Origin of the sequence: Dokdonia sinensis, assembly GCF_003688895.1 — a bacterium.
Classification (GTDB): domain Bacteria; phylum Bacteroidota; class Bacteroidia; order Flavobacteriales; family Flavobacteriaceae; genus Dokdonia; species Dokdonia sinensis.
The window spans coordinates 288358-346028 of sequence record NZ_REFV01000002.1 but is presented as its reverse complement, the minus strand read 5'-3'; the positions used below and the strand labels follow the sequence as shown (position 1 = coordinate 346028).

General features: G+C 39.3%; 53 protein-coding genes (2 of these 53 only partly in view). 22 read left to right on the top strand and 31 right to left on the bottom strand.

Annotation, left to right across the window (positions count from 1 at the left end; translation table 11 throughout):
- The 3 genes from EAX61_RS03720 to EAX61_RS03710 form a co-directional block, all read left to right on the top strand.
- Window positions 1-142, top strand: the end of a protein-coding gene (locus EAX61_RS03720; RefSeq protein ID WP_121916307.1) for a DUF2480 family protein. The gene continues 368 nt to the left of window position 1, outside the view; the window shows 142 of its 510 coding nt (coding positions 369-510); its start codon lies beyond the left edge, outside the window; the stop codon is at window positions 140-142.
- Window positions 143-202: 60 nt separating this feature from the next.
- On the top strand, window positions 203-1162 hold the full coding sequence (locus EAX61_RS03715) for a DUF3078 domain-containing protein (protein WP_201739414.1): 960 nt from the start codon (window positions 203-205) through the stop codon (window positions 1160-1162).
- A 94-nt stretch (window positions 1163-1256) separates the two neighbouring features.
- Window positions 1257-2204: a DUF3078 domain-containing protein gene (locus EAX61_RS03710; RefSeq protein ID WP_121916306.1), complete on the top strand. Its 948-nt coding sequence runs from the start codon at window positions 1257-1259 to the stop codon at window positions 2202-2204.
- Window positions 2205-2651: 447 nt separating this feature from the next.
- Here EAX61_RS03710 and hflX read toward each other — a convergent pair whose 3' ends face one another.
- On the bottom strand, window positions 2652-3875 hold the full coding sequence (hflX, locus tag EAX61_RS03705; protein WP_121916305.1) for a GTPase HflX: 1224 nt from the start codon (window positions 3873-3875) through the stop codon (window positions 2652-2654).
- 50 nt (window positions 3876-3925) lie between these two features.
- Here hflX and EAX61_RS03700 point away from each other — a divergent pair, with 50 nt between their 5' ends.
- Complete coding sequence (locus EAX61_RS03700) at window positions 3926-4939, top strand: endonuclease/exonuclease/phosphatase family protein (protein WP_236641975.1); 1014 nt, start codon at window positions 3926-3928, stop codon at window positions 4937-4939.
- A gap of 402 nt (window positions 4940-5341) precedes the next feature.
- Window positions 5342-6253: a PorP/SprF family type IX secretion system membrane protein gene (locus EAX61_RS03695; protein WP_121916304.1), complete on the top strand. Its 912-nt coding sequence runs from the start codon at window positions 5342-5344 to the stop codon at window positions 6251-6253.
- A gap of 15 nt (window positions 6254-6268) precedes the next feature.
- Here EAX61_RS03695 and EAX61_RS03690 read toward each other — a convergent pair whose 3' ends face one another.
- The 7 genes from EAX61_RS03690 to EAX61_RS03660 form a co-directional block, all read right to left on the bottom strand.
- Window positions 6269-6589: a type II toxin-antitoxin system RelE/ParE family toxin gene (locus EAX61_RS03690; RefSeq protein ID WP_121916303.1), complete on the bottom strand. Its 321-nt coding sequence runs from the start codon at window positions 6587-6589 to the stop codon at window positions 6269-6271.
- 485 nt (window positions 6590-7074) lie between these two features.
- Window positions 7075-8598 (bottom strand): carboxypeptidase-like regulatory domain-containing protein, encoded by a 1524-nt coding sequence (locus EAX61_RS03680; RefSeq protein WP_121916301.1) that lies wholly within the window; start codon window positions 8596-8598, stop codon window positions 7075-7077.
- Window positions 8599-8683: 85 nt separating this feature from the next.
- Window positions 8684-8836: a hypothetical protein gene (locus EAX61_RS16535; protein WP_201739413.1), complete on the bottom strand. Its 153-nt coding sequence runs from the start codon at window positions 8834-8836 to the stop codon at window positions 8684-8686.
- 19 nt (window positions 8837-8855) lie between these two features.
- The gene (locus EAX61_RS03675) at window positions 8856-9458 is read right to left on the bottom strand and encodes a thiamine phosphate synthase (protein ID WP_121916300.1); all 603 of its coding nucleotides are present in this window, start codon (window positions 9456-9458) and stop codon (window positions 8856-8858) included.
- Window positions 9459-9466: 8 nt separating this feature from the next.
- Window positions 9467-9763: a thioredoxin gene (gene trxA / locus EAX61_RS03670; protein ID WP_121916299.1), complete on the bottom strand. Its 297-nt coding sequence runs from the start codon at window positions 9761-9763 to the stop codon at window positions 9467-9469.
- 15 nt (window positions 9764-9778) lie between these two features.
- The gene (locus tag EAX61_RS03665; protein WP_121916298.1) at window positions 9779-10153 is read right to left on the bottom strand and encodes a hypothetical protein; all 375 of its coding nucleotides are present in this window, start codon (window positions 10151-10153) and stop codon (window positions 9779-9781) included.
- 191 nt (window positions 10154-10344) lie between these two features.
- Window positions 10345-11172, bottom strand: coding sequence for a hypothetical protein (locus tag EAX61_RS03660; RefSeq protein ID WP_147448332.1), 828 nt, complete (start codon window positions 11170-11172; stop codon window positions 10345-10347).
- Between the two features lie 446 nt (window positions 11173-11618).
- On the opposite strand from EAX61_RS03660, the gene EAX61_RS03655 reads away from it, so the two are divergent.
- The 4 genes from EAX61_RS03655 to EAX61_RS03640 all read left to right on the top strand — a co-directional run bounded on the left by EAX61_RS03655 (window position 11619) and on the right by EAX61_RS03640 (window position 15318).
- Window positions 11619-11957, top strand: a complete 339-nt coding sequence (locus EAX61_RS03655) for a single-stranded DNA-binding protein (RefSeq protein ID WP_121916296.1) — start codon at window positions 11619-11621, stop codon at window positions 11955-11957.
- A 168-nt stretch (window positions 11958-12125) separates the two neighbouring features.
- Window positions 12126-12431: a GIY-YIG nuclease family protein gene (locus tag EAX61_RS03650; protein WP_121916295.1), complete on the top strand. Its 306-nt coding sequence runs from the start codon at window positions 12126-12128 to the stop codon at window positions 12429-12431.
- Between the two features lie 198 nt (window positions 12432-12629).
- Complete coding sequence (gene recQ / locus EAX61_RS03645) at window positions 12630-14735, top strand: DNA helicase RecQ (protein ID WP_121916294.1); 2106 nt, start codon at window positions 12630-12632, stop codon at window positions 14733-14735.
- Window positions 14736-14940: 205 nt separating this feature from the next.
- Entirely contained in the window at window positions 14941-15318 is a 378-nt protein-coding gene (locus EAX61_RS03640) for an endonuclease domain-containing protein (RefSeq protein ID WP_121916293.1), read from the top strand.
- A gap of 194 nt (window positions 15319-15512) precedes the next feature.
- On the opposite strand, the gene EAX61_RS03635 is transcribed toward EAX61_RS03640, so the two are convergent.
- The 3 genes from EAX61_RS03635 to EAX61_RS03625 all read right to left on the bottom strand — a co-directional run bounded on the left by EAX61_RS03635 (window position 15513) and on the right by EAX61_RS03625 (window position 20182).
- The gene (locus EAX61_RS03635) at window positions 15513-15815 is read right to left on the bottom strand and encodes an antibiotic biosynthesis monooxygenase family protein (protein WP_121916292.1); all 303 of its coding nucleotides are present in this window, start codon (window positions 15813-15815) and stop codon (window positions 15513-15515) included.
- An 89-nt stretch (window positions 15816-15904) separates the two neighbouring features.
- Window positions 15905-17353 carry a DUF5689 domain-containing protein gene (locus tag EAX61_RS03630; RefSeq protein WP_121916291.1) on the bottom strand — a complete coding sequence of 483 codons (1449 nt, stop codon included), beginning with the start codon at window positions 17351-17353 and terminating at the stop codon, window positions 15905-15907.
- A gap of 30 nt (window positions 17354-17383) precedes the next feature.
- Window positions 17384-20182: a carboxypeptidase-like regulatory domain-containing protein gene (locus EAX61_RS03625; protein ID WP_121916290.1), complete on the bottom strand. Its 2799-nt coding sequence runs from the start codon at window positions 20180-20182 to the stop codon at window positions 17384-17386.
- 139 nt (window positions 20183-20321) lie between these two features.
- Between EAX61_RS03625 and EAX61_RS03620 the strand changes: the two genes are divergently transcribed.
- Window positions 20322-21386: an endonuclease/exonuclease/phosphatase family protein gene (locus EAX61_RS03620; protein ID WP_121916289.1), complete on the top strand. Its 1065-nt coding sequence runs from the start codon at window positions 20322-20324 to the stop codon at window positions 21384-21386.
- Window positions 21387-21456: 70 nt separating this feature from the next.
- Here the strand turns inward: EAX61_RS03620 and EAX61_RS03615 are convergent, their stop codons facing one another.
- On the bottom strand, window positions 21457-21954 hold the full coding sequence (locus EAX61_RS03615; RefSeq protein ID WP_236641974.1) for a hypothetical protein: 498 nt from the start codon (window positions 21952-21954) through the stop codon (window positions 21457-21459).
- Between the two features lie 141 nt (window positions 21955-22095).
- On the bottom strand, window positions 22096-23547 hold the full coding sequence (locus tag EAX61_RS16530; RefSeq protein ID WP_201739412.1) for a hypothetical protein: 1452 nt from the start codon (window positions 23545-23547) through the stop codon (window positions 22096-22098).
- 151 nt (window positions 23548-23698) lie between these two features.
- Between EAX61_RS16530 and EAX61_RS03605 the strand changes: the two genes are divergently transcribed.
- From EAX61_RS03605 to EAX61_RS03595, 3 genes are read left to right on the top strand one after another with little or no spacing between them, the layout of a single operon-like run.
- Window positions 23699-24223, top strand: a complete 525-nt coding sequence (locus tag EAX61_RS03605; RefSeq protein WP_121916288.1) for an RNA polymerase sigma factor — start codon at window positions 23699-23701, stop codon at window positions 24221-24223.
- 48 nt (window positions 24224-24271) lie between these two features.
- Window positions 24272-25186 carry a FecR family protein gene (locus EAX61_RS03600; RefSeq protein ID WP_121916287.1) on the top strand — a complete coding sequence of 305 codons (915 nt, stop codon included), beginning with the start codon at window positions 24272-24274 and terminating at the stop codon, window positions 25184-25186.
- Window positions 25155-27680 carry a TonB-dependent receptor plug domain-containing protein gene (locus EAX61_RS03595; RefSeq protein ID WP_161555181.1) on the top strand — a complete coding sequence of 842 codons (2526 nt, stop codon included), beginning with the start codon at window positions 25155-25157 and terminating at the stop codon, window positions 27678-27680. The genes EAX61_RS03600 and EAX61_RS03595 overlap by 32 nt, the downstream gene beginning before the upstream one ends.
- A gap of 49 nt (window positions 27681-27729) precedes the next feature.
- On the opposite strand, the gene EAX61_RS03590 is transcribed toward EAX61_RS03595, so the two are convergent.
- From EAX61_RS03590 to EAX61_RS03555, 8 genes are all read right to left on the bottom strand, one after another.
- Window positions 27730-28161, bottom strand: a complete 432-nt coding sequence (locus EAX61_RS03590) for a hypothetical protein (protein WP_121916285.1) — start codon at window positions 28159-28161, stop codon at window positions 27730-27732.
- A 173-nt stretch (window positions 28162-28334) separates the two neighbouring features.
- Entirely contained in the window at window positions 28335-31574 is a 3240-nt protein-coding gene (locus EAX61_RS03585; RefSeq protein ID WP_121916284.1) for a TonB-dependent receptor, read from the bottom strand.
- A gap of 178 nt (window positions 31575-31752) precedes the next feature.
- The gene (pgi, locus tag EAX61_RS03580) at window positions 31753-33366 is read right to left on the bottom strand and encodes a glucose-6-phosphate isomerase (RefSeq protein WP_201739411.1); all 1614 of its coding nucleotides are present in this window, start codon (window positions 33364-33366) and stop codon (window positions 31753-31755) included.
- 14 nt (window positions 33367-33380) lie between these two features.
- Window positions 33381-34691: a M23 family metallopeptidase gene (locus EAX61_RS03575; RefSeq protein ID WP_121916282.1), complete on the bottom strand. Its 1311-nt coding sequence runs from the start codon at window positions 34689-34691 to the stop codon at window positions 33381-33383.
- Complete coding sequence (locus EAX61_RS03570; RefSeq protein WP_121916281.1) at window positions 34691-35623, bottom strand: tryptophan 2,3-dioxygenase family protein; 933 nt, start codon at window positions 35621-35623, stop codon at window positions 34691-34693. Before EAX61_RS03570 ends, EAX61_RS03575 begins: the two co-directional genes overlap by 1 nt.
- A gap of 95 nt (window positions 35624-35718) precedes the next feature.
- The gene (locus EAX61_RS03565; RefSeq protein ID WP_201739409.1) at window positions 35719-36519 is read right to left on the bottom strand and encodes a DUF3108 domain-containing protein; all 801 of its coding nucleotides are present in this window, start codon (window positions 36517-36519) and stop codon (window positions 35719-35721) included.
- 125 nt (window positions 36520-36644) lie between these two features.
- Window positions 36645-37400, bottom strand: a complete 756-nt coding sequence (locus tag EAX61_RS03560) for a LytR/AlgR family response regulator transcription factor (protein ID WP_121916280.1) — start codon at window positions 37398-37400, stop codon at window positions 36645-36647.
- A gap of 10 nt (window positions 37401-37410) precedes the next feature.
- On the bottom strand, window positions 37411-40386 hold the full coding sequence (locus EAX61_RS03555; protein WP_147448331.1) for a sensor histidine kinase: 2976 nt from the start codon (window positions 40384-40386) through the stop codon (window positions 37411-37413).
- Between the two features lie 226 nt (window positions 40387-40612).
- Between EAX61_RS03555 and EAX61_RS03550 the strand changes: the two genes are divergently transcribed.
- A complete protein-coding gene (locus EAX61_RS03550) occupies window positions 40613-41641 on the top strand; it encodes a hypothetical protein (protein WP_121916278.1) in 1029 nt (342 codons plus the stop codon).
- A gap of 99 nt (window positions 41642-41740) precedes the next feature.
- Here EAX61_RS03550 and hppD read toward each other — a convergent pair whose 3' ends face one another.
- From hppD to EAX61_RS03530, 4 genes are all read right to left on the bottom strand, one after another.
- A complete protein-coding gene (gene hppD, locus EAX61_RS03545; RefSeq protein ID WP_121916277.1) occupies window positions 41741-42901 on the bottom strand; it encodes a 4-hydroxyphenylpyruvate dioxygenase in 1161 nt (386 codons plus the stop codon).
- 135 nt (window positions 42902-43036) lie between these two features.
- A complete protein-coding gene (locus EAX61_RS03540) occupies window positions 43037-43543 on the bottom strand; it encodes a CCC motif membrane protein (RefSeq protein WP_121916276.1) in 507 nt (168 codons plus the stop codon).
- Between the two features lie 53 nt (window positions 43544-43596).
- On the bottom strand, window positions 43597-43962 hold the full coding sequence (locus EAX61_RS03535; RefSeq protein ID WP_121916275.1) for a four helix bundle protein: 366 nt from the start codon (window positions 43960-43962) through the stop codon (window positions 43597-43599).
- Between the two features lie 98 nt (window positions 43963-44060).
- On the bottom strand, window positions 44061-45221 hold the full coding sequence (locus EAX61_RS03530) for a homogentisate 1,2-dioxygenase (RefSeq protein WP_121916274.1): 1161 nt from the start codon (window positions 45219-45221) through the stop codon (window positions 44061-44063).
- A 277-nt stretch (window positions 45222-45498) separates the two neighbouring features.
- Between EAX61_RS03530 and EAX61_RS03525 the strand changes: the two genes are divergently transcribed.
- Window positions 45499-45969 (top strand): Lrp/AsnC ligand binding domain-containing protein, encoded by a 471-nt coding sequence (locus EAX61_RS03525; RefSeq protein ID WP_121916273.1) that lies wholly within the window; start codon window positions 45499-45501, stop codon window positions 45967-45969.
- Window positions 45970-46045: 76 nt separating this feature from the next.
- Here EAX61_RS03525 and EAX61_RS03520 read toward each other — a convergent pair whose 3' ends face one another.
- Window positions 46046-46381: a TM2 domain-containing protein gene (locus EAX61_RS03520; RefSeq protein WP_121916272.1), complete on the bottom strand. Its 336-nt coding sequence runs from the start codon at window positions 46379-46381 to the stop codon at window positions 46046-46048.
- A 55-nt stretch (window positions 46382-46436) separates the two neighbouring features.
- On the opposite strand from EAX61_RS03520, the gene EAX61_RS03515 reads away from it, so the two are divergent.
- Window positions 46437-47309 (top strand): hypothetical protein, encoded by an 873-nt coding sequence (locus EAX61_RS03515; RefSeq protein ID WP_121916271.1) that lies wholly within the window; start codon window positions 46437-46439, stop codon window positions 47307-47309.
- 165 nt (window positions 47310-47474) lie between these two features.
- On the opposite strand, the gene ahcY is transcribed toward EAX61_RS03515, so the two are convergent.
- Window positions 47475-48791, bottom strand: a complete 1317-nt coding sequence (ahcY, locus tag EAX61_RS03510; protein WP_121916347.1) for an adenosylhomocysteinase — start codon at window positions 48789-48791, stop codon at window positions 47475-47477.
- Window positions 48792-48872: 81 nt separating this feature from the next.
- On the opposite strand from ahcY, the gene EAX61_RS03505 reads away from it, so the two are divergent.
- Both EAX61_RS03505 and EAX61_RS03500 read left to right on the top strand, forming a co-directional pair.
- Window positions 48873-49520: a 4'-phosphopantetheinyl transferase family protein gene (locus tag EAX61_RS03505; protein ID WP_121916270.1), complete on the top strand. Its 648-nt coding sequence runs from the start codon at window positions 48873-48875 to the stop codon at window positions 49518-49520.
- A gap of 561 nt (window positions 49521-50081) precedes the next feature.
- Window positions 50082-52496, top strand: coding sequence for a TonB-dependent receptor (locus EAX61_RS03500; protein WP_121916269.1), 2415 nt, complete (start codon window positions 50082-50084; stop codon window positions 52494-52496).
- A gap of 124 nt (window positions 52497-52620) precedes the next feature.
- Here EAX61_RS03500 and EAX61_RS03495 read toward each other — a convergent pair whose 3' ends face one another.
- On the bottom strand, window positions 52621-53046 hold the full coding sequence (locus EAX61_RS03495; protein ID WP_121916268.1) for a hypothetical protein: 426 nt from the start codon (window positions 53044-53046) through the stop codon (window positions 52621-52623).
- Window positions 53047-53217: 171 nt separating this feature from the next.
- Here EAX61_RS03495 and greA point away from each other — a divergent pair, with 171 nt between their 5' ends.
- From greA to EAX61_RS03475, 3 genes are all read left to right on the top strand, one after another.
- Window positions 53218-53694 carry a transcription elongation factor GreA gene (gene greA, locus EAX61_RS03490; protein WP_121916267.1) on the top strand — a complete coding sequence of 159 codons (477 nt, stop codon included), beginning with the start codon at window positions 53218-53220 and terminating at the stop codon, window positions 53692-53694.
- Between the two features lie 75 nt (window positions 53695-53769).
- Window positions 53770-54120, top strand: coding sequence for a four helix bundle protein (locus tag EAX61_RS03480; RefSeq protein ID WP_121916266.1), 351 nt, complete (start codon window positions 53770-53772; stop codon window positions 54118-54120).
- A gap of 41 nt (window positions 54121-54161) precedes the next feature.
- Window positions 54162-54551, top strand: a complete 390-nt coding sequence (locus EAX61_RS03475) for an HIT family protein (protein ID WP_121916265.1) — start codon at window positions 54162-54164, stop codon at window positions 54549-54551.
- On the opposite strand, the gene EAX61_RS03470 is transcribed toward EAX61_RS03475, so the two are convergent.
- The 3 genes from EAX61_RS03470 to EAX61_RS03460 all read right to left on the bottom strand — a co-directional run bounded on the left by EAX61_RS03470 (window position 54546) and on the right by EAX61_RS03460 (window position 56689).
- Window positions 54546-54812, bottom strand: coding sequence for a hypothetical protein (locus EAX61_RS03470; RefSeq protein ID WP_121916264.1), 267 nt, complete (start codon window positions 54810-54812; stop codon window positions 54546-54548). The two genes, EAX61_RS03475 and EAX61_RS03470, sit on opposite strands and share 6 nt — an antisense overlap.
- A gap of 108 nt (window positions 54813-54920) precedes the next feature.
- A complete protein-coding gene (locus EAX61_RS03465) occupies window positions 54921-55499 on the bottom strand; it encodes an NUDIX domain-containing protein (RefSeq protein WP_121916263.1) in 579 nt (192 codons plus the stop codon).
- Window positions 55496-56689, bottom strand: a complete 1194-nt coding sequence (locus EAX61_RS03460) for a sensor histidine kinase (protein ID WP_121916262.1) — start codon at window positions 56687-56689, stop codon at window positions 55496-55498. The genes EAX61_RS03465 and EAX61_RS03460 overlap by 4 nt, the downstream gene beginning before the upstream one ends.
- Before the next feature lie 173 nt (window positions 56690-56862).
- Here EAX61_RS03460 and EAX61_RS03455 point away from each other — a divergent pair, with 173 nt between their 5' ends.
- Window positions 56863-57671, top strand: partial view of a flavin reductase family protein gene (locus tag EAX61_RS03455; RefSeq protein ID WP_121916261.1) — the 5' portion only. The gene runs 67 nt beyond the window's last position; only the first 809 of its 876 coding nucleotides appear in the window; it begins with the start codon at window positions 56863-56865; its stop codon lies beyond the right edge, outside the window.

Below are 57671 nucleotides of genomic sequence, written 5' to 3'. Positions count from 1 at the left end.
TGTTATTGTAAAGGGTTGTACGAACAAACCAGTACCAGAAAATGCATATCTCTTACTTATTGAAAAACTACAGCCGGTGGTGCGTAATTTAATGTTTGGCGAGGCGTGCTCTTCGGTTCCTCTGTATAAGAAACCTAGATAGTTTAATTTTCTTAAACCATTACCTCTTTTTATATTTGCGCCTTATTTTTATTTCAGTTCCGTGCGCTTTATTTTATTTACCCTCTTTCTACTCTTATCAACCACATCCATCCTTGCTCAAAAAAAGGAAAAGAAAAAAGATAGCGTTCCAGACGGATGGAAGTCTAAAGGTCTCGCCGAATTACTTTTTAATCAGACAGCCTTTAACGAAGACTGGCAAGGTGGAGGAACTTCTAATATTGCAGGAAACTTTAATGTTAATTGGGACCTAAACTATAAACGAGGGCGACGCTCTTGGGATACGAAGCTAATTTCTTCCTTAGGACTTGCGATTTCAAAAGAACAACGTTTTGTTCGTAAGACTACAGACCGATTAGAAATAAATAGTCTGTACGGAAGCAAAATCCCAAAAACAAAATGGTACTACTCTGCATTTATAAACTTTAGAACTCAGATGGCTCCAGGTTATGAGTTTTTTGACCGCAAAGTGCTGGATGATGAGGGCGAAATCGTGGAAGTTGTCCAAGACAGACGTGAGATTACAGACACTTTTTCTCCGGCTTACCTTCAGGCTGGACCTGGAATTCTCTGGAAAGAAAGCAATGATTTAAAAGTAAATATTGCTCCGGCAACCGTGCGATACATCTTTGTAAAATCTCGTTTTACAGCCGTAGATGAAAGTGACCTAGAGGCGTTAATGAACTACGAGCCATACTTTGGTGTAGAAGCAAATGAGAGCTTACGTATGGAGCTCGGTGCCTCGGTTAGTGTATATTATAAAGAAGAACTTTTTACCAATGTTGTTTTTGAAAACATCCTAAACCTCTATGCAGATTATATAGAGAAGACAAAAAATGTAGATGTAGATTATACACTTAACATCGCGATGAAAGTAAATGATTATATCTCTGCAAATGTAACCGCGCAGCTTATTTATGATGACAATGCAACGAGTGGGCTCCAAGTAAGGGAGGTATTGGGTATAGGCCTCAGATATGCTTTCCTCGAGTGGAAATCATAAATACATCTCTTTTATAGTTTGAGAATGTTCTTGTACTTTATCACGTAAAAGAGATAAATCTTATCTTTACAACCACAACTCAAAATCGAAAATTATGAAAAAGCTTATGATTGCACTTTCGTGTATGTTGCTGACCTACAGCATATCTGCACAAACGGAAGAAGAATTAAAACAGGAAATAGCTCCTAAAAAAGCTGAGATTGCAAAGCTTCAAGGAGAAGTAGACGCGCTTAAGGCAAAAATAGATGCACTTCCAGGATGGAAGGTTGGCGCTTTCGGAACCGTAGGAGGAAGCTTATCCCAGTTTAATAACTGGTATTCTCAAGGTACACCAGATGTTTCTTCTGGTAATATCGGAATTACATTAAATGCTTTTGCAAATAAAAAAGAGGCAAAGTATTTTTGGCGCAATGCCCTTAATGTAAATCTAGGTTGGGTAAAATTTGATGATGAATCTACAGATGAGGATGACGATAGTTTTAGAGAAGCAACAGATGTTTTTAACATCACTTCACTGTACGGGTATAAACTTTCTGAAAAAATCGCCATATCTACGCTAGGAGAATATAGAACGACTATTCTAAATAACTTTAACGATCCTGGGTACTTAGACTTAGGGGTTGGTGCCACGTGGACGCCTATAGAAAATTTGGTAGTTGTGGTACACCCACTCAACTACAACTTTGTATTCTCAAAAGGTGATGCTGTATTTGAGTCATCATTGGGAGCAAAAATTGTTGCAGATTACACACGCCAGATAGGTGCAATAAACTTTAAATCTAACCTCTCAATGTTCCAGAGTTACAAAAGCTCAGACCTTTCTAACTTTACGTGGATTAACTCTTTTGGGTACACCCTCTGGAAAGGTATAGGGGTAGGGTTTGAATTTGGTCTCCGTGGCAACAGACAAGAAGCGGTAAACTTTGCAAATGATAGACTACTAGCAGAAAACTCTGATGCAACAACGTTTGAGCTAGGTGACGATGCTGTAGATAATGAATTGCAAACGTACTGGTTACTAGGACTTAACTATAAGTTTTAAAAAGTCCGCTTTCGCAAAAGCTAAACCCTCATACTTAAACAGAGTAATGCGAGTTCCATTGGGCTCGCATTATTTTTTCATTGTCTTATTTAGTTGCATTGTGATGTATAAGCCTAAATATTTTAAAAAAAAACACTTAGACCTCTCTTTTAGGTATCTCACAAGTGCTATGGCTCGACTACCTAGGAGAAGCTTTAGAAAACAATCCCAACTTCTCTCTTAAATTGAACCCAAACAATAAATAGTTCGCAAATAGACTACTTCACAAAAAGCACACGCTACTTCCCGAAACGTCAACAACCTTAGAAAGTAAGTCCCATATTTATGTCAATATTGAAAAACTATCAAAACGATAGGTAATCAATATTATTAAGTTGGGGAACTTTAAAAAAGGGAAACAGCATTACGCTATTTCCCTTTTTATATTTAGTAGAATTTTTTTTACTTCTACTCTTCTTCATTCATATGTTCATCATACTCTGGATACAGAAATGCATTGTATGGGAATCGAGTAACGTGTATCTCGCGTACGCGTTCATAAACACGTTTTCTAAAATCTTCAAAGTTATCCTTGTTTAATGCAGAGATAAATATGGAATCTCCATTAGTACGTGCCATCCAGGTTTTCTTCCATTCGTCTAGCGAATAATGAGCACCTGTACGTTCTACCATTAAATCATCATCGTCATATTTCTCAGCAGAGTAGGCGTCTATTTTATTGAACACCATAAGCGTAGGTTTATCGGCGCTTTTTATTTCATCTAGGATTTTATTTACCGAGGCAATGTGGTCTTCAAACTGTGGATGAGAGATATCCACCACGTGCAGGAGTAAGTCTGCCTCGCGCACCTCATCTAGCGTACTTTTAAAAGAGTCTACCAGCTGCGTTGGTAATTTTCTTATAAATCCAACAGTGTCAGATAATAAGAAAGGTAAGTTTCTTATCACGACCTTGCGCACCGTCGTATCTAGCGTTGCAAAGAGCTTATTTTCGGCAAAAACGTCACTTTTACTTATGACATTCATAAGCGTACTTTTCCCCACATTTGTATATCCTACAAGAGCGACACGTACTAAAGCCCCACGGTTACCGCGTTGGGTTTCCATTTGCTTATCAATTTTAAGAATTTTCTTCTTAAGCAAGGAAATTCTGTCCCGGACAATACGTCTATCCGTCTCGATTTCCGTTTCTCCAGGTCCACGCATCCCGATACCACCTCGCTGGCGTTCCAGGTGTGTCCATAAACCTACAAGTCTAGGAAGTAAGTATTCGTATTGCGCGAGCTCAACTTGCGTTCTCGCATAACTTGTTTGGGCGCGCTGTGCAAAAATATCTAAGATAAGATACGTTCTATCTACAATCTTACATTTGAGCAGTCGCTCTATATTTTTTTGTTGTGCAGGAGTGAGCTCATCGTCAAATATGACCGTCCCCACCTCGTGTTGCTCCACATAAGCGGCCACATCCTCCATTTTTCCAGTCCCAATAAACGTTTTCGGGTTAGGCTTTTCCAGTTTTTGAGTAAACCGTTTTAGGACTTCGCCACCGGCAGTATATGCCAGAAATTCGAGCTCATCCAGATACTCAATCATTTTTTCCTCATTCTGCTGTTGCGTGACCAGCCCAATGAGCACACACTTTTCGTATTCTATTTCTTCGGTTTCTAACATATCTCACAAAGGTAGGGAATGAAGTGTTATGCTTTTGCTAAATTAGTAGGATGAACGACACGGTTACAAATGATGAGTCCGCTTTCGCGAAAGCAAAAAAATCCCCGCCCCAACATAAGGCTTGCGTTGCATTTTACAATCTGGAAAATCTCTTTGACACACACGACGACCCCGAAAAATTAGACGAAGACTTCACGCCCAGAGGAGAATACAATTGGACCGACAAACGGCTAAAAAATAAACTACGAAAACTAAGCACCGTCATCTCAAAAATAGGCGCAACCGAGACTGGAGAAGCCCCCAGCCTACTAGGTGTCGCCGAAGTCGAAACCACCGAAGTACTCGAACAACTCGTAGCAACCAAAACATTGCAAGAATACAACTACGGAGTCGTGCATTATGAATCTCCAGATGAGCGAGGCATAGATGTAGGGTTATTATATCGCAAAGCACATTTTGAAGTACTCGAGAGCGAGGCAATTAACGTATATGTCGAGACAGAGCCTGGTGTACAAGACTACACTAGGGATATCCTGCACGTACACGGCAAACTGTTAGGAATGCCCGTGCACGTCCTAGTAAATCACTGGCCCTCCCGCCGTCAGGGTGCAGAGGAAACAGCTCATAAACGCATTGCTGTGGCACAACGCTGTAGAGAAATAATTGCACAAATCAAGGATAAAAATCCAGATGCCCGCATCATCATTATGGGGGACTTTAATGACGACCCACATAGCGAGGCTGTAAAAAATCATCTCGTACAATCTGACTTTTATAACCCGATGGTTTTCTTGCTCACGCGGTATGAAGGGAGCCTTAACCATAGGTTTGAGTGGTACCTTTTTGACCAACTTATCCTCTCGACTAATTTTATGCAGTTACACCATAACCCCTTTAGATATGATGCGTCCAAAATTTATAATGATGTATCCCTAACCGAATTTAAAGGGAAGTTTAAAGGCAATCCATTTAGAACGTACGCTGGCAAGCGCTATCTGGGTGGTTATAGCGACCACTTTCCGGTGTATACTATCTTTGATATAAACCCAATGAAGACTAACTAGATGGATTATTTGATAGTCTTTATCTAATTATACTGTTGTAGATTTACAAGTATTGTTTTTCTATTTAAATTTTCTGAGATGGCCTAAGCGAATTTTACGTAAAAAATGATGTGAGTGAAGGGTTAAGCAAACTAGCGCCAGCCTCTAAGATTTTATTTATCTTAGGCATATAAGAAATGAGGACTAGTTTTGTGGATAGAACTATACCTTTAGTTTGCGCCGTAACGAGGGAAATTTTTAGTAAAGTTCGATTCAGCCTAGCCTTTTTTGGTTCGTTTTTTTGGCAATGAAAAAAATGAACAAATTTTATAAAGCTGTAGGGTATTTTAAAGTTTATATCAAATGTTATGAATCGTCAACAACAGTATTCGACCCAAATTTGAACAAATTAAAAGGGTAACCTTGAAAGTAAAATCACTTTTTATTTTTTTATTAATGTTGTTTTCCGCTTTCGCGAAAGCGCAACAAGACCCACAATACACGCAGTATATGTACAATCTGAGTGTGATTAATCCTGCTTATGCGGGATCTAAGGAGGTTTTGAATCTAGGCGTTTTACACCGAAATCAATGGACAGGTTTTGACGGCGCACCTGTTACTAGCAGTTTGTTCCTACATACGCCTTGGGGTGAAAAACAAGGCATAGGACTCTCCGTCATCACCGAAGAAATAGGCCCCGTAGAAGAAACAAATCTCTATGCAGACTATTCCTACACCATAGAAATCGCCGATGGACACAAACTTGCTTTTGGCTTAAAAGCGGGAGCGACCTTGCACGAAGTAGGCTTGATAGATTTAGATTTAAACAGTCAGAACGACCAGGCGTTTTCCAGCAATAGTAGTGAGGCTTTCTTTAATTTTGGTGCAGGGGCATTTTATTATACGGACAACTATTACGTCTCCCTTTCCATCCCTAACCTTATTAAGTCCGAACATCTCGATGTAAATGGAGTAGCTTATGGAAACGAAGTAAGTCACTTTTTTCTTGCTGGAGGATATGTATTTGATTTGAGTAGCGAGGTAAAGCTTAAACCCTCGGTGTTTGTAAAAAGTGCATTTAATGCTCCTATTTCTTATGATTTAAATTTAAACGCCAAATTTTACAACCGTTTTGAAATAGGTGCCAGCTATCGTCTGGATGATTCCTTTTCTGGACTGGTAAATGTAGATGTGTTCCCGTGGATGCAAGCAGGATTTGCCTACGATCGCGTAGTATCAGAAATTAGAGCGGTGGCCCCATCGTCTTACGAGGCGTTTTTGATTTTTAATATTGAGTTTAAGAAACGTAGGATATTGAATCCTAGGTTTTTTTAAGCGCTCGTCAGAGTCCTACTTTGTTCTGGTAATCTTGAGAGGATATTGTCTCACATCGAACACGTCGTATATTTCAATACGGGATACTTGATGATTTGTGCTGTAAATGATTTTGTAATTCTTTTTATAGAGAAGATATCGAAACTCGACCGGGCGATGCTTTAAGAGGTCTTCTTCTTGACCTATTTCTGGATGGTTTATAAGTTTGAAAGGTTCGTTGTAAATGCCGTCCACAAGATTTTTGGCTACCCTATAGCCAGCCTCGTCTAGATAATATTTGAAAATTTTATAGAGTTCATTTTCTGCGAAGGCTGTCCAATAAATTTCTAGCTCCACGTGTCAATTTTTGCTTTTAAATCCGTAGCCTTAGTGAGACGCCCATTTTTAGAATCTTCTACTGATTTATCAATACGGTCGTTGAATTCTTCGATTGACATAGGTTTAAAATCATCATTCGGATTAGATTTTGTCTCTTTTCGCAACAATTTCTCTAGCCTTGAAATGACTTCTTCACTCTGAACCTTCAAAAATTCTTGGACGAATTCGATTTTTCTTGACTGTAAATCCATTTGGTATGACTCTTTTAATCAAAGATACAATTTTATAAAATTGATATAAACTGTTTAAGCAATGTGGTCATTGTGCCTACTTAATCCAAAACCGACACACCATTTCAATCTTAAAAAAGAAACCGCCAGTCATCTCTGAGTTGAGTTTATTGCCTGTATCATTTATCTCAAACGCCGAGAAATCTACACTCGTATGACCCGCCTAAAAAATGAGCAAAATACTGTTGTCCTAAAAGCGAGGAATCATATACATTATTCCACAACCTTAAAGGCCTGTATCGTAGCATTAGGCTCCATAATCGTGTAGCCTTCCCAAAACGCGGGATCGTATGCCGAAAGGTAGGTAGCCTCAACACCCGTACTTTCTTTTGCAATTCCATAATCTGATTCAGATAAATCCTTGCTATCAAAAACCACAAATTCAGATTTTGTGACCGCCGTAGTTTTAAAGTCTAGATTAAGGTCCAGCTCGTTTTGCTTGCGACGGCCTTTTACGTTTTTATTCTTCTCGATAACCGTGAGCGGGCGATCCAGTGTAAACTCTATTCCACGCTCTAGTTCCATATATTTAAGAGAGTAGCCAGATGATTCATCCTTTGCAAAAAGCGAAGTCCCCTTGTAGAGAATATCACGATAGCCTATGCCTAAAAGTTTAATACCGTACAGCTTTTTCACATTCTGAAAATCGAGTCTTACGATGGCAAAGTCATCTGTATTCACATACATCGTACCTGAGAAATCCTTTCCTCCTTTTGGCTCAAAATCTAGAATATAAACGAGGTTCTCGCCTATGGATGTGATTCCTGTTTGTGTGAATTCGTAGCGATTAGACTTTTGCAAGAAGTCCAGTTTTGTGTCTTCCTGAAAGAATAGTTGCTCGTACAGTTCATTAATGTCGTCTTTTACACCACTTGTGATATCTTGAGTTGTTGGGTCTTCGCCCACACGTACTTGCACACCACCATCGTCACCATCCGGTGCTTCCTTCGTTTCCACCTCATCCAGTTCTACTTTGGTGCCAAACCATCCTGACTTGATTTTAAGATAGGAATCTGGCTTTACATTTTCCTTGAAGATTTTCTCCAGACGTTTGCCAAAACCATCAAAAGAGACATCCTTACTTTTATCATATAACTTGGCAGATTTATCTACAAACAGTTTTTGTTTATTATAGTTTCCAGAAAGTGTTCCTATGGACTCACTGTAGTACGAAGACTCTTTAGGGATTTGCATCACGATACTGTCTATGAGTGCTTCGTTCAACTCCTCGATGGTAGATTTTTTGAAATCGACGTCTGCCCTGTTCATTTTGTTGTACAGCGATTGGCGAAAAAAGAGTTTCTTCTGGGTGTAGTTATTGGGATAATTTGACGCTAGATTTTCCTTGATACGCTCAACAATTTCATTAGGCTCCAGCGGATTATCTGTAAGAAATACAATTTCTAGTTCGTTCAGCTTTTCGGCTAGGCGGATGATGGTATCCGTAGCTTTTTTAGGATAGATACTTACTTCTTCATATCCCATAGATGATATAAAAACAGAATCTCTAAGCTTAGCGACATCTTCCATATCTATAGAAAAAATGCCCTCGCCATTAGTCACTGTTCCTCGGTTTTTTGAAAGTTGGATAGTGGCAAATGGAATCGGCTCGCCTGTTTTTGCGTCCAGTACGGTTGCTGAGTAGGATTGCGCTTTCGCGCCCGCCTGTCCGGCCGGCAGGAAAGCGGAACCTAAAACAAGAATCGTCGCAACAAGGTATTTTATCAAGGTCGTCATAAGAATGGTCGTTTTATATAGAGACGCAGGAATTTTGAGAATGGTTGCCCCGCTGTTTTTATAAAACGAATCACAACGAGGTTCGTTACGCGTCTTTGTCCTTAATTTTTTCTTTAAGGGCCTTCATACGCGCCTCTCGCTGATCCCTTTTTTCCCGCTCGCGTTTTTTCTTGCGGTCCATAAGCTTTGCGTGCTTTGCTTTGTTCTTGGTGTTTTTTGGAGTCCCTTTTTTTGCCATAGCGTAAAGATAGTAAAGGTTATGAGTGCGCTTGAGCGAAAGCTTCCACCATCTCTAGAAATGCAGTCACAGGATTTTCCTGATTCCAAACACCGCCCAGAGTTCCAAATCCTTGAAAGCCGAGTTTTCTCGCCTCAGGAATTGTCGATGCATTGATACCTCCCATTCCTGCAACAAATTTATCGATGTGGTTTACGTCAAAACCGCGTCCTTGCATTCCGCTTCTTGATATGGCAGAAAATACGGGGCTTAGAATGTAGTAGTCAAAACTGACTTGCTGTCGTTCCAAATCCTCCATCTCGTGGTAGGAGGAGGATATTGATTTTCCCGCTTTTACGAAAGCGGAACAATATTCTTCTAAATTATCCTCTTGCGCCCGCCACTTTGCTTCTTCAAGATGGATACCTTTAAGGTCAAATTCATCGTAAAGTTCTTTATGAAAGTTATGCGTCACAATCCTATTGTGGAATGTTTTGTCTATTTGATTTAAATACGCTCTGTGTTCCTCTAGACTTGCCGTAGGTTTTCTAAAGTGGAAATGTGTGAGTCCTGCCTCAAATAGTTTGTGCAGAATTCTGATTTCGCTAGGTTGCGTTTGTTCTGGGGAGATGATAAAAATCATAGAACGTTTTAAGCGGTTTTCACGATGTCAATGATAGCGTTTTTCTCTACCACACCCGATTGTCTCCAGACTTGTTTTCCATTTTTAAAAAGGATCATCGTAGGTACCCCGCGTACCTGATAAACGTTTGCCAATGGCTGATTTTTATCCACGTCTATTTTTACAATTTTAACCGAGTCGCCCATTGTTTCCTTCACCTCTTTGAGAATAGGAGCAAGTGCTTTGCAGGGTCCACACCAGGTGGCATAAAAGTCTACAAGAACGGGAGTGTCCGATTGTATTATATCTGAGAAAGAGGATTTCATATTTCTGTATTGTAATTAAGATTTGGATGAAAGGGAATCTGAAGGAATATATGTTTTAAAATATTTCCAAAACATAAACCCTCCCGCCGAAAGATTTAAAAGTAAAAACAAACTCCCCACGATAAGCAATTGATAAAACCCAGAGGCCAATACTTCGAACTCACTCAGCTCTGAAATGAGTGCCAGCACCATATATAAATTTATCAAAACGAATATGGAGGCAATTAGAATTCCTGATAAAGCTTTTTTGGTCATCACTTGAAACATCAATATGGACAGGAGAACGATAGCGAAAATGTTGAACACATTTGCCGTGAGCGTCCAGTAATATAATGTTGCTATGATGAGGTATATTTCTGGGGCTAGGTTTAATAGATTTTTTTTGGTCATTATTATTAGTATTTAGTTCCTAACGTTTTCTTAGTCACTTTTATTTCCAACTGTATAACAGCCATATTACGCCGTCCAAAAAACGAAAAATTTAAGACCGTATATCAGAACAGACGCCCTAAGATTGCTCTATTTTAGGCTAATTTTCAAGATTATAGGGTTGTGCAACGATTATCATTGTTGACAAACGTTTAATAATATTCAATTTTCCTTGTTGTTAAGGCTATTTTTTGACCATTAGATTTTGTGATTCTTTTTATCCAATTATTTTGAGAATCATATTCGTAAAAAAATTCGGTCGTAATGTTTTCCTTTGATGAAATCACTTTTGTTCGATTAGCAAACAAGTCGTAATGATATCTAAAAGTCTGAACAATATTTCCATTAATATCTAATTCAATTGCTTTTTCAACTGAACCATTACTATTGTATTCGTAAATCCAAGTTGATTCTATTTTTTCATTCCATTCATAATCTATTTTCTTTATTTTATTCGAATTACTATCATATTCATAAATGGATTTTGTAGAAGTGCTGTCGTTCCATTGAAAATGCCTACTTTCTACATTTAAGTTAGATTCGTTATATATATAAATCCATTTGCTATCAAAATTTCCATTAAGTTTTTTAGATAGCCTTTTAACCAGGTTTCCGTTATTATCGTAGAAATACTCTGATTTACTATCAAACTCCATATCATTCGAATACGAACTAGAGCTTTTCAATATTTTACTTTTTTCGTATTCAAATACTTGTTTACTATCATATTCTGGGTTTATATAAAACTTGTTTCTTGCAGTTTTATAACCTTTTTTATTAAACTCATAAACTGTTCTTTCTCCTAGTCTAAACTTCGTCGTGTCAATATTTTTATTTTTAAATTTTATGGAATAATGATTTACGCTTTTTACTTTACCATTTATGTTCATTAAGTCCAAGTCCGTTTTATTCATATTCTGAGAATAAGACGAACAAGAAATTAAAAATAATCCTAATAAAAAGAAGTAATAGTTTTTCATTTGTGATGGATTTACTCAAAAGTAGTTTCTAAAGACTCTAAAGTAAAAGTATAATTCAAGGGAGTAAAAGAAGCTTTCAGGTGAGTATAATTTTTTTTGCAACTATTAAATTAAGCAAGCCCATAAGGTAGGCTCCATAAATTTTATAATTAAGTCAATATAGTATTAAATATTAAGAACGCTTCAATCATCTGTTTTTCAATATTTTATTATTCATTTTTAAACATTTACAACCATTTACAAACGACTATAAACGTAAGTAAGCGTTTATAAGTCGGCTCGGGTTTGGAGGCTGTCGCATATTTGCAGTGTTCTAATCAACTAACCCTTTCACGAAAGTGTAATAACGAGTATAGAAAAGAACAAAACGATTTTCTCGGGAGCGACTCGGGAAAGAATTTAAAATAATTTGGCAGGCATAACCTGCTCAAGAAAAACACATTATTATGAACGCATTACGTAACAAAGTACAATTAATCGGAAGACTAGGTCAGGATCCAGAAATCAAAACCTTCCCTGATGGAAACAAAATTGCCAATTTCTCAATGGCTACAGACGACTCCTATAAAGACCAAAACGGTCAGAAAGTGGAGCGTACCTACTGGCACAACGTAACTGTAAGAGGTGGTCTCGTAAAAGTTGTGAAGAGCTACGTCACTAAAGGACAAGAAATCGCCATAGAAGGTAAACTCACCAACCGCTCCTGGGAAGATAAAGACGGAATCAAAAGATATATGACAGAGATTGTATGTAACGAGCTTTTGATGCTTGGTAAAAACAACTAAACTCCGCCTTCGACTCCGCTCAGGCATCGCTTGGCTCAGGCATCGTTCGCTACGCTCAGTCTTTCTCAAACTTGAGAACTCGAACCCTGAGCGTAGTCGAAGGGTGACCTGCAATGGAGCAACCCAAACCCTGAGCGCAGCAGAAGGGTGGAATTATAAACTTAAACTATGCCTAAAGGATACACATACATTCTCTTGTGTAGCGACAATAGTTATTATACAGGAAGCACAATTAATCTAAAAAAGAGATGGAAAGAACACCTTGCTGGACAAGGAGCTAATCATACAAGAAAGCATCCACCTGTAAGAATATTATACTACGAAGTATACCCAAGAGTTGACTACGCTTTTTATAGAGAAAAACAAATCCAAAAATGGTCGAGAGCTAAGAAAGAAGCACTTATTTCAGGTAGAATGAAAGACTTGCACCTCTACTCGCAATGTCAGAATGAAACGCACTATCTTTTGAGATAAGAGTCCTCCGCCTTCGACTCCGCTCAGGCATCGCTTCGGGTCAATCATCGTTCGCTACGCTCAGTCTTTCTCAAACTTAAGAACCCGAACCCTGAGCGTAGTCGAAGGGTGATAGACGATGAACCAATCCGAACCCTGAGCGTAGCCGAAGGGTGCAGTTTAGAACCAATAAAATCAAACAATCGCTACCTTTACAAAATGACCGAAACGCCTACAACACAAACCCTACACACACTCTTAAAAACCCATTTTGGATACGATAACTTCCGCCCTAATCAGCAGGAAATTATTGAAGCGGTATGTGACGGTCAGGATGCGCTGGTCATTATGCCTACGGGTGGTGGTAAGTCGATGTGTTTCCAGCTACCAGCGCTTGCGCTGGAGGGAACTGCGATTGTGATCTCACCACTTATCGCACTTATGAAGGATCAAGTAGATGCCCTTCGAGCAAACGGAATAAAAGCGTCCTACTACAACAGCACACAGGCCCAGGAAGAAACTCAGCAAGTATTACAGGACTTACGGGATGATAAACTGGATTTAATCTATGTTGCGCCAGAGAGTTTGTCGCTTTTAGATAACGTACTAAGTCTCGCAAAAATCAGTCTCATTGCGGTAGACGAGGCGCATTGCATCTCTTCCTGGGGTCACGATTTTAGGCCTGCGTACACTCAGCTAGGCTATCTTAAAAAGCGTTTCATTGGCACACCACTCATTGCGCTCACGGCAACGGCAGACAGGTCTACCCAAGATGATATCGCACAACAGTTGGGTATCGCTCGAGCAAGAAAATATATCTCTTCCTTTGACCGACCTAACTTATTTTTAGATGTGCGCCCTGGTCAAAAACGTAACGAGCAAATTCTTAAATTTCTGGATGCTCACCCGTTTGAATCAGGCATCATTTACTGCCTTTCTAGAAAAAGCACTGAAAGTCTTGCCGAAAAATTGCGCTCTAATGGTCATACCGCCAAAGCCTACCACGCGGGAATGACCGCCGAAGAGCGCACTAAAGTCCAAGAGGAGTTTCTAGACGATACCACGCCCATCATCGTTGCCACTATTGCCTTTGGGATGGGGATCGATAAAAGCAACGTGCGCTGGGTCATTCACTACAATATGCCCAAAAATCTAGAGGGTTACTACCAGGAAATAGGTCGGGCGGGCCGGGACGGACTGCCGTCGCATACCGTACTCTTTTACAGCTATGCAGACACGATGCAACTGCGCCGTTTTATAGACGACGCCACAAATGCCGAGTACCAGCTGGCAAAGCTGGAGCGTATGCAACAGTATGCAGAGGCGCTCAGTTGTAGGCGCAAGATTTTGATCAATTACTTTGGCGAGTATCTCTTGGAGGATTGTGGCAATTGCGACATTTGTAAGAACAAACCAGAGTATTTTGACGGAACCGTACTGGCGCAAAAGGTCCTTTCGGGCGTAGCCAGATTAAAGGAGCAGGAGGCCTTAGGGACGGTCATCGACGTGTTGCGCGGTTCTCAAAACGCACAAGTTTTTGACAAAGGCTACCAAAACATTAAAACCTACGGCGCCCTGAAAACAGTGCCGTGGCGAGACCTTCAGCAGTATGTGATACAGCTTGTGAACTTGGGATTGTTAGAAATACGCTTTCGCGAAAGCGGAAGATTACTTTTAACCCCACTTGCAAACGATGTGCTGTTTAAAGGTAAGAACGTCCAGCTTGCAAACCTCCTTCAGCCAAAGGTGGAAGCCCCTACAAAAGAACGCAAACCCAAAAAGCCGAAAGGCACACTCTTCGAAAAACTGCGAGAACTCCGTGCTGAGCTTGCTAGAGAAGCAAATGTTCCTGCTTATGTCGTTTTCTCCGATGCCAGCCTTAAAGATATGGAAGACCAAGAGCCACGAACTCCCGAGGAGTTCCTAGAAATATCGGGTGTGGGTCAAGCCAAAATGGAAAAATATGCGCCAGATTTCTTAAAGCTTATTAACGCACATCTCCATAAACCCAAACCTCAAAAAGCTGGAAAAACGATACAAGAAACCCAAAAACTGATTGAGGACGGTCTGACCTTAGAAGAAATCGCCGAAGCTCGTGACCTTACTATAGGTTCAATTCATAATCATCTTATGAAACTTCACGAGGACGGAATGGAAGTAGACTTTTATCAATTCATCTCCCCAGAGGAAGTTGAAAAAATAAACAACGCCACGTCTCAAGTAGAAGATTCAGAAAAACTGAAGTCTTATTTTGAGTTTTTTAAAGAAGAAATTCCCTACTGGAAGATAAAATTGGGGTTGTATATGGGGAATAGCGAATCTTGATTTTTGCTTGCAAAAATAATGCAACAGCTCCCCTCCCGTGTGCGGGAGGGGAATGAATTGGCTGTGCCAAGAAAGGGGTGGGGAGTGTTTTCAACAAAAAAACAATGTTGTAAACATCTCACTCCCCACCCCGACTTCACCTTCGGTTAAGCCACCCCTCCCGCACACGGGAGGGGAACTTCTATCTTAATAATTTAATAGTATTATGAAATTCAAAGATCCAAAACCTCACGACCCGCCCGAAACCCGAGATTTAAGAAAGCACCTACGTAACAACGCCACTCCCGCAGAGGCCTTCTTATGGAAGCATTTAAGCAAGAGACAACTCGCAGGAAGAAAATTCAGGAGACAACACGGTATAGGCCCCTTCGTAGTAGATTTCTTTTGTTCTTCTGAGAAACTTATTATAGAATTAGATGGAGAACCGCATACAACTCTTAATGGCGAAGAAAGAGATGAAAAACGTGATGAATATCTAGAATCTAAAGGCTTCAAGGTGCTCCGTTTTGAGAATAAAATGGTATTTGAACTGATGCCTTCTGTGTTAAAAGATATCGTTGATAATTTTCGTGCCGAAAATTAGGAAAAGGCCTGTAGGTCCTCGCCCACTATGTGGGAGAGGTGGCCACGCCACTGGCGTGGACGGAGTGGGGTGTTTGGATGGTAATTAAATACAGTTAAACTAATTTAATCCAAGATTCTAAACACCCCATCCTTCCTTTACCTTCGGTAAATTCCTTCCCTCCCACATAGTGGGTGGGAATTCTCGTGGTGGCACTATCGGTCAAACCCATACTCCCTTTCCACCTTGCATATCCTCACACGATATTGCTCATACCATTGCGACTTCCCTTTCTTTTGTGCTTCTTGATGATCTCTTTGTGCTTTCCACCGCGCAATATCTTCTAAGGTTTTCCAGTAGCTTATGGTAATGCCTATATCTGCCCTGGCGTGGTCTATTCCTAGAAAGCCTGACATTCCTTGTGCTAGTTCCTCGAGGTGCTGTGCTGCCATCTGATAGTCACGGTTAACACTGGTTTGCTTTGAAGTAAAAATAACGGCGTAGTAAGGAAGCTCCATAAAATCATTTTATAGACTAAAAATACAAAACCCTCACAACGCTAGGTTGTGAGGGTTTTAAAATTTTTCGCGAAAGCGAACAAACAAGACTAGTTTGCTGTCACACGTACATTATCAACGTGATAACGTGTTGTCGCGCTAGGATCTGCTCCTTCATAAAGAAAACCTACATTGAGGTCACCGCTCAAACATTCAATATTAATTAGTCCAGAAGACTCAAAATCTCCAAATCCACTAGATGGTCCAGAAGGGATATTTGCATCGATTTGCGTCCACTCTGTTGTTGTCGGGTCTCCTGTGTAAGACGTAGTAATGAAAGCCTTAAGAATCTTACCATTGTCAAAAGCGGCTTGAATATCAAAAGAAAGTGCCTCACCGTCATTTGCATCAAGGTTGATCGCTGGAGTTACTAACCATACATTTAACGGATCTTCATCTGTATTAAATCCAGAAATACGTAGATAGTTGTTGTTATTAAAGTCGTCTAGGATAAAGCGAGTGTCACCACCACTTACATTTACGTTAGTCCAAGTACCATCCAGCTCGTCTTCATCGTTTATTCCTGAAAAGTTTTCGATAAATACGGTTGTAGGACCTTGCACTGCTTCTCCTTCACATTCTAGCACTTCTGGATCACAACGCTCTTCACTATCAAAGTTTACAGCAGTATTATTGTTAATCGCAAGATTAAAGGTATCTCCAAAAAAGTTTCTAGTAAGTACTGCTTCTATGCTACCACGGCCTGAAGGTAGTGCGATAGATTTAAAAGAAGAAAACGTACTGGTGCTTAATACCGTTTGTGCGTTAGAGTCGCAACTTGTAACGATACGCTCACCGTCAAACTGATCTGTAGCCTCTCCAGCATAAGTTAGTGACTGCTCCACTACATCTTCTTTTCTAAACTGAACGTTAGAAACTTTTACGTATGTGTTTTCTAATGCTTCAGAAAAATCTGAAATAGCTACTTCATTAGGAACGATTGTAGCAATTTCTGTAGATCTTCTTATGAACTCCTCACGTACTGGCGGTGCTATTTTTTCTAGACCAGTTCCTACGCCTAATGTAAGTACACCATTACTATCTCCTATGTGCAGTCCGCCAAGTTTTACAAACACTTTACGTCCGAATTCATACGAAGTGAATAAAGGACTTACATCTATAAGTACTCTTACGCCCGTCGTTGCTGCCGAAGCATTGTTTTGAATAATGATCTCTTCAAAGAAGTTTCCGTTCTCATCAGAGCTAATTACAAATCCAGAAATGAATTGATCATTATCCGAAAGATCTAATGTAAATCCATCACGTAGTTCCTCGATTGCCGCTGTGTTATTTGGGTTTATTCCTAAATCATCTGCTTCATCGTTTAGAGCTTGAAGATATAAATCTACTAGAGCATCTATAGTGATTACTTCGCCATCAAGAATAGGCTCAGTAACCGAGAGATCTGGTACATTAAACTCATCATCGTTCACACACCCTACTAGCGCTACAACAGCAAAAAGTAGCGTGAAAATTTTTGTTATACTATTTGTTTTCATAATCGTTATATTCTTTTGTTGTTGTATCTATTAGAAACGTATGTAAGCATTTACATAATACGTTGTTCCATTTCCGAAGAAATAGCGGGGTCCAAAGACAGGACCGTTTTCTCTACCTTGATCCTCGCTTGCATTACGGAAGTTTGCAACACGAGACTGCTCAAAACCTCCAGTAATATATTCCTCATTAAGCACGTTATTTATGGTTGCAAAGAAACCAACGAAGTAATCATCTATTTTCCAAGATTTTCCTCCTACAATATTTACTAAAAAGTAATCGTCAAACTCTTGTTGCGTTAGCAAATTACGCGCTGCAGCAGGGTCATAATCGTTAAATGGTAATCCGTCAGAATCAAGAGCAAAAGCATCTGATCTTGCAAGATTACTGATATCGATGTATGCATTTGAAAAATAGTTAGTCGTAGCACCTACCCACCAGAAGTCTGGATCGCGGTACTCAAAACCTATTTGATAAGCACGCTCTGGCCCACCAGCAACGTGATAATTTTCTAGCTTAGTCGTCCCATCTCCAAAACTCAATGCCCCTTCAAAATCGTCACTTGTTAAGTAAAGATTAGGATTATTGGTATATAGATTCTGTCCTACTGAAGCCGCTGCTTTGAGTTTTACCGTTGGGGTTACTTGCGCCTCAACACCAAGTTCTACACCTACATTGCGACGCTCTACATTAGTTAATACTTCTTGTACAAAAGCACTACCGTTCTCACTCCCTAATGTGGCGAGATCTTCAGTAAAATAAAAACCAATGTCTGTACCATCTTCAAACCCAGCATAAAAACCAGTTACCCTAGCCTTTACAATAGGTGATCTAAAAATGTAACTCAGGTCTAAGGACTGAATTTTCTCGCTTTCTAATCCTATTACCACATCGTTGTTTTGACGTGCATTACTAAATGAGTTTCTAATTCCCGGAGCTTCTGTATAATATGCAGCATTCAAGTCTATTAAGTGACGCCCTGATACTTTATAGGTTAATCCACCTTTTACACCATAATTAGAAAAGTCAAGTTCCTCACTTTCTCCAAAAGAGCGCGCTCCTTGAAAGTTTCCATTCTCATAAAGACCATTTCTCTGGTACGAGGTGTTAGAATAATTTGCACCTAAATGAAAATCTACTTTACTATACTTAAATACTGCTTGCGCAAAAGATGAGATCACCGTAGCATCAATCTCATAATTATATTTATATCGATCACCTTCAGTCACAACACGATTAGGATTACGCACATCACTTTGTGCTAGTGCACCTTGAGCTCCATCTTGACTCTCTTGCACAGCAAAGTTATCTATGTCTAAGAAGCCGTTTGCTCCTAGAAGGTCACTTACCTCTGCATAGTTCTCGCTTTTAAGACCTCTGTAGGCCACATTACCACTAAAAGTGATGTTGTCCGAAAGCTGTGAATTTAAAAGAACGTTTGCAGAAAGCTGCGTATCATCTATCACATCATTCTGAAGAATGATGTTTGCTAGCTCTCCATTTGTAGCGGCATTTAAATTACGTCTGTATATTTCGTCCCAATCTAATTGTCCATCGGCCACAAACTCGCGTTGTGCAAGAAATGCATTTTGGAAATCTGTAGAAGTTGGGTTCTCGTCTTGTAAAAAGAAACTCGGGAGGTTTTGATAATATTCTGGAGTTGGGTTTCTAAAACGACCATTATCTATACGACCATTTTTAATAGATCCAAACTGGTAACCAAGGTTTGTATTGATAGACGTTTTTTCAGAAACGTTCCAGTAGTGATTTAACATAATCACAGGCTCCTCTATCTCACGGATTCTAGAATTGCGTATTTCTCCATCCTGATAGCCCCAAAAAGGATTATATCTTCTTCCTTTTAGGTCAAAAACCTCTTGAGTAATTGCTGTACTTCTTCCTCTTCGGTTAGGAGTATAGAAAGCCGTTAAGTTAAGGCTATGGTTATCATTTATCTTCTTCTCCACACTAGCCGAAAATGAGTTTGCATCGTAAAGTGTACCATCCTGATATCCTTCATCACCAAAACGTCTTGAGGCAAGAAATGTATATGCCCAGCCACTAGCTGTTAGACCAGAACTGTAACTTGCCATCACTCGTCCAGTGTACGAACGGTTTCCTGCGGCATATGATATACGCCCACCCTGACGCTCTTGTGAAGCTCTCATTATAATATTCGTAGTTCCTGCCAGACCTCCAAAAGAGTATTCATTAGGCGTGATCCCCATAGAGAATTCTCTGTTACGCTGTACGTCATTAAGTCCACCCCAGTTCCCCCATTGAGGGCGACCGTTAAACTGCTTGTTCATCTCAATACCATTAATCAAGACCTTGCCGTTTGCATTATCCAATCCACGTGGGCGGAAAAATGTAGCAGAAAAATCAAATGCGGCAGCATTTAAAAATACATCTCTAGATGCTGTTAGAAGACCAGATACGTTAAAACTTCCCGAGTCATCATCATCATTAGACACCTCGTTATCAGATAAAGAAATTAGTCCAATCTGTTCCTGCTCAGCACTCACGTCGACATCCATTAAAATAGATTCGATGTTTAGGACTTGACCATCCTGAGCCACAATAGGGAGACGTTTTGTGATAAAACCATTCTTCACTACTACTAAAATCTGATCTCCTGGCGCTACATTTTCGAGCATAAAGATTCCATTACCGTCTGTCTGGATAGAGCGGTTACTACCTTGTATAGATACTTCTACATCTGGCAGCGCTTCTGTTGTAATCGCATCGATTACTTTTCCTTTTACGCTAGATTGTGCAAGGACAGGTAGTCCAGCAATCAAGAATAAAAGAGAAAACATAAATTGCTTCATAAATATTAGGGTTTTTGCAACGGCTGTATTAAGAAACCGTTACGTTTTCGGGTGCAAAAGTACTACATTCTATCGTATTGATTACCTTTGGCACGTCTTGTGCTTAAGACTTTACAATAATATAACACACCCTAATTTTATGTTGCTTAGAAATACTCTTTTAGTTAGTTTAATTTTTGTTTCCGCTTTCGCGAAAGCGCAAGAAAAAAAGACCTACAAAGTTCAGACCTTAGCATTCTATAATGTTGAAAATCTGTTTGATACAGAAAACGATCCTATCACTTATGATGATGACAGAACACCAGATGGAAAGGATCATTGGACAGAAGAAATATATGCCGATAAGGTTTCTAAAATGGCAAGAGTTATCTCCGAAATAGGTGCAGATGTTGCTCAAAATGCCCCCGCGATTATCGGCCTAGCAGAAATAGAAAACCGTAAAACAGTCGAAGCGCTTGCAAATGACCCCGCGCTTTTAGATAAAGATTATGGTATTGCACATTTTGACTCCCCGGATAGACGTGGTATAGATGTAGCATTACTTTATCAAAAATCTCTTTTTAAACCTACAGACATAAGTAAACACGAATTGCTTATTTATGATAATAATGATGCTACAAAACGCGTATACACTCGTGACCAACTGCTAGTTTCTGGTTATCTGGACGGAGATATGATACACGTCATTGTAAACCACTGGCCGTCGCGTTCTGGAGGAGAAGCCAGAAGTCGTAAGAAAAGAATGGATGCGGCTAAGCTTAATATGAAAATCATAGACAGCTTACAAAGCAATGACCCTTACGCAAAGATTATTACAATGGGAGACCTGAACGATGATCCTACAAGTCCAAGCGTTGCCAAAGTTTTAAAAGCTAAAGGTGAAAAAAGTAAGGTGAAAAAAGGCGACCTCTACAACCCTATGGAGTCTATGTTTAAAAAAGGAATAGGCACACTCGCTTATCGCGATGGCTGGAATTTATTTGACCAAATCATCATTACACAACCTTTGCTAGAAGACGATTACAGTTCATACAGATATTATAAATCTGGAATTTACAACAAGAACTATTTGAGCAATCCGAGAGGAAGGTATAAAGGGTATCCGTACAGAAGTTTTGCAAATGGTGGTTACACCGGCGGTTATAGTGATCATTTCCCTGTCTATGTGTATTTGATCAAGGAAGCGACAACAAATCCTAACTAATATCACAACATATATTAAAAGTAAGGCCCGCAACTTGCGGGCCTTTTCTATGGGTTCCTTATAGATAAAATTAATTTTTTTGAAAAGTTAATCTATCTGTACTTCCGTCACCACCACTAATATCAATTAATACTATGGTGTCGTCATCTACAGAGACAATGTCCCAGTCATCGTTTAAATCGTCAAAATCATTATCATCTGAGACATTAAAAAAGATATTGAAGTCCACATCTGAGTCTGAAGAACCATCATCATCACTGCTATCGTCATCTCGACTAACAGACCAAGTTCCTACTAGTGTTGTAGTCCCATTAGTAGCAGTAAGCACACCATCATCACCAAAGGTGAAATCGTAACCATTGTAATCACTGGTCTCGTTCTCACCATCATCTATATAACTTGACACGCGCCACGTTCCAGATGCTGTTGCCACGGAGTTTACTGCAGAAACTTCAACTTGGTTATTTTCTGAACTGTCGCTATTGTCATCTGTCTCACAACTAGAAAATGACAACAAGCCTAGAACCATTGCACTGAGTACTGAGGTATTCCATTTTAAATTTTTCATACGATATTATTTTTGAGTTAAACGTCTTTATTATAAAACAGTCGTATCGACTAAAGTCCTGAAAAAAGCCCCTACATATTTTGTAAGGGCTCAGAATAACAATTTATAATTAGGGGGAAAATTCAAATTGCCATACAAAACTTATTCTTTTTCAAAGACCAATGTTTTTGAACCGTTAGCCACCTCAACTCTGTCGTCTGTTACAGATACAACTTCATAACCATCTGTCAAGTCTACTAATGGTGCGTTATCAAATGAAAGTTCAAATATGGTGTCATTGTTACTAACAATCCACACACCTTCTTCTTCGTCGTTTCCATTATCTGCCTCTACTTCATTATCATCATCAAAGTCAAAAGTATAATCACCGTATGATGCTGTTTCATTATTTCCATTGATTTCAAATAATGCTACGATCCACTCGCCATCCATCATTATATCGGTAAGTGTATCTGAGTCATCATCGTCATCATCATCATCGTCATCATCATCATCATCATCATCGTCATCGTCGTTATCGTCGTTATCGTCTTCGTCACATTTAAAACGTAATCTATCTCCGTTAGAAAGTCTTAAATCTACCTTGACCTCATCACCATAAGCAGATATCTCGTGGAGACCCCAAGTATCATTAAAATCTGGTAGGTCCGGAATATTTATGACAACATCTATATCCTGACCGCTTCCTGATGCTTCCCAACTTCCGTCAAATACATTTCCTGCTCCCGTAGCCACTATACCACCCTCTGCCGTAAAGCTAAAACGGTAATCTTCATATTGCTCGTCTAGGTCGTTTCCGTTACGCTTTAATTTATGCGCTTCAAAGCTGTCACAACCTGTTAATGCATCGGTCAATTGGTCAATAGTGCAATTCTCACAATCGTCATCATCATAATCATTATCATCGTCCTCGTCACAATCATCTATTGCATTTTCTATAGCGTCTTCCAGTTGTATGATATTATTTACAGTAATCGTACTTCCATCAGAGAGTATAAGTGTAAGTGGAAAATTCACACTTACGATATCACTATCTTCTAAATCATTGATAAATGCATAATGCTCTGCATCGTTGTTTACGGTGACCGTATCAATCAACTCACTATTCTCATTAAAAACGGAGTATGTGATAGGGTATTGAAAATCAATACACTCAATATCGTCGTCATTATCTGGGCATTGCGCAACATATTCGGCAAGTTCGGTCTCATTGTTTATCACAACCTCCGTAAAATCTGCTAGAACAATCGTTATGGGATACAGAAAATCCAGTTCGTCTATGTCACCATCGAATTCGTCAAAAACGTCTTCTATGGTTTGGAAATCTTCCTCGCTATCCACTATAATTTCAAGACCATCTATAAAAACGGTTACGGGCAACACCACGTTAAAACAGCTGGCGTTATCTAAAATATTATCGCCAGAGCCATCGTTAGTCGCTGTTCTTACAATCAAGTTTGCAACCGTAGCATCTATGGTGGTATTTTGCTCATTATCTGGATTGATTAATTCTTCGTCTTCTGTTCGGCACGCTGTAAAGACAAGCGCCAGGGCCATAAGGCTCAAGTAAATAAAATTTCTTGTGTTTTTCATAATAGAGTGATTTTTTTGTTGAGTACGCTTTCGCGAAAGCGTAAAAATGAATAGTATTCCTTTAGGGTATTCAACAATAGAACAACCCAATCCCGAGATGTCCTGAAAATTATTTTTATTTTTTTCGTTTACCTTTAAAACAAAAAGTCAAGTGCCAAAGGAATTACACGATAACATCTGCCAGCGTTCTGTTTTTGAAAGCATTTATAAAAAGTATGCTCAGGACTTGACAAACTTTCTATACTACAAGTTTGGCGCAAATTTAGAGCCCAGCGATAGAGCGCAGGACGCTTTCATAAAACTTTGGGAAAACTGTGCTAAGATTCCTCCCTCTAAAGCAAAGTCGTTTCTCTTTACAACCGCAAATAATTTAATGCTCAACGCTATAAAGCATAATAAAGTAGTTCTCAATCATCAAAAAATAAAGCCCAAAAGCTACACCAACGAAGACCCAGAGTTTGTGCTGGAAAAAAAGCAATTTGCACGACAGTATGAACAGGCACTTTCTAAATTAAGTGAAGAACAACGCGTGGCTTTTTTACTGAGCAAAGTAGAAAAGAAAACGCATCAGGAAATTGCAGATATGCTGGGGACCACAAAAAAAGTTGTCGAATATCGCATTTATAGTGGGTTTAAAATTTTGAAGGAAGAACTTATTGCTATAAAACATATTTGAGTCAGGATTTTAAATGATTGAGTTGTTCTATAGATAACAAAAGGAAGTATGGAAAAAGATTACCTCATAAAAAAATGGTTAAATAACGAGCTTACGCCTACTGAAATGGAGGCTTTTGAGCAGTCTGAAGACTTTGCCCTACACCAGTCTATTATAGATGAGGCGCAACATTTTAAGGCTTCACAGTTTGTAAAAGCGCCCACATTTGATGCACTTGCCTCAAAATTACACGCCCCTCAACAAGAAAAATCCAGCACTAATTCTGCGTGGATGCGATATGCCGTAGGTCTAGTGGCCACGGTTTTAGTCATTTTTGGACTTTATATCTTTTTAGACAATGGCGATAACTCTTTTGAAACAACAATCGCCCAGACAGAAACGCTTACGCTTCCTGATGCTTCTCAAGTAATTCTTAACGCAAAATCTGCGCTATCATTCAATTCGAAAACTTGGGATAAAGAAAGAACAGTACAACTAGATGGGGAAGCATTTTTTGATGTCGAAAAAGGCTCTCAATTTAAAGTAAAAACGGAACAAGGTACAGTTACAGTTCTGGGCACAGAGTTTAATGTGCGCCAGCGAGAGACCACCTTTGAGGTCACTTGTTATGAAGGTAAAGTGGCAGTAACCTACAACGAGGAAAGCTTGACCCTACTCCCAGGTGAAAGTATGGCATTGCGAAACGCACAACTCTCAAGGTATAAAACAGAAAATGTCACTCCTGCGTGGCGCAATGCTATGTCAACCTTTAAAGATGCCCCTGCATCCGAAGTTTTTACAGAATTAGAAAGACAATATCCAGTCCATCTCACGTTTAATGATGTGAATAAAAGCGTACCTTTTACTGGCTCTTTTAAACACGGCAATCTAACTGAAGCGTTAGATGCCATAACCCAGCCCCTTGAACTCGAATATGATATCAAGAGTGCTTATGAAGTTGTTATTTCAAAACGCGCGCAATAGCGTTTTACTACTTTTTGCTTTTTTTCTAGGCACTCTATATGCCTTAGGACAAGATGTGCAATCATTACCTCTGCCTACTGTTTTTAAAAATCTCGAGAAAGAATACAATATTCAATTTAATTATGCTGTCCAGGATATAAATACACTACAAATAGAGTTCTCGACAAACCATCTCACTATAGAGCAGGCATTACAGGAACTCCGTTTAAAAACCAAACTTCGTTACAACCGCGTAGGAACTTCTATCATAACCGTTTCAAACTATGGTGCTTCCACCTTTTGTGGTACATTGTTAGATACTGCTACTGGCAATCCCGTAACAGGTGCAACCATAATTTCTGGACAAACGAGCACAACTACAGACTCCTTCGGTTTTTTTACTATAGACATTAAGGAAAACGAACCGGTAAAGGTTTCCTCCGTCGCCTATGAAACACGTGTAATCCCCCTTTCAGATTTTAAAAAAGAAAACTGTTCCAGCTTTTTTGTTATTCCTACTAGTATAGCCCTAGAAAACATTACCCTCACGACGTATCTCGTAGAGGGACTGGATAAGATTAATGACGGCTCGATAGCCATAAACTTTGATGAGTTCACCTTGTTACCCGGACTTATAGAGAACGACGTATTGCAAACCACGCAAGCCCTTCCTGGGATAACGAGCACAGACGAAACGGTTTCAAATATTAACATACGAGGCGGTGCAAACGACCAAAATCTTATTCTCTGGGACAATATCAAGATGTACCAAACTGGACACTTTTTTGGGCTTATCTCGGCTTTTAATCCGCAGATTACACAGCGGGTTACGATTGTAAAAAATGGTACAAGCGCACAATATACAGACGGCACCTCTGGCACCCTCGCTATGTTTACAGATGATAAAGTCACTCAAAACACACACGGCAATATCGCCATAAACTTCCTGAGCGCTGAAGGTTTTATAGACCTCCCCACTGGCAAACATTCTTCATTGCAAGTTGCTGGGCGACACTCGCTAAGCGATTTCTTGCGCACTCCTACCTACGATACCTATTTTGACCGCATCTCGCAAAATACAGAAGTCGAAAATAATGAAGCGAGTATCATAAATGCAGACCAGAGTTTTAGCTTTTACGACACCTCCTTGCGTTGGATTTACAATATCAGTCCCAAAGACCGCTTGCAACTTAATTTTATCGTTATAGGGAATTCGCTCGACTTTAACGAGAGCGCACTCATAAACAATATGGATCGCACTAGAGCAAGTCTACTCACCCAGAACAGTATCGCCGGGGGCGTAGATTACAAACGCAAGTGGAGCGACACGTCAGCGTCTACCATACAGCTTTATGAGACGGATTATACCCTCCGTGCTCGGAATGCCAATGTGCTTGAGAACCAGCGATTTTTACAGGAAAATATAGTTTCAGAGACCAGCATTCGGTTGTCTCACGAGCTCGGTTTTAACGAGCGCTGGAATCTTTTGGGTGGCTATCAGTTTGTTGAGACTGGAGTTACAAATCTGGATGATGTGGACGACCCATTCTTTAGACGCAAGATTTCTGAGGTGGTTCGTGAGCACGCACTTTTCGCGCAAGCGGGATTCAGTTCGCTTTCGCAAAAAACAAACCTCTCCCTCGGAATGCGTTATAATTACATCGAAAAATTCCAGAAATCGTTAATTGAGCCTAGAATATCCCTACGTCAAAAATTAAGCTCCGCACTCACTCTGCAAGCGCAGGCCGAAATGAAGCACCAAAACACTTCTCAAGTCATTAACTTTCAAAACGACTTTTTAGGAATAGAAAAAAGACGCTGGCGCCTAGCAGACGGAATAGAAATTCCTGTAATGGAAAGCGCACAAGCTTCCCTAGGCGTTGCCTTTGAAAAAAAGGGTTGGCTGGCAGACGTAACTGGATACTTTAAAGCTGTGGAGGGCATTACCGCACAAAGTCAAGGTTTTGAGACGAAGTATGAGTTTCAAAAAGCTATAGGGAATTATGACGTCCTCGGCGTAGATGTACTATTAAGGAAAAGGAGTGGCGATTTTACTTCCTGGCTGAGCTACGGTTTTATGGATAATACCTATCATTTTGATTCGCTCCCAGAAAATACATTTCCAAGTAATTATGATATTACCCACGCAGTAACTTTGGGCACAACCTATGCCATTGACAGGCTCAAACTGTCTGCCGGATGGAATTGGCGTTCAGGAAAACCTACTACGTTTCCTGTAATTGGGGAACCCGTAGTATCTGGCACAATTAACTTTCAAGATGTGAATAGCGATAGACTCGCGTCCTATATGCGCGTAGATTTTTCGGCAAACTATACGCTTGTAACGCAGGCTAACTTTAAGCTAGAACTAGGTGCATCCCTGTGGAATGTGACCAATCAAGAAAATGTGATTGCAAATTTCTTTAGAGTATCAAACAACAATACACTTGCATCATTCTCTCAAGAATCTCTAGGTACGACTGTGAATGGAGTCATTAGAATGTCTTTTCTATAAAAAAAGGAGCGCCATTGCGCTCCTCTGTTTTTTAACTATCATAGCTCTCTTAAAGCCATTGCGCCCAGGGTATGATTGCTAGAACAGCAATTAATCCGAGTGTATAAAAAATAGCAAGTTTCTTAAATTTAGGTGTAGATAACCGTTGTTTTTTGTGCTTAGAGTATCCTACAGTAATTAAAACCACCGCAATAATCATTAACAATGGATGCTCTAATGCAAGTTGTCTTGAGGTAGAGTTACTCATCGTTCCTTCTTGTCCCAAGGCGCTCATCCCATTAGGTGAAGCAAACCAAAGCACCAACCCAATAAGCAACTGTAAGTGCATCGTAATTAGTGTGAAAAGTGCAAGACGCATATCCTTTGCTCCATATTCTTTTTTGGAAAAAAATCCAGCTAGAGAATTTATCGTTGCGATTACTAATACTGCGAGTACTAGGTATGCCCAATAAGAGTGTATGAATTGTACAGTTTGATACATATTTTATGATTTTGTGGTTGTCTTGTAAAGATACTTCATTCGGCTCAATCTCATTTTACAAATTTGTTGAAACAAAAACGTCGCTCGAGGTGAGCGACGTTTGAGTATGTATGAAGTTTCCGCTTTCGCGCCTGCCTGCCGGCAAAGGCAGGAAAGCGTAAAAGTCTTGAATACTAGTTAAAGATGTAACGTAGTCCAACTTGCATCTGCCATCTTGAAGAACGAAGGCCAGCATCATCGATATTGTTCAAACCACCTTCTACACGATCATTAAATGTAAATTGAGGTGTTGTTCCATCATCTGCAAAACCTTCAAAATTCAATAACGTTGCCGTATCAAATCCACTTGTGAAATATCTTCTTCCCCAGTTCTTGTTTATGAGGTTTGTGAAGTTAAAGATATCTGCAGTAAGCTGAAATGTGTGCTTCGTATCTCCAGAAGTAAATGCAAAATCTTGGGCAAATTTTAAGTCAATTACGTGACTCCATCTTGCACGTGAGGTATTACGCTCTGCAAAATTCCCACGACGGTTTCTCAACTGTTCATCTCCTTCTATGAAAGCGTCTAGTGCCGCATATTGATCTACTGCCGAGAAAACGACGTTACCATCTCTATCTGTAATGTCAACAAGATTTGCCTCTGCAAATGTGCTAGGAATAAATGGCAAAGCTGAGAATCCTTCTCCCGTATCGTCAATAAGATTTTCACTACCACGACCACCTACTACATAGCTAAATGGTGTACCCTCTGCTCCTTCGTAGAAAAGTCCAATTGTCGTCTTCAAGTTTTTACTCCATTTGAAATCAATCACAGCATTAGATAATACTCTATGCCCTTGAGAGAAATCAGAAATAGATGGCGTTAATGCATTTACACCATTAACACTCTCATTAAATGCCCAGTTAGAAATATTCTGGGAAGAAGTTCCCTCAAATAGAACAGTTGAGCGTCCATAAGAATATGTTGCAGAAGATCGAACATCTACTAATGATGAATACACGTTTTTAGTAAGGGTTACAGATGCATTGTAAGATTCTCCCTCATTTGTGTTAGAGATTAAGAAAATACCTTGATATGTGTCATCTATAAACTCACCGCCGTAGTTCAATCTTGGTCCAGCTCCTGTAGTGGTAAACTGAGGCCCCTCTAAATTTAAGTTTTCTAACTCTAGACCTGTAATGGTACTATTATGAATAAGCTCTCCCGAAATAATAAAATTACCTGGTAATTTCTGATCTATAGCGATACTCTTTTTAAATGTCTGTGGCAACATAAGGTCACTTGCAAGAAGGTCGATATTCCCTTGGAAAGGACTATCTTGCTGGAACTGAGAGTTCACATCTGGATTAAATGAAGGAACGTTATTCGGGTCTTCATCATTTCTTGGTCTGAAAATACGAGTATTTGCTACTACATTTCCAGTATTGTTGTAAGCGCCACCTGGCCATACTAGAGGAATTCTAGATGTAAACATACCAGCTCCACCACGTATTTGTGTGGTTTTGTCACCTTTTACGTCCCAATTAAAACCTATACGAGGAGAAATATGAGCACGTGATCCTGGACCTTTACCTACTTCTGCACCTTGTAAGTCTTTGCCAGCAGCTTCAAGTAGAGCTCTTGTTCTTGTTTCAAAATCTGTATTTGTACGACCGTCATCCCAAATAGGAACATCTACTCTCATACCAGCAGTTAATCTGAAGTTTTCTGATACTTGAACCTCATCTTGCGCGTAGAAACCTAATTGATATAAATCAAATTCAGCCGCACCTACAGAATCATCACCTACACCTCCTAAAAGAGAGTAACTGCTTCTAAATTCATTTGCATCATTGTTAAAGAAATCTTCTAATGAATTATAGGTATACTCACCAAAGTTTCTTCCAAAGAATACATTCTTAATATCGCTATACTCATTGTGAGTACCTAAAGTTACAGTATGTCTTCCTGAAAAGATCTGGAAGTTATTTGTTAAGGTAAATACATCTTGTTCAAGCAAGTTTGCTGTGGAGAAAGGTTCTGATCCAGCAAAAATTCTAGCATCCCCATCATTGATTTCAATTCTTGGGAAAGGATCACCTATTATATTTCTATCATCACGCACTCTGGTATAACCAAAAATGAATCTATTTGCATAATCAGATCCAAAAGTTGAATTTAATTCTAGAGAAGCAGTATTAGCCTTTGATGAAAAGTCTACACCACCATTTGAGAAGTTTATAGTTCTGGAAGAAGATCTCCCATTCCCACTAGAAAGTGCGTCAACATAATTATTTCTAAATGACAGTTTGTGATTCTCATTAATATTCCAATCTAACTTGAATAGAATTTTATCACTCTTTAATGTTCTTGTATTGTCTGCAAATCCTCCAGCATTGTAACCGTACTCGGTCAAAAGGAAATTGCTGAAACGGTTTACGCCCTCAAGTCCAGATTCTCCAGAATAGTTCCCGTCAAATGGTTGTGGAGTCTCATCATTTTGTCCTTCGTAGTTTACAAAGAAGAATAATTTATCTTCTACAAGTGGACCTCCTATTCTAACACCATAAGTATTTGCAGTAAAGTCATCTAATTTTTCTCTATCTGCATCATCATCAAAATCTCCTGGATCCTTACCAGCAAGTGACTGATCACGGTAAAGGTAGTATGCCGAGCCTTCGAACTTGTTTGTTCCAGATTTTGTAATTGCACTAATCGCACCTCCGGCAAAACCTCCAATCGTTACATCATAAGGAGCAACATTTACTTGGAAAGACTCTATCGCATCGATAGAAATTGGGTTTACCCCAGTTTGACCCCCATTAGTTCCTGCGCCAGATAATCCAAAGGTATCATTGTTTACAGCTCCATCTACGTAGATAGCATTGTAACGGTTGTTCTGACCACCTATAGAAAGTGTAGCATCATCCCTAAGTTGTGCCTCAGGAGTTAATCTTGCAAAATCTGCAATAGAACGAGAAATATTAGGCAAAGCTTCTACCTCTCTATTACTAATAGTTGTTTGTGAACCTGTTTTGTTTGCATCAAATACACCATTAGGCGTTGCAGTAATAACAATCTCATCTAAAGCATTTTGAGACTCTGCGAGTGTCGCGCTTATACGCGCAGACTCCCCTAGTGAAAGGTTGATACCTTCTCTCGTAAAACTTTCGAAACCTACGTAAGAGATTATCACCGTATAAGGTCCTCCAGTACGCATGTTAGTAATACGGTAAAAACCGTCAAAATCTGTTGTTGCCCCGTAAACCGATCCTGTAGGAACGTGAGTTGCAACAATGTTTGCTCCTAGAAGAGGAGTTTCTGTTCCGTCAAGGACCCGACCATTGATCGAACTTGTTGTAACCCCTTGTGCAAATGACACGGCGGTCATAAGCAACATTGCTACAAACGATAAAAATGTAATTTTCTTCATAGTGTTGATTAATTGAATTAAGCTTGGACAAAATTAGACAATTACTTCAACAACCTAATATTAACTTTACGTTAACTTATTAAGATAATATGCGCATTTGTCAACATAAATATCTGATTTACAATGCATTGATTTTAATTCAAATTACCATTAAATCTATTGATGTAACAGTAGTTAATTAGCTATTTTTATAGTGATTTAGCAAGGATTTAGTAGAAACATCGTGTTGCGATTTTTCAACATTTTGAAAATCAGACAACACCTGTTTTGCCAGTTGCTTTCCAAGCTCTACTCCCCATTGATCATAGCTGTAGATATTCCAGACGACCCCTTGTACAAAAATCTTATGCTCGTACATCGCAATCAATGCTCCAAGAGATTTTGGAGTGAGTTGATCTATAAGAATGGTAGTTGTAGGTTTATTGCCTTCAAATACTTTAAAAGGAGTGAGTTGTTCTATACGCTTTCGCGAAAGCGTACTTCCCGCCATTTCCCAAGCAACCTCATCTGCTGTTTTACCGTTCATTAAGGCTTCGGTTTGTGCAAAAAAGTTTGCCATTAATTTATCGTGGTGATCTTCCTTGCCGTGCAAAGACTTTTTAAATCCAATAAAATCTGCAGGAATCAGTTTTGTTCCTTGATGTATGAGTTGAAAAAACGCGTGTTGCGAGTTTGTACCCGGCTCACCCCAAATGATATTCCCTGTTTCATACGTGACGCGCTCTCCATTTCTATCCACACTTTTACCATTACTTTCCATAATGGCCTGTTGCAAGTATGCTGGTAATCTGTGTAAATATTGTGTGTAAGGAATAATAGCTTCAGTCTCTGCCCCGAAAAAATTATTGTACCATACACTGAGTAGTGCCGTTATAACTGGAATGTTATCTTCAAACGGTGTCTCTTTAAAATGAACGTCCATTTCATAAGCTCCAGTAAGAAGTTCTTCAAAATGGTCATATCCTACTGCAAGCGCAATAGACAGACCTACGGAGCTCCAAAGTGAAAATCTCCCGCCCACCCAGTTCCACATAGGGAATACATTTTCGGATGCTATCCCAAAATCTGCAATGGCTTCCAGATTTGTAGAAACAGCAACAAAATGGGATGCCACGGCTTCTTCATTGAGATGCTCAACAAACCATTCCCTAACGGTCGTAGCATTACTCAACGTTTCTTGCGTGGTAAAAGTTTTGGACACAATCACAAAAAGCGTTGTTTCTGGATTAAGGTTTTTTATGGTTTCTGCAACATGGTCGCCGTCTACATTTGAGATAAAATGGACGTTAAGATGGTTTTTATAAAACTGCAAAGCCTCCACAACCATCACAGGACCCAAGTCAGACCCACCAATTCCTATATTTACAACGTCAGTAATCTGTTTTCCAGTTGCCCCCGTATGCTTTCCAGTAATTATTGCATCTGTAAATGTTTTAATAGATGCTTTGACTTTTGAAACTTCCGCTTTCGCGAAAGCGGACTCCTTCTCATCACGCAATGCCGTGTGCAGTACCGCCCTATCTTCTGTTCCGTTAATTTTGTCACCACTAAAGTAGCTCTGCATAGCACCTTTAAGGTCTACTTCATTTGCTAGATCAATAAGTAATGACTTTGTTGTAGCGTCCAAGCGATTTTTACTGTAATCCACATAGAAATCTTTCCACGCTATCGTAAATTCACTTGCTCTAGAACTATTCCCAAAAAGCTCGCGCAGATGTATATCTTTTATATCTGAGTAATGCGATTGTAGTTTTTGCCAAGCGGCAGTATGCGTTGGGTTTATGTTTTTCATAATAAAGTTGGGTATTATTGGAGCCGCTCCTCGTTTACTGCTTCTTCTGCAGCGTCATCTAATGTTTCTGATAACCACGGGATATTGTCCAATTGCATTTTAAGTGGCTTACGAATGCTGTCAAAAGCGGGCATTAACTCAGTAGCGAGAGGTTCGGAATCAGGAAGGTCCTGTTTGAATGGATCTACCTGCTTCCCATTTTTCCAAAAACGATAACATACGTGTGGCCCCCCTGTATTTCCGGTCATTCCAATGGTTCCTATAATATCACCCTGACGAACAAACTCTCCTACTTTTACATTACGTTTTTGCATATGCAAATATTGAGTCTCATAAGTACCGTTATGACGTATTTTTACATAGTTCCCATTGCCCCCACGACGCTCCGATTTTGTAACCGTTCCGTCTGCAGTAGCCAGAATTGGTGTACCTATAGCTCCAGCAAAGTCTGTCCCTTTATGAGGACGGATCTTATAACCGTAATACTTTATGCGACGTTTAAGATTGTATCGAGAAGAAATTCTATTAAATTGTAATGGGCCCTTTAGAAAAGCTCTTCTCAGATTTTTACCTGTCTCGTCATAATAATCTACACCTCCTGGGAGCGAATCATTTTTAAATCTAAAAGCATATACCTCCCGACCGTTATGTTCAAAAAGACAGGCCTTTATATTTCCAATTCCAGCAGGAATAGAATCATTTACAAAACGCTCGTCATAAATTACTTTAAAACGATCTCCCTTCTGAAGTTTAAAAAAATCAATAGTCCAAGCATAAACATCTGCCATTTTATAGGCAACATTTACACTCACCCCTAAATCGTCAAAGGTTGAGGAGAGATTACTATTTATGACTCCAGAGATCTCACGTTCGTAAACTGTGGTGGGATGCTTTCTTGCAGCTGCTTTAATTTGATTTTGAAAATCAACTACAACATAATCTTCCTTATTTTGTTCGTAAATAAAAACTTGAGCAGCATTTGTAGTATCCTTTGCTTTTAGTAATACATAAGGTTTTCCTACTCTGATGCGTTTTGTGTCAAATACAGGCTGTACGGAGTCAGAGATTTCTTGAATAGTTGCATAATCTACATTTGCATCAAAAAGGATTTTACCAAAGCTATCGCCTTTCTGAACTGTGTCACGCTCTACTGTAAAATCGTCTAGCACAAAGCCGTATTCTTTTACCACCTCGGGTGGTGCGCTGTATATTTCTTCTGGAGTTAAAGTATCTTCAGGATTATTGCCACAAGAAATAGTTAATAATCCGCTCAATAATAAAAGGAGTAGGGGTTTTATCTTCACAAAAATTAAAATTCTAGTCATTAAACATTTTGTCCCCAGTTTTCCAGCTCTTGAGCCGTCCATACGTCGGGAAAGAAAATCCTACGCTGGTATTTAGGGTGCATATACTTTGTCCACTCACTACCTCCTGTTGCCTCTACAGGTGTCTTTCCGTTATTAAGATAGTGATTTGCCGTATTATAATGTGACATTACCCAAGTGACATTTACCGTGTAATCGTAGTGACGCATTGCATCACGCAACTTTTGGTCTTGTTGAACACTTTTGGGTAGGCTCTTAAATTTGGCGTACAAATTTATGGTATTATATTCTTTTGTAAAGGCAATGAAGTCGTTTTTATATTTCTCTTCAAAAGCAGTAAGCAAATAAGACTTTTTACCTGTATTATAGTCCTTTCCCGCCGCTTGCCAGTACAGATGTTCTAACGCGTGTTCGTAGGGAGTATTGCGATCTATGCTTTCGCGAAAGCGTGCATCTATTAAATTTATCAAGTCGGTGCTTGCAAATTCTATCTTACGATATTGCGCACTCTGAAAACCGCTAGCAGGAGTGAGCGTTTTTCTAAACTTCATGTACTGCTCGAGATCCATTCCATCTTTCATGATGGTAAAGGAAGATGTAAGCATATCAAAATAACGACTTATCCTACCCAATCGAGAGCTGAAAAAGGTTGCTGTAAGATTAGGATGGTGACATACTTGCTCAATTTCCCAAAGCACCATTTTAAAGTAAAGCTCTGTAACCTGATGGTACATTATGAATACGTTCTCATCTGGAAAGCTTGTGCGGGGTAATTGTAAATTGAGCAAAGCATCTGTATGGATGTAATCCCAATAGGTAATGGGCTTGCTTTGTAATAGACCCTCAAGATGATCATCTAGATCTTGGTCTATTTTCTCGTATTTATCATCGAGCGCGTCGATGAGTCTTTCTATATCAGGCTCTATCTTCATGTGTCTCCGCGTAGGCAGAAATCTGCTTCCAATTTATACTGCAATCGGAATAAAAATCTGTTATGATTAAAAGTTGTTGCAATGTAAGGATTTCCTTAGTCCACTACAATCTTAAACGAATGTTTGAGACCTTTAAAGGCATCGAGATCTGCTTTAAGAGATCCTACAGCAAGGTCTGCCTTTATGCGTAATGGAATCTTATTGTCGTCATCGCTTACCCATATTGTAAGGCTTTCTTCTTCTTTAAAAACGCGCCCAGATTGAACGAGCGGCCTGAATTTTAAGGTTTCTACCTTACCGAATTTAGTTCTTATGGTCTCTCTTTCTAAAAATTTCATTTTAAACGGATAGTTCTCACCATCAAAAAACATTGAGAGTTTAAACTCCTCTCCTTTTTTAAGGTTTTTAGTGTCCATCCTGTTGCGCATGTAGAACATCGCAGACACCATATCCTGAACACCAGGCTCCGTAGTGATTGTCTTTTGTTTATTATGTTTCTTGTCGTCTATGTGGGCTTTTTGAGCAGTTTGGTCAAATTTTATGACTCTGTGTTTTGTGTGCCCGCCTTCATCTATCTTACGTAAGAATTTGTAGGGTAGATCTGTTTCTTTATCCACCCACGACTCATAATAATCTTCTACTCCAAAGGTGAAACCTACAATCCCCGTAGTCTCCCCAAAACCTTTTATATGATGTACAGCTTTACCCTCGTACATTTCATCCTTTACGGCGATCGTCGCGTAGCCACCTGTAATGAACCCATAGTGCACACGGAATTTAAGCCACTCTCCAGACTGATAGGTTTCTGTGCGTTGTTGCGCTGTTGCAAAAGCAGAAAAGAATACCATCATCACTATAGCATATAGATATGTGTTCCGTTTATATATTGTGCTCATTTTGGTTGTTTTTGGGGTTATACCTCAACCATTTACAATTGTCATTCCAAAAATAGGGATACTAAAAAACTTCGCCCTATTTGTAAGACGAAGTTTCTTCTAATTTGTTGCGTAAAGCTATCTTCTTATTTAGTTAAATTTGAAATCAACTCAAAAAAGCTATCTTTTTTGTCTCTAGAAATGGCAATTTTCTTCTTGTCATCCATAATAAGAAATCCTCCATCCTTCTTTACAAACTCACATATGGATCCTACATTAACCAAGTACGATCTATGAGGTCTATAAAATGCCTCGTTTCCTGAAAGTTGGTCGACAAAATATTTAAGTGGTTTTGCAATACATTCTTTTCTCTTATTCTTTAAAAAAACATTGGTGTACATCCCGTCTGCCTCAAAATATAATATGTCCGTATATTCTACAAAAAGGACACCACGAGGGACTTCTAATGCCAGTTTCCTTTTAGAGAGCATCTGTAATGAGGCTTGTAACTGGAGAATATTATTCCCGATGTCTTTTTGACTAATTAGTGATGCTGTTTTTTGGATTGCCCCCTGAAGTTCTTGTATATCAACGGGCTTAAGGAGATAATCTACAGCGTTTATCTTAAATGCTTCTATCGCATACTCATTGTATGCGGTGCAAAAAACAATATTAAAATCAATACGCTCATCTTTAAAAAAATCAAGAATCTCTAAGCCTGAATGTTCTGGCATCTCAATGTCTAAAAAAACCAGATCAGGTTTATGCTCTCGAATTATAGCCACGCCATTCTCTAGAGTATCTGCCGTCCAGATTTGAACAACCTGTGGGCAATGCTCGGTCAAGAGGGTTTTTAATAGCGCCAGCGCTTTATTCTCATCATCTATAAGTAATATATTCATTGGATTTAGATTAAGCTTGATCTTTTACGTCAGTTCTATTCGGGATTTTGAGCGTCACCTTTGTCCCTGAGGCAATTTTATTATCGTCATAAAGATCTATAATTAAAACTTCTATTTTAGATAATCGGTTTTTATTAAGTAGTGTTACTCGGCTGTCATTTGCTTGTGTTGCAAAGGATTTATGAAACCCTGGGTGCGCATCTTTGATGGCTTGTGTGGCAACTCTCCCTATTCCGTTGTCTTCTATCACTACTTCTAGAAATTTATGGATAACATCGTATTTAAAGTGAACTTTTAATTTTCGATTGTCTTTGCGATGTAACAAGCCATGTTTTATGGCGTTTTCTATATATGGCTGTATAAATAACGGTGGCACTAAACATTGTGAAAGAACTACGTCATCACCTACTATTATATCATAATCTAGTTTATCTTCAAATCGCACTTTCTCTAACTGTAAGTACAATCTCATTGCCTGTAACTCATCATCCAGCGTTATGCTGTTCTTCCTAGACTGCTCAAGATACATACGGATAAGACGTGAGAATTTTACAAGATAGCTGCTTGCAAGATCTTTTTCATTATGCACAATATAATCCTGAATACTATTAAGGGCATTAAATATAAAATGCGGATTCATTTGAGACTGAAGGTTCTCGAGCTTCAGTGCCGTGAGCTGATTTGCTAATTGTAGCCTTTCGTTTTCCTTTGTACGCTGAGCTTCTTTGCGACCTAAAAGCCTTCTGTAATAAAGAATTGTTCCTATCATAAACGCTGACCCAAGGACACCATAAAACCAAATTTCTTTATAAAAAGGCACGGACACCACGAGTGATACAGAAATTAAATTGTCAGGGTTTCTTGAATCATTTACGGGAGCTATCTGAAAGGTATAGTCACCCTTAGGTAAGCTCGCAAACTGTACTTCATTGTCTCCTTGCCTCAAAGTCGTCCAAGACTTGCTGTATCCAGATAATCGATACTTAAAGAATCCATTAGATAACCCTCTAAATCCATTTGCATTAAAACGTATTGTAAAGTCACTTGCCCCCTGGTGCATCTCGTAGAAATCTTTAAGCGGTTGCTCAACGGTATTTATTATGACATCAGTGAGATATAGTTCTGAGGGTTCAAAAGTTTTAAAGGCTTTCTCTGTATCCATTTTAAAAAGTCCGTTACCTGTTGCAATATGAGCAGACGTTCCTTTAATGACAATATCCTTTATATCATAACTTAAAATCCCATCCTGCTTGGTAAGGGACTTGAATACTTCTTGAGCTGAGGATCTTTCCAGAACTTGCAACCCCTTATCTGTACCGATCCAGACATCATTACCCTGGGTTGCCACAACAGTTGTCCTGTTAGAAAGCAATCCGTTATCTTCATTATAATGGGAGATAACTTCTGCTCCTTCTATTTCATATAAGCCATTAGTAAACGTAACCACCCAGATATGACCATCATCTGTTTGTGCAAAAGATTGACCAAGGATGTCTTGCCCTTCTTCATTTTTGATAACACTGGGGTCAAAAGCTTTATCTAGTATAAGAAGTTCGTCTACAGTTGCGATATAAATATTGTCTTTATCGCGTGTCTGAATTACTTTATAACCTCGCTTTCCGATAAAAAGATCTGAATACTCCTTGTTATTTTTATTATTGAAAAATTGATCTTTTGTGACAACGACATTTCCAGAATTTACATAAGCATAATAATTATCGCCTAATGTTATGATGCTTTTTACTGACACTTGCTGGAAAGGCAAAGATTTAAAATTGTTAGGTTCATTACTCGGAGCAGTATAAGATAGAATATCTTGAAAGTACCAATAAGCATCCTCCTCTTCGTTATACAATAAACTGGAAATCCGACGATCCCCTGGAAGATTCACAATAGTTTGTTCGCTTGTTGATGTATCATATATTACGACATCCCCACTACTAAAACCTAGTATCAGATCGTTACCAGCACCAGCGGCCATACGGGTAATTAGGCCTCGGTCTTCAGAAATTCCTATTTTCTCTATAGCGAGATTTGGCAGTACATAAACACCATCACGGAGGGTTGTAAACCATAAATTATTTTCTTTATCGCTTGCTACATCAGTTATGTAGTTCTCAGAAAGGATATGGCTTTTTAGGATAACTGATGTCCCATCTATATCTACAAAGAAAGCTCCTTTGTTTGTAAGCCACCAGTAGGAGTTGCCCACACGTTTTATGGCAACAATCTGTTTATTCTTAAGTTGTTCGGGCACATAAGTTTTCTGAAAACCCTTCTTAGAAATACTATATAACGTGATATCCAATTGCTCATTTACAGCATAAAGTAGCACAGAATCATCCTCCATTCTAGTTAGTCGTAGGGTACCTGGACGATAAGTGGGTGTAGTTTCTAAATTTAAACCCACATCAAAGGCTTTTTCAAGTCCGTAGTCTGTAATCTTAACAACATCTAAGTCATATAGAAGATATAGATCGTCGCCTATTATTTCGGGTAAAGAAATGGAGTGGTCTAACGTATTTATAGTCTGCTTTTTTCCAGTTTTCCTGTTGAAAATGATGAGCACCGAATTTGCGTGCAACGTTATGAATTTGGTCGACACTGTTAATTCAGCAAGACTTCCTTTAAGTTCATCTTTTAAATCTGCATAGAGTTCTAGTTTTTTACCATCTGTATAAAAGAGTTGTCCAGAAATATTTACGCACCAAACACGATCTTTATGATCTACCTCAAGTTCAAAAACTGAGAGACCTCTTTTTTCTGGATGTTCCAATGTTATAAAGGAGGTGCCGTCATAACGAGTGAGTCCCTTATTACCTGCAAACCACATAAAGCCTTTACTATCCTCGGCTACGTTGTAAAATTCTTTGTCAGGCAGACCTTCTTTCTCCGTAAAATGAATCTGCACAGGTTCCTGCGCGACACTATTGAGACCAATCACAAGACCCAGAAACGCAATACTTATTTGAAGACGACTCAGCACAGTCAAATATCGTCAAAAATCAACACAGCATTCTCATTACTTGCTCAATAACCGTAATTGTTGCTAAAGGTTTACGCTTTCGCGAAAGCGTATTGCAAACATTTAAAAATCATCACTACAGAATTTGTAGTTCAGAAAGGATATCGGTTATTCAGCAGATTTTTAAAATCCCAATGATTTTTAAAATTAGTTTTGACTCATCGTTGAACATAATTATTAATTTACTATGAACACTAAATTCTTTTTAAGTGCATTCCTAGCACTTACAATTTCTAGTTTAAGCGCACAAAAATCTTTTTTTCAAACATTGGATGCTCACGGTCCAGATGCAAAATATCAAGTTTATGGAGATTTGTATAAAAATGATAATGGTGAGCCTGCAGCACAAGCTTCAACAACCTATCATCAGGTCATAGAGCGTCATAGTTTAGGACCACTTTCTGCTGGAATAACAGTGACAAAAGTATTAGATGACGGAAGGACTTCCCTAGGCAATAACTACAACGGCATTGCAATAAGTGCTATAAAATATGTAGGCTTTCCAAATACGAGGGTGCTTCACCATACGGGTTATAACAGAGGTTATGTAGCTTTTGACAATTACATCTTCTTTTTAAAGGGCTTATCTGATGATCTGACAGATTTTTCTAAAATAAGCAGCATTATGATCTTAGATGGTAGTGCAAAAGCGGAGAAGAAAGAAAAGAAAAAAGGTAAATTCTGGAAGAAGCTCAAGGAAGCCGCTTTAAACGAACGTCCTTCTGGAGAAGGTAGCAGTCCAGAGTACAAACAATTAATGGCAAAAAATCCAGAGCAATTAGTACGTGACTACCTTAAATCTATGAAGGCAAAGGAAGATGCCTATACAATGACTGCTCAAGATAAGTCAAATCTCAAAAAATTGTATGATGCAGCAAAAGCAGATGATGCCAAAGCAAAAAAAATAAATGACGCGTACTGGGCTAGCCCAGAAGGTCAAGCTGTACTCGCAGCAAGACGTAGAGAAAATGGCTCTTCCGGAGGAGGATCGGTCACGCTTAGAAACAACTCTAACAGTACCGTTTACGTTGGTAGTTCAGGGAGTAATAATAGAGGTACAAAGATTGCCCCCGGCAGCACGGCAAGTTGGTCTTGTGGTCGCGACGCATACTTACAGCAAGAAACCATTGTAGGTACAACATCATCGTACAAAAGTACTTCTAACAGAGTTTACAGCGCAAACTCTGGTTGCGGGAGAACGGTAAATATTAATTAATTATTTTGTTTGTTAGGAATCTAAAAGTTGGGGGACTTTTAGAAAGTGAAAAGGGCTATTCATAACGAATAGCCCTTTCTCAGTTATAATATATAATCTCTACAACGTCCCTCGTTGCTCCTGCTCTCGCTCTATAGATTCAAAAAGGGCTTTGAAGTTTCCTGCCCCGAAGCCTTTGGCTCCCATGCGCTGTATGATTTCAAAAAAGAGTGTGGGCCTATCTTCAAGAGGTTTTGTGAAGATTTGCAACAGATATCCGTCCTCATCTGCATCTACGAGAATAGATAGTTCTTGTAGCCGCTCTATATCTTCTTTCATCACCTTCATATGTTCACCCAGACGTTGTGGGATATCATCATAATAGGTTTGTGGTGGTGGTGGTAGAAACTCGATACCACGTGCCTTGAGCTGTGCAACCGTTTTTATGATATCATCTGTCGCCATCGCGAGGTGCTGCACTCCTGCTCCTTCATAAAAATCTAGATATTCTTCAATTTGTGATTTTTTGGCTGCTTTTGCCGGTTCGTTTATCGGGAATTTAATACGTCCATTACCGTTACTCATCACTTTACTCATAAGTGCCGAGTACTCCGTGTGAATTTGCTTATCGTCAAAGGACAAGAAATTTACAAATCCCATCACATCCTCATACCATTTTACCCAGGTATTCATCTGTCCCCAACCTACATTTCCTACCATATGGTCTATATATTTAAGCCCTGTAGGTTCTGGATTATAATCTGATTCCCACTTTCTAAAACCAGGAAGGAAAGCTCCTTTATAATTTTTGCGCTCTACAAACATATGTATGGTTTCTCCGTAGGTATAAATTCCTGCACGTACGGTTTCCCCGTGCTCATCTGACTCTACAAACGGCTCGCAGTAGGACTTTGCTCCCCGTTTTGTAGTTTCTTCATACGCACTTCTCGCATCGTCTACCCATAGTGCAACAACTTTGACACCATCGCCATGCTTTACAATGTGGTCATTAATTTCTGACTTACTATTGAGCGGTGTAGTAAGAACAATTCGGATTTTATCCTGCTTCAACACGTAACTTACAGCATCTCTAGACCCAGTTTCCAGTCCCTTGTAAGCATACGATTGAAAACCAAATGCTGTTTTATAAAAATGAGCTGCTTGCTTTGCATTACCCACATAAAACTCTACATAATCGGTCCCCAGAAGCGGAAGGAAATCCTGCGCATCTTCAAAAATTTTTTCCAGCCCGTAGTTTACGGATTTTAAGTCTTTGCTCATATTGTCTAAGTTTCCGCGAAGGCGGGAATCTCATCCGCATATTCGCTATTGTTGTTAAAATAATTTTTACGCTTTCCGTGAGATAAACTCAGGATAAATCCGTGAGATAAACTCAGGATAAATTGCAAAAGCGTACTAATATAAAGTATCCTTTTTTATAGAAACATCTTCTATAATCATTGTGTCGAACTTCAAAGAATCTACTTCATCAGAATACTCATCATTCTCCTCATAATTATAATCATCTTCATAATCCTCGGCCTCAAAAGATTGATCATCTATGTGTTCCAAACCTTCAAAGCCACCTTCTTCCATAACTTTGTAAATAGAAGCTGCACTAGCCACCCCAAACACAAGAAACATAATTAAAAATATGAGAACAATCAATCCATTAAAAACGATCGCGATGATGTTCAACACCTTTGCCATATTTATATTACTCTTACTTACGGAAGAGTACCCTTCTGGATTATTACGATACTCTCGTAAACTTCGATTACAAGCAACAAGCCCTATAATTCCAATTATTAAAGGAATCAAAGCCGTAATCCCGTAGCAACAACATCCCACTACTCCTATAACAATGGCAAGTATTCCTCCTATGGTGGCCAGCGGGTCTGCGGGTAGTTTTCTGTCTTCCATATTAAACAATTAGCGAATTGGGGTAATTTGCAAATGAGCGAATTAAGCGCTCGTTACCTGCGTTTGCTCGAACTTATAATTTTATTTAAAATTTTTAATATCCCTTTAAGCTCTTCGAGCAAATGTTTACAATCTGGGTAATGAGATATAGCTTCGCATAAAAATAACCAATACTCAGTTTCATCTGCCTCCTTAAGCGCAATTTTCATTTTATGAATGAAATCTGCGGTACTTTCTGCGTTTTGAGCTTCTTTAGCGTTTGCCCCGATAGAGGTTCCTGCTTTTAATATTTGTCTGGAAAGGACATATTTTCTTTTTTCTTCTAATTGTTCAGCATAAAGGACAATTCCAATGGAAAACTTAAAAGTCTTCTCGAGAATTACGTTGTTTTTGTATTTCTCACTAAAAGTATATTCCATATTCAAAGTTGTAAACGGTTAGTTTTTCGCGAAAGCGGGAAAAAATTGTTTCATTTCTCATTTGCTAATTCTCGAATTACTCTAATTCGCTAATTGAATTAATGATCCAACCAGCTTTTATAATATCCCTCATCTGCTATACCCATTGCCTCTTTACAAAGCTTCAAGGGTTTAAAGGTATCGACCATAACTGCAAGTTCTTCTGTACCTTCTTTTCCTATGCTTTTTTCGGCGGTTCCTGGATGTGGTCCGTGAGGGATTCCTGCAGGATGCAATGAGATATGTCCAGCCTCTACATCTGCACGGCTCATAAAATCGCCATCTACGTAGTATAATACCTCATCGCTGTCTATATTACTATGATTGTAGGGAGCAGGAATACTGAGCGGATGATAATCATATTTTCTAGGCACAAAACTGCAGACTACAAAAGCATCTGTCTCAAAAGTCTGATGCACCGGTGGTGGCTGATGTATACGTCCCGTAATAGGCTCAAAATCGTGTATGGAAAATGCATACGGATAATTATACCCGTCATAGCCTACCACATCAAAAGGATGCGTGGCGTAAACCATTTCAAAAATATCATCTTGTTTCTTTACCTTGATTAGGAATTCTCCTTTCTCATCGTTTGTTTCTAGTTCATACGGCTGCCTTAAATCGCGCTCACAAAATGGCGAATGCTCCAGCAATTGCCCAAACCAGTTACGGTAGCGCTTAGGCGTATAAATAGGACGGCGAGACTCTACAATAAAAAGTCTATTATCTTCAGTATTAAAATCCATCTTGTAAATAATTCCTCGCGGGATCAATAGATAATCACCGTACTTAAAATCTAGATTCCCCAGGTGCGTCCTGAGTTTTCCAGAACCCTTGTGCACAAAAATCAGTTCATCTGAGTCTGTGTTTTTATAAAAGTAGTCTTGAGTGCGTTTTTGAGGCGCTGCTAGAATAATCGTGCAATCACTATTTGTCAACACAGGTTTTCTGCTGTCTAAAAAGTCCTTCTCGGGTTTGATTTCAAAACCTCTGAAACGATATGATTGCATATTATTTTCCCTAGCAATCTCAGGCTTTACAGAGTATTGCTTCCGTATTTCCTTTACCTGCGTCGGGCGATGAACGTGGTAACTATTTGTACTCATCCCATCAAAACCTATGGTCCCGAAGAGTTGTTCTGAGTATAATTCGCCGTCCGGCTTACGGAATTGCGTGTGACGCTTAGGAGGAATCTCCCCTAACTTATGATAAAATGGCATTGTATTAGAATTTAGATTGCTTTAAAGTTACTCAAAATGAAGTAAAGCAGTCTCACTCTGGGTTTCTCTTTATAAGAAACTTGAGTTTTAAAGGAAGATGTGTCCAAGAAGTGTCTGACATCACCGTAAATATAGGGAATAATTACGCTTTCGCGAAAGCGTAAAAATCAAACCCCTATAACATAATTCTCTTTGCAATTAATCTCATAAGCGTCGCAAGGTGTTACAAAAATCTACAATTTGTGTACTTTAGACTTTCAATACAGAACCAAGACCTATGAAAATTGTAAAAGACGAACTCATTATAGACGGAATAGATAAAATTATCCTTCGCCAACTTATGGAAGATGCTCGCACGCCCATTCTTGAGATTGCTAGAAAAGTGGGTATATCTGGAGCTGCGATTCATCAGCGACTTCGTAAGCTGGAGAAATCTGGACTAATTTCTGGATCTAAGTTTACGATAGACCCAAAAGTTTTGGGCTACCGCACGATGGCATTTATAGGGGTTTATCTAGAACGTGCGGCAAACAACCCTCGAGCAGTAAGACAACTCAAGGATATTCCAGAGGTTATTGAGTGTCATTATACAACAGGAAACTGGTCTATTCTTATCAAAATCCTATGTAAGAACAATGAAGATTTGATGCATCTTCTCAATCACAAGATCCAGGCTATAGACGGCGTGTCTCGCACAGAAACTTTCATTTCGCTGGATCAACAAATCGATAGGCAGATAAAGATTTAATATAATTACGCTTTCGCGAAAGCGCACAAAAAAACCCTCCATCGCTGGAGGGTTTTTCAATTACATATATGTTGTGTTAAAGTCCCGGATAAGTTCCAGTAATAATCTCGACACCATCAATCACCCAACCTACGAAGAAGAACCCAAAGGTTAAGATAAATAAGATGTTCCACAAAATCGGACTTCCTAGGTAAAAACGGTGTATTGCAAGACCTCCTAGTAGTGCCCACAATATAATAGCAGTCGTTTGTCTGTCTAGCTCTGTTGCCGCTGGAGAAGTAATATCTACAGTAGCCGTTTCAGATACAGTTTCTACAGTTGTTGCTACAACTCTTGTTACTGGAAATCCAGCATACATATTAGATGAAACAAGTAATAAAAGCGCAAATAAAAGTGTAATTTTAAGTTTCATAATTACTTTGGTTTTAAATTAGATACTTAAAAGTACCTAAAAAATAATTACGTCTGTGAAATATCTTTCTTTATTTATTCTATTTATAACATATACAACAACCTTAGCACAGGGAGATGCCTATGAATACTTAGGTGTTCTTAAACTCAACGACTCCTCTTTTATACAATATAAGCTTGCGCTTGAGGAACGCGATGGAATTATACAAGGATATTCTATTGCAGATGCTGGTGGAAAACACGAAACTAAGTCTAACGTACGAGGTACTTATGACGACAAGGCAAACCAGTTTGCTTTTAAAGAATATAACATTGTCTATACAAAGTCTCCTATTACAGAACTTGATTTCTGCCTAGTACATTTTGAGGGGAAAATGCGCAAGCTTGATGTAGACAAGGGTTTTAGTGGTGACTTTACGAGTGCTTACCAAGACGGAGCGCCTTGCCTAAAAGGCGAGATCATAATGTCTAGCGCATCTCAAGTACAAGATAGGGTCGCTTCTATTGATAAGAAAATTCAAAAATCTAAAAAAATCTCTGAGGAGGTAAAAGAGAAAGTAAGTATGAAACGTACGGTGGACACACTTACAATGAGCGTTGTAAAAAAAGATGAAAATCTCAATATTTTTGCCAGAACAAAAAGAGTAGTCATCTCTATATACGATGCAGGAAAAGTAGATAATGACCGTATAAACCTTTATTTAGATGGCGAACTCATCATAGAAGACTACGCTATAGAAAAAGAGAAAAGAGAAATCGCAGTTGAAATCACAAAAGACTTTACTGTAATTAAGGTTGTTGCCCTCAACGAGGGAACCTCAGCCCCTAATACAGTTAAGGTCGAAATATTAGACGGGATGGATTTAATTACAACACGCACCAGCCTTAAAGAAGGTGAAAGTGCTGCGCTTACGCTGGTAAAACAATAGTTTTACGCTTTTGCGATTTATCCTGAGTATATCTCACGAAAAGGCTAAACCAATCATACTTACACAATAAAAAAACCCACGCCATAAACGTGGGTTTTGTCATAAAAAATTTTTGCGAAAGCAAAAACGCGAGAAGTCTAAAGTCTCACCTCTGCTATCTCAAATCTAATACCTATAATACTCAGGCTTAAACGGCCCTTCTACAGTCACACCAATATAGTCTGCTTGATCTTTAGAAAGTGTTTCTAACTCTACACCTAATCTAGACAAGTGCAATGCTGCTACTTTCTCATCCAGATGCTTAGGAAGCATATATACTTCATTGTTATAGTTAGCACTATTTTTCCAAAGTTCAATTTGCGCGAGTGTTTGGTTTGTAAATGAGTTACTCATTACAAAACTAGGGTGACCTGTAGCACAACCTAAGTTTACTAGACGACCTTCGGCAAGAACGATAATGTCTTTTCCATTAATCGTGTATTTATCTACCTGAGGCTTAATCTCATCTTTAGTCGCTCCGTGCGTTCCGTTTAACCAAGCCATATCAATCTCGTTGTCAAAGTGACCTATATTACAAACAATCACCTTATCCTTCATCGCCTCAAAGTGCTCTGCACGTATGATATCTTTATTTCCTGTGGTTGTAATCACGATATCTGCATTACCTACGACCGTGTTCAATTTTTTTACTTCAAAACCATCCATTGCAGCTTGTAACGCACAAATAGGATCGATCTCTGTAACAGTTACGATAGAACCTGCACCTTTAAAAGAAGCTGCTGTTCCTTTACCTACGTCACCGTATCCACAAACTACCACACGCTTTCCAGCAAGCATTGTATCTGTTGCACGACGTATGGCGTCTACCGCACTCTCACGGCATCCGTACTTGTTATCAAACTTAGACTTAGTCACAGAATCATTTACGTTTATGGCTGGCATAGGCAATGTTCCATTCTTCACACGCTCGTATAAACGGTGAACTCCAGTGGTCGTTTCTTCAGAAAGTCCTTTGATGTCTCCTGCAAGTTCTGGGTAACGGTCAAGTACCATATTTGTAAGATCTCCACCATCATCAAGAATCATATTAAGTGGCTTGCGATCTTCTCCAAAGAAGAGCGTTTGCTCGATACACCAGTCAAATTCTTCTTCATTCATACCCTTCCAAGCATATACTGGAATTCCAGCATCTGCAATTGCTGCAGCGGCTTGATCTTGAGTAGAAAATATATTACAAGAAGACCAAGTTACCTCAGCCCCAAGTGCTTTTAATGTTTCAATTAACACCGCCGTCTGGATAGTCATATGCAAACATCCTGCAATACGCGCTCCTTTAAGTGGTTGCTCATCTCCATATTCTTCACGCAAAGACATCAAGCCTGGCATCTCTGCCTCTGCAAGTTCAATCTCTTTACGTCCCCACGCGGCTAGGGAAATATCTTTTACTTTGTACGGTACGTACGGTACTGTCTTTGTGCTCATTTTGTTATCTTTAGTATTCATAGTAACTCCTAAGAGTCGGGCGCAAAATTAAGCAATAACTTACAGAAAACCATCCAGATTATGCCTCTTCACAAAACCATAACAGTCTCCCCCACCACTAAAGTCTATATTTGGAAAATAGAAGAGGATATAAATACGCTTAAGTCAACCCTGAGCCTAGCCCAAGGGCAAACTAAGATTCTCACAGACCATTGCCAGAATAGACTAGACTCAATGAAGTCCGAACTGCACCAACGGGGTTTTATGAGCATACGTCACCTCCTCGCCGAAGCGGGCTACACAGATTTTGACCTGTACTATAATGATCAAGGAAAACCCCACCTAAAAGATGGAAAGCACATATCAATCACCCACAGCTATAATTTTTCTGCAATTATAGTAAGTGATCATCCCGTAGGGATTGATATTGAAAAGCAACGTGATAAGATTTTACGTATTGCCCAGAAGTTTACCCCAATAGAAGAATACTACACGCTAACCAGCTCTGAAGCCAGAGTACGAAAACTCACCATCGTATGGGGTGCCAAAGAATCCATATATAAGCTCTACGCTCAAGAAGGACTGAGCTTCTTAAAACACATTTATGTGGAGGATTTCTCCTTTGACGATTCAAAAACCACTGCTCAGGTAGAATATAATAGCGTGCAGTCTCATTACAATGTCGACTTTTTAGAATTTGAAGGGTTTACCTGTGTGTATGCCAAATAAATTTTCGGGGTGGTTGTTTTGAAAAAATTTAAAACTTTTTCAGTTTAAATTTTTCAAAACTTTCCGTTTCACCTCATTTTCAAATTTACAAACTCTACGCACAAGAAGGATTGAGCTTCCTTAAACATATTTATGTGGAAGACTTTTCCTTTGACGACTCAAAAACTACAGCTCAAGTCGAATATAATAGCGTGCAGTCTCATTACAATGTCGACTTTTTAGAATTTGAAGGGTTTACCTGTGTGTATGCGAGGTAAAAAAATATGGAAATTCTTTCTTTTGAATCCTCTTTTACACCCTATCTTTGCCTCATCTCAAAGGGGTGCTTTTTAACAAGCTGAGATTATACCCGTTGAACCTGGAACAGGTAATGCTGTTTAGGAATGAGAATGAAGGTCCGTTCGAGCGTAGTCGAGAACTAATGACGTCCTTTCTCTTGAGAAGCGACTTGCCTAGACAAGTTGAAACCTCTTCAATGCGTTTGCCACCGGCAGACAGGTATTACTAATAACACTCGTAGAATATTTGCCCTTTGTATTCGTAACTAAAAAATTTTTACGGATGAAAAAAATCCTATTTTTTGCAGTTTTGCTTTTTACAGCAATCAGTTTTGGACAGACATTTACGGTATCTGGAACAGTGACAGATGCAGAGGGGCCGCTACCAGGAGCTAACGTAACTCAAAAAGGCACTACAAACGGCACCACGACAGATTTAGAGGGAAAATACACTTTAAGTCTCGAAAAAGGGACTCATATCATTGAGTTCAACTATATGAGCTATACGAGTGAGCAACACGAGATAAACGTCGAAAATGACCAAATTCTAAACATTCAGTTGTTTCAGAAAACCGAAAGTCTAGACGAAGTCCTAGTAAGCGCCATCCGTGTAGATGCAGACTCGCCCATCACACACTCTAACCTAGATGCTGAAGATTTAGAAAAGCGCAATCTAGGTCAGGACATCGCTACCCAGCTCAACTTCCTGCCAGGAGTCGTCACCACGTCTGACGCGGGAGCAGGGATAGGCTACACCGGTTTTAGAGTGCGCGGCACGGGGAATCAAGGGATTAATGTGACAATAAACGGTATACCTTATAATGACTCAGAAAGTCTCACATCCTTTTTTGTAAACCTTCAGGATTTTACCTCCTCTGTGGAGAGTTTACAATTACAGCGAGGTGTGGGGTCGAGTACAAATGGTTCGGCAGCTTTTGGGGCAAGTTTGAATATTCTTACGGATGCTGTTTCTGAGGAGCCTTACGGCGAAATAAACAACTCCTTCGGTTCCTTTAACACGCGACGTCACAATGTAAAATTCAGCACTGGACTGCTCAATGAGCACGTAGAAATTTCGGGAAGGATCTCCCAAATAAAATCTGACGGCTACATAGACCGTGCAAGCTCAGATTTAAAGTCTTATTTTCTTCAAGCGGCATATAAAGATGACAACACTCTCATAAAGGCAATCAACTTTGCCGGGTCTGAGGTGACATATCAATCTTGGTTTGGGGTAGACCAAGCAACGGTAGATAACAATCCTACCTTCAACCCTGCGGGAGCACAATATGACAATGAGGGCAATCTTACTGGTTTTCACAACAATCAAGTAGATGATTATAAGCAAGATCACTATCAACTGCATTGGAATGAGCGCTATGACAATAACTGGAGCTCACAGGTGAGTTTAAACTACACTTATGGTCGTGGCTTCTTTGAAGAATATGTGGACGATTGGTTCGAGCAGAATGTGAATTTTGGCAATGAAAGTTCGCTGGCTTTTTACGGGCTGGATGATGTGACCATTGGAGGCGAGACGATTACAACCACAGATATTATAAGACGTCGCTGGCTGGATAACGATTTTTACGTAGCTAGTGCTAGTGTAAATTACAAGGACAGTTCTTGGGATGTCACTTCCGGATTATATGCGAGTAAGTATGACGGAGATCATTTTGGCGAAGTGATTTGGGCACGTTTTGCCAGCGATAGCGAGACGGGTGACAACTATTACTTTGGGACGGGGGAGAAAGATGAATTTTCCGCTTTCGCGAAAGCGGACTTCCGCATCTCCCCACAATGGAGCGCATATCTAGACTTGCAAGGGAGATTTATCACCTACAAAACAGATGGAATAAACTCGGACATCGAAGAATTTATCGTAGATGAAAACTACAACTTCTTTAACCCAAAGGCCGGACTGAGTTACAAACTGAACGAGAGTAACCAGTTTTATGCCTCATACGCTAGGGCAAACCGTGAGCCTAGCCGTACGGATTTTGAAAACGGCGACCCGCAAGCAGAAAAACTGAATGATTTTGAGCTAGGATGGAGATTTAACACAGCAAAAGTAAAGCTTAATGTAAATGGCTATTATATGGCATACTCAGACCAGCTTATCCCGACAGGAGAGCTAGATAATGTGGGTGCCCCAATACGAGTAAATAGTGATAGTTATCGCGCAGGAATAGAAATAGACGCGGCCGTTGCGGTGACAAACAAACTCTCGGTGATGCCTAATGTGGCTTTAAGCACAAATAAAAACAGGGATTTCCTCTTTCGTCGTGATGGGGTGCTTCTTAATCTAGGGAATACTAACATTGCCTACTCTCCAGAGATTGTTATAGGAAATACGATCGAGTATAGACCTTTCGAGAATTTTCGCGTAAGCTTCTTGTCAAAATATGTGGGAGAACAATATCTGGGTAATATTGATTGTGAGAACTCTTTGTTAGATTCGTTTTTTATTAACGACTTAAACGTTTCGTACGAGCTTAAAAATCTCTCAGTATTCAAATCCGTGGTGTTTAATGTGCTGGTAAACAATATTTTTGATGAGAAATATGTTTCTAATGGGTACTTCTTTACATTTGACGATGATTTTACTGTGCCTGGAGAAATTACAACTGTTGAGGGTGCAGGATACTATCCACAAGCGGGGATTAATTTTCTTGCAGGCGCAACCTTAACGTTTTAAGAAACTCTATAAAGTAAGCCCATATAGAAAGACAGTTTGATACAAGTTGGGGGACATTCTCAGACTGCTCTTTAAGCCACTCTTCGGAGTGGCTTTTTTTTGCAGTATGCGATATTAGCCCCTTTTAATTAGAAATCGTAACCGTTCCACCGCTCTCTACTACTCGATATTGTAATAGTGTATATTGCAGTACTTCTCCTGAAGATTGACCAGTAAATAAATTATAGGTATTCTCATCACCACATCTACAAGTTACCTCTATACCATCGCGTACCATTGTAGAGCAGTCATTTGCTACGTGATTAGGATCTGACGCCTCCCATGCTCTTAGACCACTACCTGTATTAATAACATAAACTCCTCTCACGCCTACATTACCCACAAATACAGAATTACTGGGAAACTGAAGATCTTGCGATTGTATAGGACTTAACCGCTGACTAAAACCTACGTCTAGCAAAAAGGGATTCCTATTGCGCACCTCATCATCATCTTTGCACCCAGAAAAGATAAGGACACTCATAAACAAAAGGGATAATAGATTACGCATAGCTATCGTGTTTTAAGGAAATGCAATTTACCACAAAACGAATTAGCCTACGAAATATTTTGTATATTTGAGATAGTAATCCCGATAGTAAAAGGGATTTTTTTGTTCCCACTCTAGTGGGAATTGTTGTATAAAATAATGACCGCATTAAGCGGATTTAAAATACGGATTATGAGCAAGGTAAATTATTACACCGCAGAAGGACTTGCAAAGTTAAAAGCAGAGTTAAACCAATTACGGGATGTAGAACGCCCTAAAGCCTCACAAGATATCGCTGAGGCTAGAGATAAAGGAGATTTAAGTGAAAATGCCGAGTATGATGCTGCAAAAGAAGCGCAAGGAATGTTAGAAATGCGTATTTCAAAAATGGAAGAACTCCTCTCTAATGCACGCATTATTGATGAGTCGCAGCTGGACACCTCAAAAGTGCTGGTGCACTCTACCGTAACCATAAAGAATCAAACAAACGGTGCGACGATGAAGTATAAACTGGTCGCACAAAACGAGGCAGACTTTAAGACAGGAAAAATTTCTGTAGATTCTCCTATTGGGAAAGGCCTTCTAGGTAAAAAAGTAGGAGACATTGCAGAAATACAAGTACCAAATGGTATAATGAAGTTTGATGTTGTTGAAATTACCAGAGACTAAGTTTGAATTTGAACTCGAACTTGAATTTGAGTTTGAATTTGAATTTGAATTTGAATTTGAATTTGATAATATTAAATGAACGAACCTAAATATAATTTGACTGAACGATTAGAAGATTATGCGGCCGCTATCATTATTCTACATGACAAACAACCCTTATCATACACTGGTGATTATCTAGCCAAACAACTTATTCGTTCTTCTTGCGTCTCTGCCTTAAACTATGGGGAAGCTTTAGGAGACGGAACAGACAAGGATAAAATTAATAAACTTAGAATTTGTCTAAAAGAATTGCGGGAATCCTTGCGCAATCTTAATATACAATCTAAGGCTCGTCTATTTGCTAATGAGGTATTAAATCCGCTAAAGGATGAAAACGATCAGTTAATTAGAATAGTAGTCACGCGCATAAAAAATCTTAGTTAAAAAAATTCGATTTCAAGTTCAAACTCAAATTCAAGTTCCTTATGCCCAGCATCTTCACAAAAATCATCAACAGAGAAATCCCTGGCCACATTGTTCACGAGGATGACCATCATATTGCGATTCTTGATATAAATCCTAATACAAAAGGTCATACCCTTTGTATTCCTAAAAAGGAGGTTAACAAAATCTTTGACCTTTCAGACGAAGATTATCTCGCATTAATGGCATACGCAAAAAAAATAGCCGTTGCGCTGGAAAAAGCGGTTTCTTGCAAGCGTATTGGGATGTCTGTCATAGGGCTGGAAGTACCTCACGTACACGTGCATTTATTGCCATTACAATCTATGGAGGATATGCGATTTGTGGAGAAGGTAAAAATGGAAAAGGAGGAGTTTGAGGGCTTGACAGAGGAAATCAAACAATATCTATAACTGCAAGATGATATAAACCCCACACGCAACCGTAAGCAATCCTAACCCAATCAACCCAAGCGCAAGTGGTTTTAGTTTAAAATAACGATCTTTTTCGGCGAGTTTGAGGTGGTAAGCATACACACGTTCAATATCCTCTGTCCAATTTACAGGATAAATCTGCGCCTCGCAATGATGACATTTTAAAACTTCTCGAACTGTATTTGTTGCTTTTTTATAAAGTTTAGTATCGTCCCACTCTTGCTGAAATAATAACTCCATACCCGATGTACTAAAACATTCTGGACAGTTGTTTTTAATAGAGGCACGGTAAAACGTGGTTAGCGATTTTGACATAAAAGAAAAACGGCATTCCCTTTAAAAAATTGCCTAATCCATAATACCTGAGAGTTGCAGATGCTGTAATAGAATGACTGTTTTGGCGTCTTTAATTTCTCCAGTTTTTATGAGTGATAACGCTTTTGCAAAAGCATACTCAACAACCCTTATATCTTCTTGCTCACAATCTAACCCACCTCCATCATTTACCTTGCACTCATCTGAATATTCACCCAGATATAAATGGATGATCTCCGTGCTTCCTCCAGGGGTCATATAAACCTCCATTACCTTCTCCACAGCGGGCAGTTTGTAACCTAACTCCTCTTCTATCTCACGAAGTATTGTTTTTTTAGGGTCGGTCTCGTCCTGTTTTCCAGCACAGGCCTCTATGAGCATTCCAGAGGGATTTCCGTTAAGAAAAGAGGGCATTCTGAATTGTTCTGTAAGCAATACCGTGTTGCGCTCACGATTATAAAGCAACGCACTTGCTCCATTACCGCGATCGTACACTTCCCGCTTTATATGGTGCCAATCTCCCTGAGTATCTTGATAATCAAAGGTCACCTCTCGGATGGACGCAAATCCCTCGTAGTGTATCTCTTCCTGTATGTTTTTGACTCTAGTCACTCCTTTAATTTTAAGGAAATTTGCATCGTGGTCCCTTGGTCAGGCTCACTTTTAAGGACTATGATTTTACCGTTGTGATATTCTTCTATAATTCTTTTGGCTAGTGAGAGTCCTAATCCCCATCCTCTTCTCTTTGTAGTAAAGCCAGGCTCAAAAACGGTTCTAAACTTACTTTTGGGGATTCCTTTTCCAGTATCTGATATTTCGACCTTAGCGTATCGGGTATCTCTTTTTATGATTACAGAAAGTACACCTCTTCCCTTCATGGCGTCTATGGCATTTTTTACCAGATTCTCTACCGTCCAGCCAAATAATTGCTCATTAAGCATTACAGGTAAAGTACCTTGAGGTATGTCAATATGAAATTCTACAAGCTTAGAACTACGCTTGCTTAGATAATCATAGGCTTTTCTTGTCTCTACGATAAGGTCCCGCTCTTCAAGATCTGGTACTGATCCTATTTTACTAAAACGTTCCGTTATCATTTCTAGACGGTCTATGTCCTTAGTCATTTCTTCTATATAACTTGGATCAACATTTTCTGTTTTTAGGATTTCCGTCCAGCCTACAAGTGATGAAAGTGGTGTCCCGATCTGATGAGCAGTTTCCTTTGCCATTCCTGCCCAAAGCAAGTTCTGAGCAGATGACTTTGATGTCAAATAATAAAAGTAGATAACCGCTACAAATAGAATAACAATAACCATCAAAGCCACAGGAAAATATTTAAGCTGGCTTATTACTGGAGAGTTCGTGTAGTACAAAATATCATCTACTTTACCCCCAGGAGCAATAGGTATAGGCTCGTTTATGAGTTCAAACTCTTTTGCCATGGCAGCGAGCTGTTCTTGAGAAAGCTTATCCCCATTTTTGATGTTAGTTGGTGCATAAGTCTCTGACTCAAGATTGTATTTTATTATAGGAATGGTCTTGTTATCTGTAACTATTTTAAAGTGAAGCCCTGAGAGCGCCCGTTCTAATATTCTTGCATCGGTATTTTCTCTTTCTGGAATGACATCTATAGTCTCTTGAAATGCTCTCTGGGCAGCTCCGTAAAGCTCCATACGAGAGCGCTCTGCGTCCTTGAGTTGATCAAAAAACAGCGATACATTCCACAAAATAAGCGTGGTTATGATCAGGGAGGAGATAATGATAAACCACCGCGCAAACTGCGGAGAGGTATTAAAATTCATAAACAATCATTTAAAATTTAAAGATAGGACTTTGTTTTATTTTTATTCCGCTTTCGCAAAAGCGTAAAACACTTCAATATCAGAATAACATCTTACTAAACTTTAGGACAAAAGGAAAGGCGTACACCTCAACATTCTCCTTACTTTTGTCTAACATTTTAAATTTCAAAATAGTGTTTACCATAAACCCAAAAGAACTCCCCATCCCTCAATTATTCGGACATCTCACTGGAGCTGTAGGACCAAGACCTATTGCTTTTGCAAGTACCATAAATGCAAAAGGCGAGGTGAATCTTGCTCCCTTTAGCTTTTTTAATGTTTTTGGGGCAAATCCTCCTATCCTTGTTTACTCTCCGTCACGAAGTGGTCGGGACAACGCTACAAAAGACACGCTAGATAACGTTCTTGAGGTTCCAGAATGTACAGTTAATATCGTAAACTACGCAATGGTGCAACAAATGTCTCTTGCAAGTACAGCTTATGAGAAGGGTATAAACGAATTTATAAAATCCGGCCTCACCGAAGTGGCTTCAGAAACAGTAAAACCACCACGCGTGGGAGAGTCTCCAGTACAATTTGAATGTAAAGTCATTGAGGTAAAAGCGCTAGGAGATCAGGGTGGCGCAGGAAATCTTGTAATCTGTGAAATACTCAAAATACACATAGATAAATCTATAATTGATGACAACGGGCAAATAGACCCACTCAAAATAGACCAGGTAGCTCGTATGGGAGGAAACTGGTATAGTCGTGCAAAAGAGGGATTATTTGAAGTACCTAAACCCATAGCACAAACAGGTATCGGCGTAGATCAAATCCCAGAACACATAAGATTAAGTTCCGTACTCACAGGAAACGACCTCGGGATGTTAGGGAATGTAGAAGCCTTACCTAGTCAGGAAAGCATTAGAGCATTTATAAACGATCACGAAGCCTTAAGGCAAATGCTAATTCAAGATGCAACAGGAAATCGACACAAACT

Bases quoted from the DNA above. Each gene is read 5' to 3' on its own strand.
- EAX61_RS03600 (WP_121916287.1), top strand. From the start codon at position 24,272: ATGGAAAAAGATTACCTCATAAAAAAATGGTTAAATAACGAGCTTACG.
- EAX61_RS03675 (WP_121916300.1), bottom strand. From the start codon at position 9,458: ATGATTTTTATCATCTCCCCAGAACAAACGCAACCTAGCGAAATCAGA.
- EAX61_RS03635 (WP_121916292.1), bottom strand. From the start codon at position 15,815: ATGGAGCTTCCTTACTACGCCGTTATTTTTACTTCAAAGCAAACCAGT.
- EAX61_RS03475 (WP_121916265.1), top strand. From the start codon at position 54,162: ATGCCCAGCATCTTCACAAAAATCATCAACAGAGAAATCCCTGGCCAC.
- EAX61_RS03575 (WP_121916282.1), bottom strand. From the start codon at position 34,691: ATGACTAGAATTTTAATTTTTGTGAAGATAAAACCCCTACTCCTTTTA.
- EAX61_RS03665 (WP_121916298.1), bottom strand. From the start codon at position 10,153: ATGACCAAAAAAAATCTATTAAACCTAGCCCCAGAAATATACCTCATC.
- hppD (WP_121916277.1), bottom strand. From the start codon at position 42,901: ATGAGCAAAGACTTAAAATCCGTAAACTACGGGCTGGAAAAAATTTTT.
- EAX61_RS03565 (WP_201739409.1), bottom strand. From the start codon at position 36,519: ATGAGCACAATATATAAACGGAACACATATCTATATGCTATAGTGATG.
- EAX61_RS03585 (WP_121916284.1), bottom strand. From the start codon at position 31,574: ATGAAGAAAATTACATTTTTATCGTTTGTAGCAATGTTGCTTATGACC.
- EAX61_RS03595 (WP_161555181.1), top strand. From the start codon at position 25,155: ATGAAGTTGTTATTTCAAAACGCGCGCAATAGCGTTTTACTACTTTTT.
- EAX61_RS03625 (WP_121916290.1), bottom strand. From the start codon at position 20,182: ATGAAGCAATTTATGTTTTCTCTTTTATTCTTGATTGCTGGACTACCT.
- EAX61_RS16530 (WP_201739412.1), bottom strand. From the start codon at position 23,547: ATGAAAAACACAAGAAATTTTATTTACTTGAGCCTTATGGCCCTGGCG.
- EAX61_RS03655 (WP_121916296.1), top strand. From the start codon at position 11,619: ATGAACGCATTACGTAACAAAGTACAATTAATCGGAAGACTAGGTCAG.
- pgi (WP_201739411.1), bottom strand. From the start codon at position 33,366: ATGAAAAACATAAACCCAACGCATACTGCCGCTTGGCAAAAACTACAA.
- EAX61_RS03660 (WP_147448332.1), bottom strand. From the start codon at position 11,172: ATGAAAAACTATTACTTCTTTTTATTAGGATTATTTTTAATTTCTTGT.
- EAX61_RS03470 (WP_121916264.1), bottom strand. From the start codon at position 54,812: ATGGAGTTATTATTTCAGCAAGAGTGGGACGATACTAAACTTTATAAA.
- trxA (WP_121916299.1), bottom strand. From the start codon at position 9,763: ATGAAATCCTCTTTCTCAGATATAATACAATCGGACACTCCCGTTCTT.
- EAX61_RS03495 (WP_121916268.1), bottom strand. From the start codon at position 53,046: ATGCGTAATCTATTATCCCTTTTGTTTATGAGTGTCCTTATCTTTTCT.
- EAX61_RS03480 (WP_121916266.1), top strand. From the start codon at position 53,770: ATGAACGAACCTAAATATAATTTGACTGAACGATTAGAAGATTATGCG.
- EAX61_RS03540 (WP_121916276.1), bottom strand. From the start codon at position 43,543: ATGGAAGACAGAAAACTACCCGCAGACCCGCTGGCCACCATAGGAGGA.
- EAX61_RS03620 (WP_121916289.1), top strand. From the start codon at position 20,322: ATGTTGCTTAGAAATACTCTTTTAGTTAGTTTAATTTTTGTTTCCGCT.
- EAX61_RS03710 (WP_121916306.1), top strand. From the start codon at position 1,257: ATGAAAAAGCTTATGATTGCACTTTCGTGTATGTTGCTGACCTACAGC.
- EAX61_RS03505 (WP_121916270.1), top strand. From the start codon at position 48,873: ATGCCTCTTCACAAAACCATAACAGTCTCCCCCACCACTAAAGTCTAT.
- EAX61_RS03680 (WP_121916301.1), bottom strand. From the start codon at position 8,598: ATGACGACCTTGATAAAATACCTTGTTGCGACGATTCTTGTTTTAGGT.
- EAX61_RS03520 (WP_121916272.1), bottom strand. From the start codon at position 46,381: ATGAAACTTAAAATTACACTTTTATTTGCGCTTTTATTACTTGTTTCA.
- EAX61_RS03640 (WP_121916293.1), top strand. From the start codon at position 14,941: ATGAAATTCAAAGATCCAAAACCTCACGACCCGCCCGAAACCCGAGAT.
- EAX61_RS16535 (WP_201739413.1), bottom strand. From the start codon at position 8,836: ATGGCAAAAAAAGGGACTCCAAAAAACACCAAGAACAAAGCAAAGCAC.
- EAX61_RS03650 (WP_121916295.1), top strand. From the start codon at position 12,126: ATGCCTAAAGGATACACATACATTCTCTTGTGTAGCGACAATAGTTAT.
- EAX61_RS03530 (WP_121916274.1), bottom strand. From the start codon at position 45,221: ATGCCATTTTATCATAAGTTAGGGGAGATTCCTCCTAAGCGTCACACG.
- EAX61_RS03615 (WP_236641974.1), bottom strand. From the start codon at position 21,954: ATGAAAAATTTAAAATGGAATACCTCAGTACTCAGTGCAATGGTTCTA.
- recQ (WP_121916294.1), top strand. From the start codon at position 12,630: ATGACCGAAACGCCTACAACACAAACCCTACACACACTCTTAAAAACC.
- EAX61_RS03535 (WP_121916275.1), bottom strand. From the start codon at position 43,962: ATGGAATATACTTTTAGTGAGAAATACAAAAACAACGTAATTCTCGAG.
- EAX61_RS03630 (WP_121916291.1), bottom strand. From the start codon at position 17,353: ATGAAAACAAATAGTATAACAAAAATTTTCACGCTACTTTTTGCTGTT.
- greA (WP_121916267.1), top strand. From the start codon at position 53,218: ATGAGCAAGGTAAATTATTACACCGCAGAAGGACTTGCAAAGTTAAAA.
- EAX61_RS03500 (WP_121916269.1), top strand. From the start codon at position 50,082: ATGAAAAAAATCCTATTTTTTGCAGTTTTGCTTTTTACAGCAATCAGT.
- hflX (WP_121916305.1), bottom strand. From the start codon at position 3,875: ATGTTAGAAACCGAAGAAATAGAATACGAAAAGTGTGTGCTCATTGGG.
- EAX61_RS03570 (WP_121916281.1), bottom strand. From the start codon at position 35,623: ATGAAGATAGAGCCTGATATAGAAAGACTCATCGACGCGCTCGATGAT.
- EAX61_RS03590 (WP_121916285.1), bottom strand. From the start codon at position 28,161: ATGTATCAAACTGTACAATTCATACACTCTTATTGGGCATACCTAGTA.
- ahcY (WP_121916347.1), bottom strand. From the start codon at position 48,791: ATGAGCACAAAGACAGTACCGTACGTACCGTACAAAGTAAAAGATATT.
- EAX61_RS03560 (WP_121916280.1), bottom strand. From the start codon at position 37,400: ATGAATATATTACTTATAGATGATGAGAATAAAGCGCTGGCGCTATTA.
- EAX61_RS03460 (WP_121916262.1), bottom strand. From the start codon at position 56,689: ATGAATTTTAATACCTCTCCGCAGTTTGCGCGGTGGTTTATCATTATC.
- EAX61_RS03700 (WP_236641975.1), top strand. From the start codon at position 3,926: ATGAACGACACGGTTACAAATGATGAGTCCGCTTTCGCGAAAGCAAAA.
- EAX61_RS03550 (WP_121916278.1), top strand. From the start codon at position 40,613: ATGAACACTAAATTCTTTTTAAGTGCATTCCTAGCACTTACAATTTCT.
- EAX61_RS03525 (WP_121916273.1), top strand. From the start codon at position 45,499: ATGAAAATTGTAAAAGACGAACTCATTATAGACGGAATAGATAAAATT.